Genomic DNA, 57,073 nt, shown 5'->3' with positions numbered 1-57,073 from the left:
TGTGTTCCGAGCGCAGACCGCCGAGCGCGCCGCCGAACAGCACGCCGAGGGCCAGGGCGGCGATCACGAACGCGACCAGCACCTCGAGCAGGGTGAAGCCGGCCTGCCGTGGGAGGCGCGCCGCGTGTCGTGACGGGGAGGATGTGCGGCGGGACATCGTCGCCGATCATCGCCCAGGTGACACATCGTTCATAGGCCGGCCGCTATTCGCGTGCGGCATCGCCGCCTAAAACGGCTTCGCCTCATTCGGCGCCTGTTGCCAGCCACTCCCGGAGAACGCGATGCCCCTGCGGTCCACCACACGCCCCCTTGTCACGGGACTGATGCTGGCCGCGATGGGATTGGCGCCCCTGGCCGGCGCCTCGGCCCAGGACACCGCCACCGGCACGGCGCCTTCGGGACCGCAGGAGGTCGGCAAGAACGGACAGCCCAAGGGGCCACTGCCGGCACCGGCGCCGACGCCGTCTCCGACCACCACCGAGCACGCCACGTCGGCCGACGCGGCGTTGCGGGAGACCCTGCCGAACGGGTTGCGCGTGGTGATCGTGCCGGACCGTCTGGCGCCCGTGGTGACCACGGAGATCAACTATCTGGCCGGCTCCAACGACGCGCCGGCCGGTTTCCCCGGCACCGCGCATGCCACCGAACACATGATGTTCCGGGGCTCGAAGGGACTGGACAAGGACCAGCTCGCGGAAATCGGCGCCAAGCTGGGCGGCGAATACAATGCCGACACCACCGAGACGGTGACCCAGTATTTCTACACCGCGCCCGCAGACGATCTGGGCGTGGTGCTGCGCATCGAAGCCCTGCGCATGAACGGTCTGAGCCTGAACGAGGCGGATTGGGACAAGGAGCGCGGCGCGATCGAGCAGGAGGTGTCGCGCGACCTGTCGAGCCCAGCCTACAAATACCTGTCGCAGTTGCAGGCGATCATGTTCGCCGGCACGCCCTACGAGCACGACGCGCTCGGCACGCGGCCTTCTTTCGACAAGACCGATGCGAAGCTGCTGCGGCACTTCTACGAGACATGGTACGCGCCTAACAACGCCATCCTGGTGATCGCCGGCGACGTGGACCCGCAGGCGGCGCTGGCGCAGGTGAAGCAGGCCTTCGGGGCGCTGCCGCGCAAGACCCTGCCGGAACACAAGACGGTCACGTTGGCGCCGGTGAGGGCGGAAACGCTGAACCTGCCGACGGATTATCCTTACGGCATTGCCACCATCGCCTATCGCATGCCGGGCTCGCGGGCGAAGGATTTCGCCGCCGCCGACATTCTGGGCGACGTGCTCTCCAGCGAACGTGGCGCGTTCTACGGGCTCGTCCCGACCGGAGACGCGCTGGCGGCGCAGTTCCTGTATCGCCCGAAGCCTGCCGTGGGCTTCGGTGTGGCCTTCACCGCCTTCCCGCGTGGCGGCGATTCCAACGCCCTGCTGGCGAAGATGCGCGGCGTGATGGCGGAGATCGTGAAGAACGGCGTGCCGGCCGATCTGGTGGAGGCGGCAAAACGTCGCGAGGTGGCCCAGATCGCCGAGCGCAACGACAGCATCTCCGGTCTGGCGCAAAGCTGGAGCAACGTCCTGGCGTTCCAGGGTCTGGACAGTCCGGACGCACTGGCCGACGCCTATCGCGCCGTGACAGTGGCGGATGTGGATCGCATCGCGCGCGAGGTTCTGAACCCCGACCATGCCGTAACCGCTGTGCTGACGCCCGAGTCCTCCGGCAAGCCGGTTTCCGGCAAGGGGTTCGGCGGAGCGGAATCTTTTGCGACCCCGCCGGAAAAGCCTGTGCCTCTGCCGGATTGGGCCAATGCGGCGCTGACCGCTCTGCATCTGCCGCCCGCCTCACCCGCGCCCGTGGTGGACGTACTGCCCAACGGTCTGCGCCTGATCGTGCAGCCCGAGCACGTCACCAGCACCGTGTCGGTCTACGGCCAGATCCGGCAGGCGCCGAGCCTGGAGGAGCCGAAAGGTCAGGAAGGCGTGGCCACGATCGTGGACCGCATGTTCGATTACGGCAGCCAGCAGCATGACCGCCTCGCCTTCCAGGCCGCCCTGGACGCGATCGCCGCCGACGAGAATGCCGGTGCCGGCTTCATGCTGAAGGTGCAGAGCGCGCATTTCGCCGAAGGGCTCTCGCTTCTGGCGGAGAACGAGCTGCATCCGGTGTTTCCGGCCGACGCGTTCGCCGTGGTGCAGAAGCAGACCGCCGGCAGCCTCGCCGGGCTGCTGCAATCGCCGGATTATCTGTTCGGGCGCGCGATGTTGAAGGGACTTGTGCCGGCCAACGATCCGTCCTTGCGCCAGGCGACGCCGCAGACGGTGATGGCGCTGACGCCGGCGGATGCGGAGGCGTTCTATCGCAAGGCGTTCCGGCCCGATCTGACCACGATCGTGATCGTCGGCGACGTGACTCCGGAGCAGGCACGCGGCGAGGTCGAGAAGGCGTTCGGCGGCTGGAAGAACGACGGGCCGACGCCGGTCGTGGATCTGCCGCCCGTGCCGTTGTCTGGTCCGTCGCACAACTATGTGCCGAACCGCAGCGCTTTGCAGGCCAACATCTCCCTGGCGGAAACGCTGGGTCTGAAGCCGGACCAGCCAGATCACTTCACGCTAACGCTTGGCAACGAGATCCTGGGCGATGGTTTCTCATCGCGCTTGTATCGCGATCTGCGCGTGAAGGGCGGTTACGTGTATAGCGTGAGCAGCCGCTTGAACTGGGGGCGGACACGGTCGGAATACGGCATCAGCTACGGCGCGGATCCGCAGAACATCGGCAAAGCACGTGCTCTGGCCATCAACGACATCAAGGCGATGCAGGAGCATCCGGTGAGCGAGGACGAGCTGACGCGCGCCAAGGCGAGTTTGCTGCGGCAGATCCCGATGGGCCGGGCGTCGTTCGACGCAATCGGACAGGAATACCTGCATCTGACCGATCTGGGCTTGCCGTTGAATCAGCCGGATCTGGCGGCGCAGCACTACTTCAGGACCACGGCCGCGGAATTGCAGGCGGCATTCAAGCAGTGGTTGCGGCCGAACGATCTGGCCGAGGTGGTTGAGGGCCCGCCGGGCGGCCATTAAGTTCAGCCGCATCGGACCAGGAGGGTCCAACCTTCCGGGAGAGGAAGCATGGCCAGGATCAAATCGAACCGATCACCGACAGGCGTCAGCTTATCCGGACCGCTGACGCATGCCCTTCCCCGCCACGCAGAACAGCGCGCCAAGCAATTCTTCCTGTTTCTTTTCGCCCTGCAAGCGACGTGCGATATGGTCCTGGCACGGACCGGACGCCGGTTCGATCCGCTCGACATCGTGCGGGAAGCTGCGACGCATCAGATCGATAGCGGACTGCGACAGGAGGCTGGTCGCGATCCGTTCAATGCCGCCGACCCTGCCGTGGTCCATGTCAACGGGACCAGCTTCAGCAGGATCGACGCCGCGCATTATTGCAATCTCGGTCTGGCGGGTGATTTTTCCCTGCTGAAGTCGGTCTCCTCGGGCGACCGAGACTGCGAAGAGATGGTCGAACTCTGCGAGACCCTGGCCGGAGACACCGTATGGCTTCCGCAGAAGATCAATCTCGGGCCTGACCGCGTCATCGATCAGGCGCATTACCGGCTGGCTCTGGACTTCTTCCGCAACGGACGCCCGGTCCTGACGCCGCAGAACGTCGCGCTCTATGCCGCGCGCAGCGACGCCGATATCCGAAACTTCGCCAACGACAAGGATCTCAGTGAGCCCGGCCTCGCCGCTTGCGCCAGACTTTACCTGGCCCCGTATGTCAATCTACCGGCCGCCATCTTCGACAGCGTCCGCAACAACATCGAGGCGGAATGCAGCGCAATGGGTCTGGACAGTCGCCAGTATTACAGCTTGTGAACAGAGCCGAGCGCTTTTCGGTTCCGTCACCAACTTCCGTGCATCCGACGCGATGGAAAGGTCAAACCATCGTGTCGATCGAACCCGGCGCGGGGTTACGGCGTCGGAGCACAAATGGAAACCATGAAACCCCTCCCGCCGATGAAACCGATGGCACCCCTTGACGACGCCGAAAGCTGGTGGCCGCGTGAGTTGGGAAACCCTGCGAGCAGCGTCACGCAGGACGGGCTGCGTTATGCCGTTTCTCCGGATGTGCGATGCTTGCTGATCGATCGGAGCGGGCGGATCGAGATCTTCGACACCGGTGGCCACCGGCTGAACGGCGTGCAACAAGGCGGATCGGACGCGGGCATCGTCTTCAGCAGCGCGGACGGCGCCATGCCACTCAACCGATTGCGCCGGATCGACTGATCCGGCTTCGTCACGCCCGTCGGCGTGGACCGGACCAGCAACAGACCGACAGAAGACGCAGTGTCGTAGTGCCAGCAATCGCGTTTTCTTGTTTTCGCATCCGGCAGGACACCCGCCGCACGGGTGAAAGTCTAAACGCGTTACGCTCGACAGGTCGCGACGCGTCTCATGGAGACTGCCACGCAGATCGGCGTCTTTGTCGCCCCGCTGTTGTACATGGTACGGTCGAGTTGAACGACGTTCTGACTCTCTGTGCACGGTGTCAGGCGGTTCGGCAGAGCCAGGGGCACACTGCGTATACCGCGCTGCCAAGGATCGTCCGCCCCATATATTCGGGCCGCTAACGGACGGAAACGGCACCGGTGAGCCAGTCCGTCTCGATCGAGATGTGACGCTTGCCCTCGCCCAGCACCATCAACCCGCCGCTGCTGCTGCCATCCGGTCGGAAGCTGATTCTCTCGACCGCGTCAGGATTTTCCGCCACCACGGCGATACCACGTGGCAGATCGTGACGGGGTCCCTTCTCGATCCCGTAATCGCGATGTCCGGCGTCGAGAGTGAAGACCAGAACGCGATCCTGGCCGATCGCCTGCGCACGAGTGGTGCGCATTTCGGCGGCGATCGTGCGAGACGCGGCACGGAGATCCACCGTGGCGGAACGCATCGGCCCGCGCGCCAGCACCAGCGTTGCCGCCAAAGCCAAAACGGCTACCACCACGATCATCTCGATCAGGGTGAAACCGCTCTGATCCGCTCGGCAGCGTTCCCGCATCAGTTGAAGACGATCGTCTTTCGACCGTTCTGCATCACGCGATTCTCGCAATGCAGCTTCACCGCACGGGCCAGGACGCGGGATTCGATGTCGCGTCCGGTGGCGACCAGATCCTCGGCGCTCATCGCATGCGTCACACGCTGCGTTTCCTGCTCGATGATCGGGCCTTCGTCCAGTTCGGCGGTGACGTAATGGGCCGTGGCGCCGATCAGCTTCACGCCGCGCTCATGCGCCTGATGATAGGGTCTGGCGCCCTTGAAGCTGGGCAGGAAGGAGTGGTGGATGTTGATGATGCGGCCGGACAGGATCTTGCTGGTCTTATCGGACAGCACTTGCATGTAGCGCGCCAGTACCACCAGCTCGGCGCCGGTTTCGTCGATCAAGCCGAGCAGTCTCGCTTCCGCTTCAGCTTTGTTGCTGGCAGAGACCGGAATGTAATGGAACGGGATATCCTCCAGCTCGGCCGTGCGCCGGCTGGTTTCATGATTGCTGACAATCGCCGCAACGTCTGCGCCAAGCCAGCCGACGCGGATCTGGTAGAGCAGATGCAGCATGGCGTGATCGAACCGCGATACCATGATGAGGATGCGCGGCTTTGCCGTGTCGTGAACCGCGAACTGCATGGCGAAGCGTTCGGCGGTATCCGCAAGAGCGCTCTGGACAGCCCCGCGATCGACCGGCGCCTCGAAGGCGATGCGCATGAAAAAGTGCCCGGTATCCGGATCGCCGAACTGGGCACTTTCGCTAATATTGGCGCCGATCAAGGCCAACTCCCGCGTCACGGAGGCGACGATGGACGGGCGATCCTGGCAGGACAGTGTGAGAACGAAACGAGGCATGCTCCCCTCCTAACCCAGCCCGGACGCGACGCCAACGGCGGCTAGGGTTCGGTCGGCAGGTTGACCAGGAGCCGCAATGCCAGCGTACGGAAACTGGCCGGCTCCACCCCCAGCAGCCGGCCGAGATTGCCGCCCAGGATGCTGCCCGCGAAGGCGAGCATGGTCAGCAGCCCCACCGGAAGGCCAGGAGCCGGATCGTCGCCGAATTGCTGTCGCACCACCCCCATCAGGCGCTCGATCGACTGCTCCAGCGGCGCATCGATCGCGCCTTCGCCGTGCAGATGCAGCCAGGCGATCAGACGACCCATCCCACCCGTTTCGTAAGCGTCGAACGTTTCGTCGACAATGCGGGCTAGGTCGGCTTGTGTGCGACCCGGACGGCTCAGGATCGCCGTCATGCGGTCGTTCAGATCCAGCACCATGGCGTTGCGTAGCGCGGCACGGAACCGCTCCGCCGAGCCGAAATGGTGCAGCACGTTGGCGTGGGTGACGCCGAGTGCGTCGCCTACGGCCTTCAGGGTCACCGCATCAGGTCCGTCGGCAATCAGCAGGGCACGACCGGCCTCCAGCGCCGCTTCGCGCATCTCTTCGGCGGTGCGGCGCCGAACGGGTGATCTGGTTGCGCGCTTGCTTGTTGACATTCGTGTAAGTATGCTCCGGCCGAACGAACGCGCCAAGCCCAACGCGGCAGAACACGGCTCCGCGGTTGCGGCCAACACGGCGCGACAGGAGGAACAATGGCCGATCGCATGCGATTGCGCGATCGTTGCGCTGTGATCACGGGCGCCGGCAACGGCATCGGCGCCGCTCTGGCGGATTTGCTGGCCGAGCGCGGCTGCCATCTGGCACTGGCCGATATCAGGCCGCACGATCTTGAGACGACGCGTACCGCGATCCGCGACAGGCTGGGCGGCGCGGCACCGCCGATCTCGCTGCACACGCTGGACGTGGCGGATCGCGAGGTCGTGGCGGCATTCCCGGAGGCGGTGCTGGAACAGCACGCACGCGTGGATTTCCTGATCAATAATGCCGGCGTGGCGCTGGGCGGAACGTTCGAGCAGAGCTCGGAAGCCGATTTCGATTGGCTGATGGAGATCAATCTCCTCGGCCTAGTGCGGATGACGCGCGCCTTTCTGCCGTTGCTGCACAAAAGCGACGACGCACGACTGGTGAACGTCTCCAGTCTGTTCGGGCTGATCGCCCCGCCGGGCCAGACCGCCTACAGCGCGGCCAAGTTCGGCGTGCGCGGCTTCTCCAATGCTTTGGCGGAAGAGCTGAAACGCAGCACCGTGGGTGTGACCGTGGTGCATCCGGGCGGAATCCGCACCGGCATCGCGCAACGGGCCCGTTCGCCGCAGGGCGCCACCAACGCACAGGTGGAGCGCGAACAGAAGCGGTTCGAACGTCTTCTGCGCATGCCGCCATCACGCGCGGCAGAGATCATCGTGGATGCGGTCGAGCGTCGGAAGCGGCGTGTTCTGGTCGGCAGCGACGCGAAATTCCTGGCGCTGGTGGAGCGCCTGATGCCGGTCGGCTACCCGGCCATCATCGAAAGGGTGACGCGATGAACGCGCAGCGCACGAGCGAGGAAACCGAGGTTCTGATCGTCGGCAGCGGGTTTTCGGGCCTGATCATGGCGCTGTCGCTGAAGCGGCGGCGGATTCCGTTCCTGGTGCTGGAAAAGGCGGACGGGGTCGGCGGGACCTGGCGCGACAACACCTATCCCGGCTGCGCCTGCGACATTCCGTCGCATCTCTACTCGATCTCCTCCGAGCCCAATCCGAACTGGCAGCGTTCCTTCGCACCGCAACCGGAAATCCTGCGCTATCTGCAGGAGGTGGCGGCGAAGCGCGGGCTGATGCCGTCCCTGCGCTTCGGTGCCGAGTTGACCGAAGCGCAGTGGGACGATGACGACAGCCGCTGGACGGTACGGACGAAAGACGGGCGCAGTTTCAAGGGCCGGGTGATGATCCTGGCGGTAGGGGCGCTCCATATCCCGCTGCTGCCGCGCATTCCTGGGCTGGACAGCTTCAAAGGGCGGACCTTCCATTCCGCGCGCTGGGACCACGATTACGATCTGTCCGGCAAACAGGTGGCGGTGATCGGCACCGGGGCCAGCGCGATCCAGTTCGTGCCGCAGATCGCAGGCAAGGTGGATCGTCTGACCTTGTTCCAGCGCACGCCTCCTTGGGTATTGCCTAAAGGCGACCAAGCGATCCCGGCGGACAAGCAGGCAAAATACGCGAAGATCCCGGGGCTCCGGCTCCTGCATCGTTTGCGCCTGTTCGGTATCCAGGAGATGCGTCATCTGGCGATGCGCCGCCATCCGAAGGCGGCGGCGCTCGGGCGCAGCCTGGCCGACCGGCATCGCAAGCGGGCAATCAAGGATCCGGCATTGCGCGAGGCGCTGACGCCTGGCTACGAGATCGGCTGCAAGCGCATTCTGCAATCCGACGATTATTATCCGGCGCTGGCGCGCGACAATGTCTCGGTGGAAACCACGCCGATCGAGCGGATCACGCCCGACGGCGTGATGACCACGGATGGGGTGCTGCACAAGGCGGATGCGATTCTGTTCGGCACCGGATTCCATGTGACGGACGGGTTCGACGCCATGGATATCCGCGGTCGTGACGGTCAGGGTTTGCGCGAGACTTGGCGTGACGGGATGTCGGCGGCCTACGGCACTGCGGTGGCCGGTTTTCCCAACATGTTCGTTCTGCTTGGCCCGAACACGGGGCTAGGGCACAACTCCGTGGTACTGATGATCGAGGCGCAGGTGCGCTACGTGATGCGCCGCTTGCGTCAGATGCGGATGCGTCGTTTGCGCTCGATCGAGATGAGCGCCACCGTGCAGGCGCGCTATCAGAGTGAGATGGACCGGCGTCTCGCCGACACCGTGTGGCAGGCAGGCGGGTGTTCGAGCTGGTATCAGGACGAGTCCGGTCGCAACACGACACTTTGGCCGGGCACGGTGTTCGAGTATCAGCGACGCATGAGCCGCGCCGGTCTGCGCGACTACATCACGAAAGAGGCGGTCTGAGCATGGCGCGATCCACTGGAACCAGGCTTCTCGGCGTCGCCCTGGGTGCCGCCGCCGCGGTTCCCGCCGCCCTGGCCGGGTTTTCCGCCTTCACCGCACGCAAGGTGATGGAGGCCGTGCCGCAGGCCGGACGGCTGCTGCAGATCGGCGGCGAAACGCTGCATGTGAGCGACACCGGTGGCGACAAGCCGGCGATCCTGCTTCTGCATGGGCTGGGCGGCAACATGCTGAACCTGCTGCCGACTTTGTCGCCGCTCCTGTCGCGCGACTACCGGGTGGTGGCGATCGACCGGCCGGATTCCGGCTATTCGGTGGGTGCGCCGGGACGGCCCGGCAACATCCGGGCGCAGGCGTGGGTGGTGCGCGACGTGATCGAGGCGCTGGGGCTCGGCAAGCCGTTGATCGTCGGCCATTCGCTGGGCGGCGCCATCGCACTGGCCACCGCTTTGGACCATCCCGCGCATGTGGGCGGGCTGGCTCTGCTGACGCCGCTGACCCAGGTGGAAACGGTGGCGCCGAACATGTTCAAGGCGTTGGCGGTGCGCAATCCGCTGAAGCGCTGGCTAATCTCCTGGACCCTGGCGGTGCCGTTGGGCGTGCGTCGCGGGCGCCAGACCATGGAGATGGTGTTCGCGCCGGAAGCGCCGCCGCGCAACTTTGCCGTCACGGGAGGCGGCCTTCTGAGCATGCGTCCGTCCGCCTACCGTTCGGCCTCGCGCGATCTGGCCGCCAGCGGCGACGATCTGCCCAGGCTGGTAGCGCGTTACCCCAGCCTGGGCGTACCCGTCGGCATCCTGTTTGGTGCCGAGGACCGCGTTCTGGCCCCGTGGAAGCATGGCGTCACAATGAAGGAGCTGGTTCCGGGATTGGTCTACGAGGAGGTCGCCGGGGCGGGCCATATGCTGCCGTTCACCCAGCCGGAGCCGACCGCTGCCTTCATCCGCAAGATGGCGGAGAAGGTGGCGGAACAGCGCGGCGTCTGACCCGCCTGGGCTCGCCGTGACGTCGTTCCGTTTCATCGCCATCACGCCCGGCGGGGAAACCGTACGCGGCGTGACGGAAGCAGCCAGCGAGGCCGAGGCGGTGGCGTGGATCCGGCGCCAGGGCAATATTCCAATGCGGGCCGAGCCCGCCGGCGGCGGCTTGCTGACGCGCGGGCTCAGGATCGAGTTCGGCGGGCTCAGCCGGCGTGGGCTGAGCCGGCAGGAGGTGACCAACCTCACCCGCGAGCTTTCCGTGATGCTGAGAGCCGGGCAGGATTTGGACCGGGCAATGCGGTTTCTGGTGGAAACCGCGCCGAACCGTCGCGTGGGTTCGGTTCTGGATGGCCTTCGCGCCGCCGTGCGCGACGGCTCTGCACTGCATACGGCACTGGCGCGTCATCCCAACAGCTTTCCACGCCTGCATGTCGGGCTGGTGCGTGCCGCCGAAGCCGGCGGCGATCTGTCGTCCACGCTGGATCGTCTGGCGACGCTGATGGAGCGCGAGCGTGCTCTGGTAGCGACGCTGCAATCGGCGATGATCTACCCGGCGATGCTGTCCCTGGCCGCCGTGGGTTCCATCGTCCTGCTTCTGACGCAGGTGTTGCCGCAATTCGTGCCTTTGTTCGAACAGAACGGCGCCGCCATGCCGCGTTCGACCCGTTTCCTGATCGCAGCCGGCGACGTTCTGAGCCAGTACGGGCTGTTTCTGCTCCTGGGGCTGGTTCTACTAGCGATCCTCGCGCGCCAGTTGCTGCAACGCGAGGACGTGCGGTCTTTCCGCGATCGCACGGTCCTGAGACTGCCGATCCTGGGCCTGCTGATGCGCGAGGTTCTGGCGGCCCGCTTCTGCCGGACGCTCGGCACACTGCTCGGCAATGGCGTGCCACTGATCGGCGCCATGGCGATCGTGCGCGACGTGATTGGCAACCGCTCGGTTCTCGGCGCGATCGACCGTGCCACCGAGAGCGCCAAGGGCGGAGCCGGATTGTCGCGCACCCTGGACCAGGCCGGTATTTTTCCCGTGCGTGCGATCCATCTACTGCGTCTGGGCGAGGAAACCGCCCAACTCGGGCCGATGGCGCTGCGTGCTGCCGAGATTCATGAGGAACAGGTCCGAATCCGGACGCAGCGTCTGGTGTCGCTCCTCGTGCCGGTGATTACCGTCGTCATGGGCCTGGCCGTCGCCGGGATCGTCTCCTCCCTATTGCTGGCGATGCTCAGCCTGAACGATCTGGCACAATAGCCGCTTGCATCAATCGGCGGTGACGGACGCCTTCAAGCGGCGTATCGCCTGCACCGAACGGGATGGGGTGGCAGACGTTCTGTTGGGTGGCGCACAGGCCGCGATCGCATCCACGATGGTCTGCGACGCCGTCAATGGCGGCAACCCGCGCCGCGCGGGCTTTGGCGGCGTTTCGGCTTGCGCGCGTTCGCCGGGCTGATAGGTCGAAGCCATCGACTCGAAACAGGCTTCGGCCGTCCTGGCCCAATATTCCTCGGCGGGTCCCCTCGTCATGGCGGGCGCTCCTTGTGTGTCGCCCGCTTCTTCTGAACGTAAAGGTTTAAGAAATCGTAAATCCGAGGATTTGTAGGGGTGCCCTCTCTGTTACGTGATGCCGGGTAAGGCAGGCGACGTCATGGTGATAGCCCCCCCCGGCCAAGGGCAGGAACCATTCGCAGCTGCCGTATTCGCCACGCTCGCCCTCCCGAATGGGATACGCTTGAGCACGACGTGCATATCGCGCGCCATTCTGAGTGTGTCGCCGCGGGCAGCGAAACTGGCGCCGCCTTGAACCGGCACCGCAAATCCGCGGCATGCTGCTCCATGCGATCCTGGACACAAACCTTGTTCCTGCCGTTCCACGAGAAGGCCGATCGCGCCGTCTGAGCGTGCGGTTTCGCTGGTGCGCGGCGACGATGCGATCACGCAGAAACGTGACCCAGGCCCTGACAGCCTATTGAGCCGAGGGGTCCATGCTGACAGAAGAACGTCGACGAGACCTGCGAGTCTGATTAAGGCAGAATTGCCTGAATCTGGCAGATTATCTTTCGCGGGTTTGGGACAATTTCATGAGTCACACCGGCCTGAACTAAAATCCCCCACACGCAGTATCGGCGCAACGATCTGGATGATGCGAACGACCTGCGCGATGCCTGAATGGCCGCTGATCGAACCTACGACTCCCGAGGGAGAGGCGGCCCGGTCGCCCCCGAGATGTCCCGCCTTTACCATGGTACAAGCCTAGATCTCCGATTAAGCTCGTGACGGACGCAGGCAGTCCGGCAACCATCTTCTGGTCGTAGTGCTGCGTGAGCAGGACAGCCGCAAGGCCAGCCTGTTGACGGGCATTCTCGACAGTCAGCCGGTCAACATCGCTGAAAACGGTGAGCGGCGCGACTTCGATGCGGAAAAAGACCAAGTGACGCAAGCGTCCCGACGTCTCCGATATGGCGACACGTGTCGGCACCCTGGTCTGCCCGTGAATATCCAGACCGGGACGGCACCTCATAATTGCGTCCGCCATCAAGCAGTTCCTTGCCTCTGCTGCGTTGTCTGGTCGCAAATGACGGCCGTAACGGTGAGAAGCTGCGGGATGCTGCGGCCGGGTCAGTCCGCTGGACCATGGACCGTCAGGCATTCCGATCATGCAGACGGTTTCCTGATCCTGCCGAGGTGAGCCGTGGAACGCACCTTCGCCTGGTTTGGCCGCTTGCCGTCAGGCTAAGATTTTGGAGCGACCACCCCTTCATCCCACGTGTGCATAACAGTCGCCCCTATCCGAGGGCTGGTCCGGAAGATCTCGAGAACAGCCAACCAGGCTACTTTACGGATCAGGCTCTGAGGCATTAATTTCCAGCAAAAACAGTGGGCTAGATGGTGCCGGGTGAGGGGATCGAACCCCCGACCTTCGGTTTACAAAACCGCTGCACTACCGCTGTGCTAACCCGGCCCGAACGACCGCAATCGCCGCCGCCTGTTCTCACCTGCCGAAATCCGGCGCGTTTACCGGCTTTCAGGTGAGGCCCCTGCCGGCAGGAACCGGAGGTGATGCATCATGCCCTATTCTTACAGTCGCGCCAACCGAGCCCGTGCGGTTTTGCCGCCAGGACGCCTCATCGCGCCAGCTTTCCCTACCGGTATGGAAAGGGGAAGAAAGTAGACTGTGTGGGCCTGCCGTTGAAAAGCCGTCACCCTTCCGGGAGATCTCTCCAAAAAAGTTATCCAGGATCGAGCGATGGCGCGAAAGGTTCGTCGATGCGAATTGGTCTGATGACGTAAACGATCCGTTTATCTTCGTTCCTTAGAATTCGGTCATCCGCATGAAGGGATGACACCGATGCTGAACGTTGATGTGCTCGATCAGAATCAGATCACGGCTTCGAGTCTCGTTTCGATACTCAAACGGGATTTTGGTCCAGCGCCGACGCTATCGGTGTTCCAACATGCTGCACAGGCGGCCTATGATCCGTCGCAGGCTGCGTCTCTCGGGCTGAAACCATTCCTGGACGGACACGGGACCGCCATGACGGAGATCCTTGCCAGCGGCATGACCGCATCGGCGTTCGTCGATGGAAAGGGCAACGTCATCGTCGCCTACCAGGGGACGATCACAGGCGTACAAAACCAGCTCGACGTCGCAATCCTGAGTGGAACGGACCCCTCGAAGCTCAAAGGCTTCTCCGACGCGCTCGCCTTCGGCAGGCAGGTCGAAACGGCGGCGAAGAACCAGGGCATCAATCGGACCCATGTGTTCGTCACCGGCCATTCTCTCGGCGGCACGCTGGCATCTTATGTCGCCTCGCGGACGGGTCTCGGCGGTACGGCCTTCGCAAGCTCGGGCATACCCGGTTATCATGCACCTTCCAGGCCGCCCGCCAACTTTGTGTCCTATGTCGAGAAGGGTGATCCGTTCGCAAATTATGCGACGGATGCTGCAGAGAAGGGGAGCGCCTCGGCTGCGAACGTCCGCATGGATCATTACGGCACCATGGTGTCCCTGGGTACATCGGCGGATAGTTTGGAACTCGCAAAATTCGCGGCGCAGATCTCCGGCCAGTCCATCGGCGCGGCTCTTACAGGAAGCAGCCAGCTCAGCCAGTCGCAGATTGCGTCACTGGAAAACCAGTTCTTCACGCTCATGAGCGAACATCACAACCTGAACACCTACGAAAGCGACTCAGCAAAGGCGTTCGTTCCTGCTTCCGCATACGGGTTGCAGACAATCAGCCTCAAACAGTTCATGTCGTCCATGGCTGCCGATGCCAGAAACCTGCTCTCTTATCTGCCGAAGATTTATTCCGCGCCCAGCGCGCCAGCGGCGATCGAGCGTTTCGGACATGACTTTCCCAATCTGGCGAAAGAAATCACGTCGATGACGCATGCCCAGGACTTCCAGTCCGCCATCGGCGAGTTGAGCCTGATCGAACCGACTGTTTACGCGGCCATGACCAATGCCAAGGGCATGGCGACCATCATCGACGCCCTGGGGCATCCCTCGACCGGCCCGGTACCATTCCACCTGAACCCGATGTGACGTGAACAGGACTAACGGCACGGTCATCCCGAACCAGGTGACATGTCGTATGGCCGATTTTACCGCATATCCCTGTCTCCGCTTGCAAGGGGAGACGGCCATAGGCCGTTACAGTAAGGAAGACGTCCCCAGCACACCGGTTAGCGCAGGCCAGGCGGTCAGCGTCGCGGCCCGGCTCGAACCCTCAATAGGATGTCGTGACAGACGCAGCAATTCTCAGACATATTGTCGGACAGAATGCAGACTTAGCTTTACAATCGAATCGCAGAGCAACTATTCTTCAAAAACATTGCTGCACTGCACACGTAAGTGTCGTGCATTATTGCTGCGCTGCACAAGTCAAAACCCCTCCCCTGGCGCTTCGCAGCGCTGTATTACTCCTCTAGCGTTGAAATCCATTGCGCCGGGCCCCTGCCGGAACGGCGCTTCGCAACAAGACAGCTCGTTCCGATTCCGGTTCGACAGCCGGACTCGATCGGGACGCTGCCGGGGGAGTGCAGGCGGATGACCCAGTGGGTGTACAATTTCGGCGCCGGCCGGAACGAGGGACGCGCCGACATGCGCAACCTCCTCGGCGGTAAGGGTGCGAATCTGGCCGAGATGGCCGGTATCGGCCTTCCCGTTCCGCCTGGCTTCACCATCACCACCGAACTCTGCACCGAGTTCTACCGCAACGACCGCAGCTACCCGACCGATCTGAAGCCGCAGGTCGACACCGCGCTGAGATTGATCGAAGACGCCGTCGGGCTTCGCTTCGGTGACAGCGAAAAGCCCCTGCTGGTGTCCGTGCGCTCCGGTGCCCGTGTTTCCATGCCCGGCATGATGGATACGGTGCTTAATCTCGGCCTGAACGACGAGACGGTTCTGGGGCTCGAGCGCTCCTCGGGCGACCCGCGTTTCGCCTGGGACAGCTATCGCCGCTTCATCCAGATGTATGGCTCTGTGGTTCTCGGCGTTTCGCACCATCGGTTCGAAGAGATCATTGAGGACGTCAAGAACGAGATGGGCGTGCTGGAAGATACCGCCTTGTCGCCGGAAAGCTGGTCGCACGTCGTGGAAGGCTACAAGGATCTGGTGGCGCGCGAGACCGGCAAACCCTTCCCGCAATCGCCCGAGGACCAACTCTGGGGGGCGATCGGCGCCGTGTTCGGCTCCTGGATGAACCCACGCGCCAACACCTATCGTCGCCTGCACGACATCCCGGCCGATTGGGGCACCGCCGTGAACGTGCAGGCCATGGTGTTCGGCAATATGGGTGAGGATTGCGCCACCGGCGTGTGTTTCACGCGCGATCCATCCACCGGCGAGAACGTGTTCTACGGCGAATATCTGGTGAACGCGCAAGGTGAAGACGTCGTGGCCGGCATCCGCACGCCGCAACCCATGTCAGAGGCGCGTGCCAAGGATGGCGAGCTGTCCATGGAGCGCGTCCTACCCGAAGCCTATCGCGAGTTGCTGGCCGTGCGCGACACGCTGGAACGGCACTATCGCGACATGCAGGATATCGAGTTCACCGTGCAGCAGAACAAGCTGTACATGCTGCAGACCCGCTCGGGGAAACGCACCGCAGCGGCGTCTCTGCGCATTGCCATTGAGATGGCGCAGGAAGGGCGGATCAGCCATGAGGAAGCGATCCAGCGCATCCAGCCCTCCTCGCTCGACCAGCTCCTGCATCCGACCCTCGACCCGAAGGCGGAGCGCGTGGTTCTGGCGCGCGGCCTGCCCGCTTCGCCCGGCGCCGCGGGCGGCGTGATCGTGTTCTCCGCCGACGAGGTGGAGGCGCGTGCCGCGCGCGGCGAGGACACCATCCTTGTTCGTATCGAGACCAGCCCGGAAGACGTGCACGGCATGCATGCGGCACGAGGCGTGCTCACCACACGCGGCGGCATGACCTCTCATGCGGCCGTGGTCGCGCGCGGCATGGGACGCGCCTGCGTCGCCGGCTGCGGCGGCATTCGCGTGGATTATGCCGCGCAGACCCTCTCGGCCGGCAATCGTACGCTGAAGGCGGGCGACTGGATCACGCTGGACGGCTCCACCGGCGAGGTGTTCGCCGGCAAGGTCGCCACCATCCAGCCGACTTTGTCCGGCGATTTCTCCACCCTGATGGGCTGGGCCGATTCCGTGCGCCGCCTGAAGGTGCGCGCCAATGCGGAAACGCCGGAGGACGCCGCGATGGCGTCGAAGTTCGGCGCGGAGGGCATCGGTCTGTGCCGTACGGAGCACATGTTCTTCGCGCCGGAGCGGATCGGCGCGGTGCGTCAGATGATCATGGCCGAGAACGAAACCGCGCGGCGTCGCGCGCTCGATACGCTTCTGCCGTTCCAGCGCGAGGATTTCGCCGCCCTGTTCCGGATCATGGGCGACCGGCCGGTCACCATCCGTCTGCTCGATCCGCCACTGCACGAGTTCCTGCCGCATACCGAAGCGGAGCTGGAAGAGCTGGCACGGGAGATGGGCGAAACGCTGGAAGCGGTGAAGCAGCGCCACGCCGCCCTGTCTGAAAGCAACCCGATGCTGGGCCATCGCGGCTGCCGCCTGGGCATCACCTTCCCGGAAATCTACGCCATGCAGGCGCGTGCTATCTTCGAAGCCGCCGTTCTGGTCGGTGCCGAAACCGGCCGTCCGGTGACGCCGGAGATCATGATCCCCCTGGTCGGCAGCGAGCACGAGCTGCGCGTGACCCGAGCGGATGTGGAAGCGGTGGCCCGCGAGATCGTCGACAAAGGCGGCGTCGCCGTGGACTACACGGTGGGCACCATGATCGAGCTGCCGCGCGCGGCTCTGACCGCAGACCGGATCGGGGCGCATGCCGATTTCTTCTCGTTCGGCACCAACGATCTGACCCAGACCACTTTCGGCCTGTCGCGCGACGATGCCGGCTCGTTCCTGCCGCACTACATCGAGAAGGGGCTGCTGCCGCGCGATCCGTTCGTAACGATCGATCGCGACGGCGTCGGCGCGCTGGTGCGGATCGCGGCCGAGAAGGGCCGGGCGGCGCGTCCGGGCATCAAGCTCGGCATCTGCGGCGAGCATGGCGGCGACCCGTCCTCGATCGAGTTCTGCGAACAGGTCGGGCTGGATTACGTGTCCTGCTCGCCGTTCCGCGTGCCGATCGCGCGTCTGGCGGCGGCGCAGGCGGCTCTGCAGAACAGGCAGAAGCAGCCGGCGTGACGTCTGAGCACCGTGTCAGCCTGCACCTGGTGTCGGACGCCACCGGGGAAACGCTGAACTCGATCGCACGGGCCACGGTGGCGCAGTTCGAACACGCCACCGTGGTCTATCACCGCTGGAATCTGATCCGCTCGCGCATCCATCTGCGTCGGGTGCTGGAAGGGATCGCCGACGATCCCGGTCCGGTGCTTGCCTCCATGATGGATCGCAAGCTGCGCGGCGAGCTCGATGCGGGTTGTGCGCATCTGAACGTGCAGATCCTGAACGTGCTCGATCCGGTCCTGTCCATGTTGCAGGACAATCTGGGCGAAACGGCCGTAGGTCGCCCCGGCAACCAGTACGTTCTCGACGAGGAGTATTACCGCCGCATCGAGGCCATGCATTACGTCCTGGCGCATGATGACGGGCAAGCCACGGCGGGGCTGGCCGATGCGGATGTGGTGCTGGTGGGGGTGTCGCGCGCGTCGAAGACCCCTACCGCGTTCTATCTCGCCAATCGCGGGGTTAAGGCGGCCAACGTACCGCTGATTCCCGGCATCCCGCCGCCGGACGATCTGTTGCAGGTAAAGCGTCCGGTGATCGGGCTCACCATCGATCCGCCCACGCTGATCGAGATCCGGCGCAACCGTCTGCGCCTGATCGCGCCGCGCACCGAGCGCACCGTTCTGGACGAGCGCGACAACACCTATGTCGACCCGGAGGTGGTCAGGGCCGAGGTGCTCTGGGCGCGCCGTCTGTGTCTGAGCCATGGCTGGCCTGTGGTAGATGTCAGCCGTCGCTCGATTGAGGAGACCGCGGCGGCAGTGATCGAATTGGCATCGCACTGGACGGCGCGTCATCCGGAATTGCAGCCGAGCCCCGCCTTCTGATCCCTGCCCATGCGGCTGCTGGAACCCTGGGGCGTTGATCCCGCTGGCATAGGCGGTCACATAGGGCTCGAACGATCGTTTGAGCGCCGGCGTCCCGGCAGAGGAGCGAGCAGAGAAGATGAGCGAGTCCACCCGCGAGGCGATGGAGTTCGACGTTGTGGTGGTGGGTGGCGGTCCGGCCGGCCTGGCCGCCGCGATCCGGCTCAAGCAATTATCCCCCGACCTGTCCGTCTGCCTGGTCGAAAAAGGGTCCGAGGTCGGGGCGCATATCCTGTCCGGCGCGGTGATCGAACCGCGTGCCCTCGACGAGTTGATTCCGGACTGGCGCGACAAGGGCGCGCCGCTGGACACGCCGGCGACCGACGATTCCATGCTCTATCTGACGGAAAAGTGCTCCTTCAAGCTGCCGACACCGCCGCAAATGGCCAACCACGGCAACTTCATCGTCAGCCTCGGCAATGTGTGCCGCTGGCTCGCCGGGCAGGCCGAAGAGCTCGGCGTGGAGATCTACCCCGGCTTTTCCGCCGCCGAGTTGCTGGAAGAAGACGGCCGCATCGTCGGCATCGCCACAGGCGACATGGGCATCGGCCGTGACGGCGAGCCCACCGCGAACCATGCGCCCGGCATGGAGCTGCGCGCGCCCTATACGCTGTTTGCCGAAGGCTGCCGGGGCTCCCTGTCCAAACAGTTGATGGCCCGCTTCAACCTGCGCGATGGCGTCGATCCGCAGACCTACGGCCTCGGCATCAAGGAGCTGTGGGAGATTCCCAAGGAGCACCACCGCCCCGGGCTGGTGCAGCACACCATGGGCTGGCCGCTGGACCGCAAGACCTATGGCGGCTCCTGGCTGTATCATTTCGGCGAGAATCTGGTGTCTTACGGCTTCGTGGTCGGGCTCGACTACGCCAACACCTGGCTGTCGCCGTTCGAGGAGATGCAGCGCCTCAAGACGCACAAGGCGATGCGAGAGCATTTCCGGGGCGGCAAGCGCCTGTCCTACGGTGCACGGGCGCTGTCGGAAGGCGGTCTGCAATCCGTGCCGCGCCTGACCTTCCCCGGCGGGGCTCTGGTGGGCGATGCGGCCGGCTTCCTGAACGTGCCGAAGATCAAGGGCACGCATGCGGCGATGAAGAGCGGCATGCTGGCAGCAGAAGCGGTGGCGGAAGCGCTCGCCGGCAACCGTCCTGCCGAGCCGGCCTCGTTCACCAGGAAGGTGCGGCAAAGCTGGCTCTGGGGCGAGCTGCGCGACGTGCGCAACGTGCGTCCGGCCTTCGCCAAATGGGGCCAGATCGGCGGGTTCGCCTATTCCGCGATCGACACCGTTCTCTTGCGCGGCCGTGCGCCCTGGACGCTGCGCCACCCGCATGCGGACAACGAGGTTCTGGACAAGGCGGCGGCGTCCAAGCCGATCGCCTACCCGAAACCGGACGGCAAGCTGACCTTCGACAAGCTGAGTTCGGTGTTCCTGAGCAACACCAACCACGAGGAGGACCAGCCGGTCCATCTCAAGCTGCGCCATCCGGAGCGCTGGCTGCCGGTGAACTGGGATTCGTTCCGCTCGCCGGAAAGCCGCTACTGCCCGGCCGGGGTCTACGAAGCGGTGGACGTGGACACCACGCCGCGTTTGCAGATCAACGCGCAGAACTGCGTCCACTGCAAAACCTGCGACATCAAGGACCCCACGCAGAACATCGACTGGTCCGCGCCCGAAGGCGGCGGCGGGCCGAACTATCCGGGCGGGATGTAAAGCCATGAAGTTACTGGTGCCTGTGAAGCGTGTGATTGACTACAATGTGAAGCCGCGTGTGAAGGCGGACGGCACGGGTGTCGAGCTTGCCGGCGTGAAGATGTCGATGAACCCGTTCGACGAGATCGCGGTGGAGGAAGCCGTCCGTCTCCGGGAGCGGGGTGTGGCGACGGAGATCGTGGCGGTGTCGATCGGCGTGGCGCAGGCGCAGGAGACGCTGCGCACGGCGCTGGCGATGGGCGCCGACCGGGCGATCCTGGTGCAGTGCGACGTCTCGCCCGAGCCTTTGGCGGTGGCGAAGATGCTGCGCGTCCTGGTGGAGCGCGAGCAGCCGGGCCTGGTGGTGATGGGCAAGCAGGCGATCGACGACGACATGAACGCCACCGGCCAGATGCTGGCCGGCCTGCTCGGCTGGCCGCAGGGCACGTTCGCCTCCAAGGTCGAGAAGGACGGCGATGCCCTGCTGGTGACGCGCGAGGTGGATGCGGGGCTGGAGACCGTGTCGCTCAACCTGCCGGCGATCGTCACGGTGGATCTGCGCCTGAACGAGCCGCGCTATGCGTCGCTGCCCAACATCATGAAGGCCCGCAAGAAGCCGCTGGAGACGTTGAGTGCGGCCGATCTGGGCGTGGACCCGGCGCCGCGCCTGCACGTCGTGAGCGTGGCCGAGCCGCCGGTGCGCAAGGGCGGCATCAAGGTCGGCAGCGTCGCCGAGCTGGTGGAGAAGCTGCGTGATGAAGCGAAGGTCATCGCCTAGATGACCGCCCAGGAAAAGGTGATTTAACGATGACCGCTCTTGTTCTCATCGATCATGCCGGCGGCCAGATTTCGCAAGGTGCGCGCGCGGCCGTGGCGGCGGCGGCGAAGCTGGGCGAGGTGCATGTGCTGGTGGCGGGCTCCGGCATCGACGCCGTGGCCGAGGCGGCCGGGCGCATCGCCGGTGTGTCCCGGGTGCTGAAGGCCGATCATCCGTCGCTGGACGCGCTGCTGCCGGAGCCGCTGGCGGCGCTGCTGCAATCGCTGGCCGGCCCCTACGACCATCTGCTGGCCGGATCGGGTGCCGTGGGCAAGAACGCGATGCCGCGTCTGGCCGCCCTGCTGGACGTGCAGCCGATCTCCGACATCTCCGCCGTGGTGGATGCCGAGACCTTCGTGCGGCCGATCTATGCCGGCAGCGCGCTGGCGACCGTGCGCTCGACCGACACCAAGAAGGTGCTGACCGTGCGCACGGCGAGCTTCGATGCCGCCGCCCCCGAGGGCGGCACGGCCGCGATCGAGGCCGTGAGCGTGCCGGAGCTGCCTGCCCTGTCGCGGTTCGTGTCGGCGGAGCTGTCCAGCTCCGAGCGTCCGGAGCTGGGGTCGGCCCGCGTGGTGGTGTCCGGCGGGCGCGGCATGCAGAACGGCGAGAACTTCAAGCTGCTGGAGCCGATCGCAGACAAGCTCGGCGGCGCCATCGGCGCATCGCGCGCGGCGGTGGATGCGGGGTTCGTGCCCAACGACTACCAGGTCGGCCAGACCGGCAAGATCGTCGCCCCCGACCTCTACGTCGCCGTCGGCATCTCCGGCGCCATCCAGCATCTCGCCGGCATGAAGGACAGCAAGACCATCGTCGCCATCAACAAGGACGAGGACGCTCCCATCTTCCAGGTCGCCGATTACGGACTCGTCGCTGACCTCTTCTGCGCAATCCCAGAACTCAACAAAGCACTCAAAGGGTAAAAACAGGAGCGACGCCATGCGCACCGTCTATCTCGTCTCGGGGGCCCGCACCGCCGTGGGCGATTTCGGCGGCGCGCTGAAGGACACGCCTCCGGTAGACCTCGCGGCTCTGGTCGCAACCGAAGCCCTGCGCCGCTCCGGTGCGCCGGCCGAGGCGGTGGGCACGGCGGTGTTCGGTCAGGTGGTGCATACCGAGCCGAGCGACCCGTATCTGGCCCGCATCGCCGCCGTGCGCGCCGGGATTCCGGTGGAAACGCCGGCCATGGCGGTGAACCGTCTCTGCGGCTCCGGCTTGCAGGCGATCCTGACGGCGGCGCAGTCGATCCTGTTGGGCGATGCCGAGATCGCGCTCGCGGGCGGTGCGGAATCCATGAGCCGGATGCCGTTCATCGCACCTGCCATGCGCTTCGGCGCCCGTCTGGGCGATAGCACGATGCGGGACATGGTGCTCGGCGCGCTGACGGACCCGTTCAAGACCGTCCATATGGGCATCACCGCCGAGAACGTGGCGGCGCGCTATGAGATAACGCGCGCGGAACAGGACGATGCGGCGTTCGAAAGCCATCGCCGCGCGTCCGCGGCGATCCGCGAAGGGCGGTTCGCCGAACAGATCCTGCCCGTGGAGGTGAAGAAGGGTCGCAAGACGGCCGTCTTCGCCGAAGACGAGCATGTGCGGCACGACGCCAGGCGCGAGGATTTCGACGCGCTGCGCACGGCGTTCCAGAAGGACGGCACGGTGACCGCCGGCAACGCGTCCGGTCTGAACGACGGCGCGGCGGCGGTGATCCTGGCCAGCGAGGAGGCTGTGCGCGCGCATGGTCTGTCACCGATGGCGCGGCTGGTGAGCTGGGGCAATGCCGGGGTCGATCCCGATTTCATGGGCATCGGCCCGGTGCCAGCCTCGCGTCTGGCCCTTTCGCGTGCCGGGTTGTCGGTGGCCGATCTGTCGGTGATCGAAAGCAACGAGGCGTTCGCCGCGCAGGCCTGCGCGGTCGGCAAGCTGCTGGAGCTCGATCCGGCGCGTGTGAACCCGAACGGTTCGGGCATCTCCATCGGCCATCCGATCGGCGCCACCGGGGCGATCAACACGATCAAGCTGGCCTACGAGTTGAAGCGCACGAGCGGGCGCTACGGGCTGGTGACGATGTGCATCGGCGGCGGCCAGGGCATCGCCGCGATCTTCGAGCGGATCTGACGCCACGGACCGTGCGGGGCGGCCGGCGGCCCGAACGGTTCCATCCTCCGCCGGCCTGCCGGAGCGCGACCATGTCGGATTTCTTCGCCACCCCCCAGAACGATCGCTGGTTCGAGGACTACAAACCCGGCGCCGTGCACGAATTGGGCGAGATCGCCGTGGACGAGGCCGAGCTGGTGTCGTTCGCCACGCGCTTCGATCCGCAGGCGATGCATCTGGATGGCGGCAGCGCGCAGGCCGCGCCGTTCGGCGGGCTGATCGCGTCGGGCTGGCACACGGCCGGGCTCGCCATGCGCCTGATCGTGCAGAACTACCTGTCCACCGTCGCCGCCCGCCCCTCGCCGGGGGTGGACGAGCTGCGCTGGCACCGGCCGGTGCGGCCGGGCGACATGCTGCGCGTCCGTGTGACGGTGACGGAGGCCCGGCCCTCCGCCTCCAAGCCCGATCTCGGCATCGTCCTCGGGCTGGTGGAGGTGCGCAACGGCGCGGACGAGCCCGTGATGAGCATGCGGGCGGTGAATCTCTTCACCCGCCGCCCGCAAGACGCCGCTACGGCAGCATGACCATGAACTGCTCGATGCCGCCGTTGGGATAGGCGCGCTCCACCACCTCGACCCGCCTTGTGTCGGTATCCACCATCCAGATGCGTGTGCGCATGCCGCCGCGCAGGCTTTCCTTTTTCAGCCGGAACTCCCGCACCGCCCCCAGAGCCGACAGGCCGCGCTTCTGATCGGCCAGCACGGCGGGAGTCAGGTAGGCATTGGCATCGGCGGTGAAGAGCGACCGATCCACCGCGCCGCGGCGGAACCCGTCGAAGATGGCGCGGGCGCGCGCTTCCGCCGGCGTGGGCGGCAGAACCACGAAGGCGATGCGATTCAGCGCATCCTGCGGGCTGACCCAGTCGTTGTTGGTGAGCGCGACGATGGCGATCCGGTCCTTCGGCCAGAGCGAATTGGCGGCCAGGAAGCCGGAGCCGGCACCGTCATGGCTGATCTCCAGCCTGCCGTTCTCGTCGTCGACGTCTTCGCCGAGGCCGTAATGGGTGCTCTTGCCGTTCTTGAGCGTCTGCGGTGTGAACAGCGCGTCGTAGGAGGCGGGCTGGAGCAGGGAACGATCGAGCAGGCTGATGTCCCATTTCGCCAGGGTGGACGGGTCCATCGCCAGTTCGCTGGCGGCGAACAGCCAGCCGGCGCCTTCCTTGGGTGCGGGCCGGACCGGCCCCAGACCGTAGCGCGTGTAGGCGCCGGCATCGGCAGCGGGCAGTGGCGCGGTGTCGTCCTCGGTGACACGGGTCATGCCGAGCGGGGTGAACACCTCGCGACGCAGAAAGGACAGTAACGGCTCGCCCGAGACCTTTTCCACGATCGCGCCGGCGACCACGTAGCCGGTGTTGGAATATTGCCAGTCCGTGCCCGGCGGAAAATCGAGCGGTTTGGTGGCCCATTCCTTCAGCAGCGCCGCCGTGGTGATCGGGTGGCTCATCTCCGGCGGCACGAAATCCTGCGGCCAGTAGTCGCGCAGCCCGGCGGTGTGGCCGAGCAGCTGGCGGATCGTCACAGTGTCGCCGCCGGACAGGCCGGGAATGTAGCGCGACACCGGATCGTCCAGATGCAGCTTGTTCTGCTGCTGCAGAAGCAGGATCGCGGTGGCGGTGAAGGCCTTGGAGACGCTGTCCACGGCGTAGCGCGTGCTGGTGTCGGCAGGCCGGTCGGGCGAAAGCCGTGCCTGTCCGTAGGCATGGGCATAGGCCAAAGCGCCGCCCTTCACCACGGCGATGGACACGGAGGGCGCCCCGGTGCGGGCGAGCCAGGCGCGCATGGAACCGTCGATCGCGTCGCGCTCAGCCGCCGGCAACTCGGCGGCCATCGCCGGTTCCGCACCCAGCAGCGCCGCCAGCAGCAATGCCGTGCCCTTCGGTTTCCATCGTGCCATGCCGCTCGAACTCCGTTCCGCCTTCAATGGGCATACGGGTATAGAGGGTTGTGAATCCTGAAGGAACGAGACCAGGACGAGGCTTCTTTTTCTGAAGAAAAAGAAGCAAAAAGACTTTTGTCCGTTGGGTTATCAGTGCCGGCTTGGCACAACCCCAAACGGACAGAAGTTCTTTGGTTCTTTCTTCCAAGAAAGAACACGTCCTCAGCGTCATGTAACCACGCTCCACACCGCGTCTTCCTGACCCAGCAGAATGGACAGCCCATGACCGTGCCGATCGCGGATACCGGGACCGGATCGACGACGATGCGGCTGGGACGTCGAGCGCTGGGCGCGTCGCTGTTGGCGCTGGGTGGCTGTTCACCGGCCGGGGTGCTGAACGCGCTGTCCGCGAACCGTCTGGCGGAGACCGATGTGCCCTACGGGCCGGACCCGCGACACAGGCTCGACATTTACCGCCCCGTCGGCGTCGCGCCGTCGCCGGTGATCGTGTTCCTGTATGGCGGCAGCTGGCAGACCGGCGACCGGGCGATGTACCGCTTCGTCGGGAGCGCCTTTGCCGCGCGCGGCTGGACGGTGGTGATCCCGGATTACCGGCTCTACCCGTGCGTGCGGTTTCCGGACTTCCTCAGCGACTGCGCCCTGGCAGTGGCCTGGACGCGCAACAACACGGCGCGTTTGAACGGCGACGGACAACCGCCATGGCTGATCGGCCATTCCGCCGGGGCCTATAACGTCGCGATGCTGGCGCTGGCGCCGGACTGGCTCGGCGCCGTGGGCTTGCAGCCGAAGCGCGACCTGCGCGGCGCGATCGGCCTGGCGGGGCCTTACGATTTCCTGCCGATCGCCGATCCGGTCTTGCGCAAAGTGTTCGACGCCGACGCGCACGGGATCGCACCACCGGACACGCAGCCGATCCACTTCGCGGACGGGCGCAATCCACCGATGCTTCTTCTGGCCGGAAGCAAAGACGATACGGTGAAGCCCGGCAACACGCTGCGCCTTGCCGCACGCATCCGGGAAAACGGCGGAGCTGTGCAGGAGCGGATCTATCCCGGCATCGACCATCTGGAGATCATCGGCGCGCTGTCACCGGCCTTGCGCTTCCTGGCGCCGAGTTTCGCCGATTGCATGTCCTTCCTGTGCGAAACCGCCTGAGTTCAGCGGGCGCAGCGCGTTCCGATGCCCTCCGGATGGCAGGACAGGCGCGGCGCGCCGTTGTCGCCGGGAGGGTTGCCGGCGATCACCGCCGGGCCGTCATAGGCGCGCCCGGACGGATCGAGCTCGTCCGCCGCGGCGCGGACATGGCCTGCTCCCGGCGACGGTACCGCGCATCCGCACAGCAGTATCGCCAGCAGCAGAACGCGTTTCATCGCGCCGCGAGCAGACGGGACCGGGTCAGGAATCGCTGCTCGGTTCCGTTGTCGAGCGAAAACATGCCGCCGCGTCCGGGCACCACGTCGAGAATGAGTTCGGTATGGCGCCAACGATCGAACTGGTCCGCGCCGATATAGACCGGCATGCCGGCGATCTCGCCGAGCTTCACATCCGTATCGCCGACGATGAAATCGCCCTCCGGATAGCACATCGGCGAGGAGCCGTCGCAGCAGCCGCCGGATTGATGGAACAGCACGGGCCCGTGCCGGCCGACGATCTCGTCGAGCAGCGCCAGGGCGGCGGGGGTGGCGGAAACCTGCTGCAATGGCGTTTCTCCCGTGCGGACGGTGGGCGGGCGATCGTTTGTCGCCGGACCGGTTCGCGCCGTCGCGCCATGCCGGTTTTTCCTTTGCCCATCCTAGCGCCGGAATTCGCCGACAAGCCAGAACGATGCAGGTTTCGTGATCGGCCCGGACTTGTCCGCCCCGACGCGTGGCGCGATCCTGCATCATTCCTCGGACCAATGGATCGTCATGTCGAAGCGAACGCTCTCTGTCCTGTTTGCGGCGAAGGCCCGGCGATGAGCGCGTTCGAGAGCCTCGATCCGCGATTCGAGTCCTATGTGATGTTCCATGCCAAGCCGGAGCGGATCGCGGAGGGGTGCCGCTGGACCGAGGGACCGGTCTGGTTCGGCGATGCGAACTGCCTCCTGTTCAGCGACATTCCCAACAATCGCATCCTGCGCTGGATCGAAGGCGCTGGCGTGTCGGTGTTCCGCCAGCCGAGCGGCTACGCCAACGGGCATACGCGCGATCGACAAGGGCGGCTGGTCTCCTGCCTGCATGGCCCGCGCGCCGTGGTGCGGACGGAGCCGGACGGACGCATCACCGTGCTGGCCGACCGGTTCGAGGGGCGGCGCTTCAATTCGCCCAACGACGTGGTGGTGAAATCCGACGGCTCGATCTGGTTTACCGATCCGCATTACGGCATCGCGATGGATTACGAGGGCGAAGGCCGCGCCGAGGAGGAGATGCCCTGCCGTGTCTACCGGCTGGGCCCGGATGGCGCGCTGAGCGTGGCGAGCGATGCGTTTTCCTGTCCGAACGGGCTGTGTTTCTCGCCGGACGAGCGCACGCTCTACATCGCCGAGACCGGCCGCGTCGGCGAGCGCGACATCGAACGCGAGATCAGGGCGTTTCCCCTGTCGGGGGACGGCGTACGCCTGGGCGAAGGCCGTCGCTTCTATGCGCCTGCGATCGGCCATGCGGACGGATTCCGCTGCGACGAGCACGGCAATGTGTGGACCAGCGCCGGAGACGGCGTACATTGCGTGGCACCGGACGGCACCCTGCTCGGTCGCATCCGCTTTCCGAACACGGTGTCGAATCTGGTGTTCGGCGGACGCCATCGCAGCCGTTTGTTCGTGTGCGCGACCACGGAGGTGTATGCCATCTTCCTGAACGTCCGCGGTGCCGAGGCGCCGCGGTTTGCGGAAGGAGCCACCCATGGGTGACGAGAGAACGATCGGCGACAGGGTTCTGTCACCGGAAACGCTGATGCTGGGCTACGGCTACGATCCTGCGCTGTCCGAAGGCGCCGTGAAGCCGCCCGTGTTTCTCACCTCCACCTTCGTGTTCGGCTCGGCCGAGGAAGGACGCGATTTCTTCGACGTGGTGGCCGGGCGCAAGCCGGCGCCGGGCGGACGAGCCGGGCTGGTCTATTCGCGCTTCAACCATCCCAACGCCGAGATCGTCGAGGATCGCCTGGCGATCTTCGAGGCGGGCGAGACCGCCCTCGCCTTCTCGTCGGGCATGGCGGCGATCACCACCGCCATCCTGGCTACGGCGCGTCCCGGCGACGTGGTGCTGCACAGCCAGCCGCTTTATGGCGGCACCGAAACGCTGCTCGCCCGAACGCTCGGCAATCTGGGCATCCAGGCGCATGGCTTCGCGGATGGCGGCGATGCCGGCGCGATCGAGGCGGCCGCGCGCGAAGCAGCGACCAAGGGCCGGCTCAGCCTGATCCTGATCGAAACCCCGTCCAACCCGTTGAACACGCTGGTGGATATCGCCGCCGTTCGTGCAGTGGCGGAACGGATCGGCACGGAAACCGGCCTTCGCCCGCTGGTGATCTGCGACAACACCATGCTGAGCCCGGTGTTCCAGCAGCCGCTGCGCCACGGCGCGGATCTCGTGGTGGCCTCGCTCACCAAATATATTGGCGGCCATAGCGATCTGATCGGCGGCGCGGTGATCGGCTCCAAGGGCCTGCTGCAACCGATCCGGCTGTTGCGCAGCGCCATCGGCACCCAGCTTGATGCCCATTCCTGCTGGATGACCGGCCGATCGCTGGAAACGCTGGGTGTGCGCGTGCGTGCGGCCGCCGCCAACGCCGAGGCCGTGGTAGCCGCGCTGGACCGGCATCCGGCTGTGACCGCCGTGCATGCGCTGGGAACCGGACGCGGCAACGCGACAGCGCAGCGAATCTACGATGCGCAGTGCACCGGGCCGGGCTCGACCTTCTCGATCGAGATCCGGGGCGGGCGTGAGGAAGCGTTCCGGGTAATGAACCGGCTGAAGCTGTTCCGCCTGGCCGTGAGCCTGGGCGGCACGGAATCGCTGGCCTGCCATCCCGCTTCCACCACCCATTCCGGCGTGCCACAGGCGGTGCGCGACGCGATCGGCGTGTCGGAAGCGCTGATCCGGCTCAGCATCGGGCTGGAGAATGCGGGCGATCTGATCGCCGATCTGGAGCAGGCGCTGTCGGTCCTGCCGGAGGGGTGACGGAAGCGAGAAGCTTCTTTTTCTGAGGAAAAAGAAGCAAAAAGACTTCTGTTCGTTTGGTCCGGAGCAAGCGGTCCACTCCGCGCTCAAACGGACAGAAGTTCTTTGGTTCTTTCTTCCAAGAAAGAACACCCTGTCCGCCCCCGTTTCTGTCTGACCCGCCTCCCGTGCTAGGAGCCGGACGGGAACGAGCCGGAGAGTGTGGATGCACATCGCAATGGTCGGCGGCGGGTATGTCGGGCTGGTCTCTGCCGCCTGCTTCGCCGAGTTCGGCATCGAGGTCCGCGTGGTGGAAACCCATCCGGGCCGCCTGCAGATGCTGCGCGAAGGCCGCATCCCGATCTACGAGCCGGGCCTGCAGCCGCTGGTGGAAAGCAACATGCAGGCCGGGCGGCTTTCGTTCGGCGACGACATCGCCCATGCGGTGGCAGGCGCGGATGCGGTGTTCATCGCCGTCGGCACCCCGCCGCGCAACGGCGACGGCCATGCCGATCTCAGCTACGTCTTCGCCGCGTGCGAGCAGGTGGCGGCCGCACTGACCGGCTACACGGTGATCGTCACCAAATCGACCGTGCCCGTGGGCACCGGGCGGCAGATCGCCGAGCTGGTGCGCAAGGCACGTCCCGATCTCGATTTCGACGTGGCGTCCAATCCCGAATTCCTGCGCGAAGGCTCGGCGATCGGCGATTTCATGCGCCCCGACCGGGTGGTGATCGGGCTCGATGCGCAGAAACCGTCCGGCGTCGAGCGCGCGCGCGAGGTGATGCGCCGCCTTTATCGGCCGCTCTACCTGATCGAGGCGCCCATCCTGTTCACCAGCCTCGAATCCTCCGAACTGATCAAGTACGCCGCCAACTCGTTCCTGGCGATGAAGATCTCCTTCATCAACGAAATGGCCGATCTGTGCGAACGCACCGGCGGCAACGTGCACGAGGTGGCGCGCGGCATCGGCCTCGATGGGCGGATCGGGCGCAAGTTCCTGCATGCAGGGCCGGGCTATGGCGGTTCATGCTTCCCCAAGGACACGCTGGCCCTGATGCGTCTCGCCCAGGATGCCGGCGCACCGTCCCGTCTGGTGGAAGCGACCGTGCAGGTGAACGACGAACGCAAGGCGTCGATGGCGGAGCGGATCATGCGCGCCGCCGACGGCGTGCGGGGCAAGGTGGTGGCCGTTCTGGGCCTGACCTTCAAGCCGAACACGGACGACATGCGCGACGCGCCGTCGATCCCGATCGTCCATCGTCTGGCCGAGAACGGCGCCGTGCTGCGCGTGTTCGACCCGGTGGGGATGGAACTGGCGCGGCCCTTGATGCCGGACGGCATGACATGGTGCAGCGATGCGCTCGACGCCGTGACCGGGGCCGATCTGGTGGTGGTGCTGACCGAGTGGAACGAGTTCCGGGCGCTGCCGCCGGCCCGGCTGAGCGCCCTGATGCGCGGGCGGCTCGTGGTCGATCTGAGGAACATCTGGGAGCCGCGCGCGATGCGCGAGGCGGGGTTCTTCTATCACAGCATCGGCCGGCCGTCGGAACGGCCGTAACCACTGTCGTGGACGTTCAGTATTCGGCCTTCTCGCCTTTGGCCGGGAACGATGTCGGTGTGCCTGCAACGCCGGCATAGGTGAGGATCAGCACGGTCGGCTGATCGCCGGCCATACCGCGGTGCTCGTCATCGACCGATTCCGCGAAAGCCTGACCCTGCTTGAAGGTTTCGCTCTTGCCGCTGTGGCGGTCGGTGATGGTGAGCGCACCGGCAAGGACGTAGCCCGCATTCGGGAATGGGTGGGTGTGCCAGGGCAGTGCCGTATGCGGGGCGATCTCGAGGCGCAGCACCGTGAGCTGCGGCTGGCCAGAAGGATAGTGCGTGTAGGGCTTGCCGTTCCAGCTCTGCGTGGCCTGAAGCAGCACGTCCCTGTGGCCGCTGGCGACTTTGGGTTCGCCGGAAGATTGCGCCTGAGCGAGACCTGCCAGCACGAGCGGTGAAAGGGCGACGAAGCCGCCGAACAAGATCTGTCGCATGCAGTCGGACTTCCGAACGAGGAACCCCGTTAAGCCGTCATGCTGGAACGGGTTCCGCTCAGGCGCCCGTGTTGCGCACGCAAAACCCGACCAGGGTCCAGGCATGGTAGCAGGAGCTGGCCGGCACGCTGGCGGCGATCGGCGCGCCGTCGAGCGAGAACCGGTCCATCCAGACTCCCGGAGGTGCTCCTCCGACATAGTCGCGCAGCAACGCATCGGCCACGGCCTGGGCGCGCTCGTCACGGCCGGTCACGAGACAACCCTTGATCTGCTCGATCTGCAGCCACAAACGGCGACCGTCGCTCAAGGCTTGTCCCGTCCGGTCCACCTCATCGACCAGAAAGAACGGGTCGCGCCTGGAACAGCCGAGCTCCAGCGCGGTCCGGATCAAGGTCTCGGACAGAGCGCCGTCGTCCTGGCCGATCAGCGTCCGCCCCGCATGCAGCAGAAAAGCCCATTCCGCCATGTGGCCGGGATCGAGCCGCTCCGACCGCCATTCCGTACCGCGCTGCCATTGCGGGCCGAAATACTCGACGAGCAGGCCGTCGTCGAGAAAACGTCGGTGCAGCAGATCGTGACAGCGCCGGAGAAGCGCCAGATGCGCCGGATCGCCGGTGGTGCCGGCCAGCAGCACCAGCGCCTCGAACATGTGCATGTGGGGGTTCTGCCGGCGCGGCAGGCTGTTCGACTCGTCCTCCGCCCAGCCGCCGTCATGGCCCGGCAGGATATGCTCGATCGCGTGAAGCAGCGCATCGGCCCGTTCGCGATAAATCGGCTTGCCGGTGGCCTGGAGCAAGGCAGCCTGCGCCAGCAGCACGCAGGACTGGTCGTAGAGATCGCGCACCGGATCGAGCACCAAGCCGGTTTCGCGATCGAAGGCGCGCACATAGCCGCCATCACCGAGGCGGGCATCGCGCTCCAGCGCTTCCGCCGCGCGCTCCGCCGCCGCAAGACCGCCGACAGGAGCGATCCCGAGCGATGCGGCATCGGCAAAGGTGTGAATCATGCGCGCCGCGGTACGGGTGCGGAGCGTGGCGGTCGAAAGGAGCGAACCGTCCAGAGCCAGCCCTTCGTGAAAATGCCCCCGCACCGGGTCATGGGCGGCGCGCAACCAGAACGGCAGCACGGTTTCGGTCAGCCACGTGGCGAAACGGGTCAGGCCATCGGTCTGGTGGTCGTCGAGCACGAATGATCTCCACGGAGCCAGCACCAATCGCCCCGTGACACGGCGAAAGAAAGGCGCCGGCTTACGGCCGGCCGACAGGATGAGGCAGCCGGTGAACCGCCGTCACGTCAAAACGAGCGGGCTGTTTATATCAGCCGATCGTGTGGCGATAGGGATTGTCGGACCCACGCGAAAGAAGAGGACACCTCGGTGTCCCCGCATCGGCTGCGGCGCTCCACTCCGCCCCTGCATCACCCCGATGGCCAGGGCGGCGGTCAGTGGGTGAGCAGCCGAAGGCTTCACGCCTATTTGAGCGATCTGCTGGGCCCGGTCTCACAGATCGTTTGCTTGGAATGGTGCCCATTCCGGCTCGTTCCGGAACACCCAGTCGTAGCGATCGCGCATCGTGAGCCGGGCGGCGGCGGCTTCGTCCGCGACCACCCGGCAGGCGGGATGCAGTTGCAGCGCAGAGGCCGTCACCATGGAGGTCACCGGCCCTTCCACGGCCGCCGCCAGGATCTTCGCCTTGGCATCTCCGGTCGCCACCAGCAGCACCTCGCGCGCATCGAGAATGGTGCCGACACCCATGGTCATGGCGCGTGACGGCACCGCATCCGGGTCGTCACCGAACAGGGCGGCATTCTGCTGCCGCGTCTCTGGAAATAGGGTCTTGGCACGCGTGCGAGACATCAGCGACGAGGCCGGCTCGTTGAAACCGATATGCCCAGTGCTACCGATGCCAAGAAGCTGGATGTCGATTCCGCCCGCGTCACGGATGGCGCGCTCGTAGCGCTCGGCTTCCGCTCTTCCATCGGTCACGAGCCCGTTTGGCAGATGCGTGCGCACCGGGTCGATATTGACCTGCCGGAACAGGTGGGCGTCCATGAAGGCGCGATAGGAGCGCGGATCGGTCGGCGGGAGGCCGATATATTCGTCGAGGTTGAAACTGGTGCAGCCGGAAAAATCCAGCGCCTCCTCTCGGTGCAGGCGCACAAGTTCGGCATAGACCCGCTCCATGGACCGGCCCGTCGCCAGTCCAAGGACGCAGGCCCCGTCCCGCATGCGCGATGCGACCAGGGCGGCGGCGAACCGGCACGCCGCTGCAGCATCGGGCCGAACGATGACTTCCATGATCCGATCGCCTCCCGACGGTTGCCGAACGGAAACACCGGAGCCGGGGCGGCGTTCGCCTAACCGTTCAGCCCGTGCAGACCACCCGTCAGAGTGAAGACGTCCCGCCGCCCGGACTCGCGCAGATGCTGCGCACCGCGCGCGCTGCGACGGCCGCTCGCACAGACCAGCAGTAGAGGTCCGTCCTCCGGCAGAACGGCGCCCGGTTCGAGCAGCCGCGGCAAGGGCAGCCACTGCGCCGCCTCCGGCATCGGACGTGCTTCGCGCTCGTCCGCGTTCCGGAGATCGACCAGCCGGTAGCCGGCAGCCCGTGCGGCGTCGAGCGTCGGAAACGAGCGCTCCAGGCCGGTGCCGCGTGCCGCCATCGCCTGCTCCGCCACGGCGACGCAGCCGCCATGCGACGCGCAGCCTGCCTCGGTGTCGATCCGAAGCTGATCGGTGCGGTTCTCGAGCAGATCGACCAGCAGGAGCGCACCCGTCGCCTGTCGCGGCAGACCGAGCAACAGCTTCAAGGCCTCGTTGGCCTGCATCGCGCCCAGGACACCCGGCACCGGGCCGAGAACGCCGCTTTCCGCACAGCTGGCCGAGGCATCGGCCGCCGGTTCCACCGGCCAAAGGCAACGCAAGCACGGGCCGCCCGCACGCGGATCGATCACCTGCAACTGGCCTTCGTATTGATGCACGCTGGCCAGGATCGCAGGCGTGCCGGACAGAACGGCGGCATCGCTGCACAGGAAGCGGCTGCGCATGTCGTCGCTGCATTCCAGAACCAGATCGAAGCGGCGGAACAACGTCACCGCTTCTTCCGACGCGATCCGGCCAAAGGTCTCGGTCCGCACTGCGGGGTTCATGGCAGCGATCCGCTCGGCCGCGACGTCCGTCTTGGGGCGGCCGAGATCGGCGGCGGAGAACAGCGTCTGGCGATGCAGATTGCTGGCATCGACCCTGTCGTCATCGGAGATGCCGAGCAGGCCAACGCCCGCCCCGGCGAGATAGGACAGAACAGGGCTGCCCAACCCACCCGCCCCGATCACCAGAACGCGCGCGTTGGCCAGTTTCTTCTGTCCGGCTTCGCCGACGCCGGGAAGCCGCTTCTGCCGGGAATAATCCGGCACGAAAGCCGGCGACACGCTTCGGTGATGGTGGTGGTGATGATGCGCGTGGTCGTGATCCTCGCCCGGATGCGCGCAGGCGACCCAGGCGGTGTCACCGGCGAGGTAATGCTCCTTCTTCCACACCGGCAAACGATGCTTGATCTGGTCGATAATGAAGCGACAGGCGCGGAACGCCTCGTCGCGGTGCGCGGAGGAAACGCCGACCCAGACCGCCAGCTCGCCGATCCGCAGCATGCCGCTGCGATGAATGCCGACCGCATCGATGGCGCCGAACCGCTCGCGCGCTTCCTGCATGATGCGCTCGCCTTCGATCTTGGCGAGTTCGGCGTAGATCTCGTACTCCAAGCCGTCGACGCCGCGACCTTCGTTCTTGTTGCGGACCCAGCCCTCGAAGGCACAGAACCCCCCATGGTCGGGATTGTGGAGTTCCTGGCGCAGCGACGCGATATCGAGATCGCGATCGGAAACGGCGAAGCGCATCATCCGCCATTCACCGGCGGGATGAACACCACGGTGTCGCCATCGCGCAGTGCCGTGTCCCAGGAACAGAACGCCGTGTTCACCGCGACCTTCAGAGCATCCTTCGGCAGAGAAAAGCCGTGACGGGCCTGCAGCTCTCCGTAAAGGGCGTCAGGCGTTTCGGCGGTGGTCGAGAGACGCTCGCTTCCCGTGCCGGCTTGTTCGCGCAACTGCGCATAATAGCGCATCTCGATGGCGATCATGCCGGTTGTTCCAGGGACTGCGATACGCGTTCGAATTCCTCCGGTGTGTTGATGTTGTCCAACGCATCGCCCGGGGGCGGAAGTAACGTGGTGCGCAGATGTTTCAGCGTGCCGCGCGGGCAGAACCGGCCCGCATCGTGCTTTTCCCTCAACAGCACATGGCTTGACGGTTCCCAGATCGCGCAGAGCGGCTCCGGCAGATCGTCGAACCGCGAGCGGAACGCGATCGCATCGGTCCCCGGCGCCCGTGCCGAGGCCAGTCTCCGTAAGGTCGACTCGTCGAGCAGCGGCAGATCACAAGCCAGCACCAGCCACGCGGCATCGGGATAGGCATCCTGAGCGGACAGAATTCCTGCCACAGGTCCGACCGCATCGTAGCGGTCCGACAGCGTCGGCAGGCTTGCGCGCAAGGGATCGTGTTCCTGTTCCGGCCGGATCGACACGAAGGCACGGTCGCAAACAGCCGACAGCAACCGCCAGGCGCGCAGAAGCTGCGCCTCGCCCCCATATTCGAGGGAGGCCTTGTCGCGCTGCATGCGGCGCGACGCGCCGCCACTCAGCAGCAAACCGTAAAGCGGCGCTGTCACGACGATACTCCGACATCGCGCTTGCCGCCGGTCTTGGACAACAGGCGAAGATCGGCGATGACGATCTCATGCGATAGCGCCTTGCACATGTCGTAGATGGTGAGCGACGCGATCGACGCGCCGGTCAGCGCTTCCATCTCCACGCCGGTGCTGCCGTTGCAGGCCACGGTGCAATCCACCAGAGCCGTGTCGCCGTCCAGGGTGATGGCGATATCGCATTTGCTCAATGCCAAAGGGTGGCAAAGCGGAATCAGCTGCGCCGTGCTCTTGGCGCCCATGATCCCGGCGATATGCGCGATGGTCAGCACCGCACCTTTCGGCGTGACGTAACCCGCATCGCGCAACGTGGCGGCGACTTCGGGCGGGAACACCACTTTGGCCCGCGCCGTGGCAACCCGCTTCGTGATCGGCTTGGCACCCACATCGACCATGCGCGGCTGGTTGTCGTCGTCCAGGTGCGTCAGTGTCGTGCTGCTCATCGATTACTCCGAACCATCCGGGCGGGATCAGCCGCCGATGTAATGCATCTCGATCTTGGGCTGTGCGTCGCCCCGTGTTGGAATGAGAGCACGCTCCTCGCTGTAGCGGTCGTCGCGACGCAGCCAGACGGAACGCAGCCTGCCCCGCAGCGCATCGTCACTCGCCGCTTCGTCACGCAGCAGATGGCGCAGATCGGTACCCTCGGTCGCGAACAAGCAGGTATAGAGCTTGCCTTCCGACGACAAGCGCGCCCGCGTGCAGCCGCCGCAGAACGGTGCGCTCACAGAGGAGATGAAACCGATCTCACCACCGCCATCGTCGAACCGGAACCGCGACGCCACCTCGCCGGCATAGCGCTCCGGTAGAGGGGAGATCGGCCAGCGTGCGCCGATGCGATCACGCAACATGCGCGACGGCACCACAGACTCCAGATTCCACTTGTTGCGGTTGCCGACATCCATGAACTCGATAAAGCGCACGGAAACGGGTGTTAGCCGGAACCGCTCGACCAGCGGCAGTACCTCGCTCTCGTTGACGCCGCGCTGGACCACCATGTTGATCTTGGTCGGCAGGCCGATCGCCAAGGCCGAGTCGATGCCGCGCAGCACCTGTTGCACCGATCCCCGACCGCCGCTCAACCTCGCGAACACCGCCTCGTCCAGCGCATCCAGGCTTACCGTCACCCGATCGAGCCCGGCATCGCGCAGCGACTGGGCCTGATCCGGCAGAAGAACGCCATTGGTGGTGAGCGCGATATCGCGAATCCCGTCGATCCGGCGCAGCTTCTTCACCAGACCGGCGAGATCCGGACGCAGCAGCGGCTCGCCGCCGGTCAAACGTAGCTTCTCCACCCCAAGCGATGCTGCCTGGCGGCAGATGCGCTCGATTTCGCCGAAATCGAGCCGTTCGTCACGTCCGAGAAAACTGTAGGCCTCGCCGAACTTCTCCACCGGCATGCAGTAGGTGCAACGGAAATTGCAGCGATCCATCACGGAGATCCGCAGATCGTGCATGCGCCGGCCGAGCCGGTCCCTGGGAATCCCGTCCTGAGGCGACAGCGCGTTCATCTCACCACCGGAACACGCGCACCGGCGCGCCGTCGGCGATGGACTGCTCCGGCGGCAACTCGACGATGCCGTGCGTGCCGCCGAGGGCAGTGAAATCGCCGGAATTGCTCCAGCCTTGCGCCTGTGCGAGCAACGAACCGGACGGATCGCTTTCTAGCCGCACGGGCAGGAAACGCGCCAGACGCAGCGGGCGGCCGGCATTGCCGGACACGCGCGCATACTCGCTCCGCACCGCCAGTCCCGATGCGCGCATCAGCGCCGGGCGCACATAACGCGTCATGCAGACCAGTGACGACACTGGATTGCCCGGCAGAGCGAACACGGCCTGATTGTCAGGACCGGTACCGAACCACATCGGTTTGCCGGGGCGCTGGGCGATCCCGTGCAGCACGCGCCGGACACCCAGCAAGGCCAGACACTCCGGCACGTAGTCGCGTTGGCCCATCGACACCCCGCCGCTCAGCACCAGCACGTCATGGGTGCGGAGCGTCGCCTCCAGCACACGGCTTACGGCGTCGCGATCGTCCGGCACATGATGCAGCGAAATGCCATTGAAGCCGGCGACGCTCAGGGCTGCCGTCAGGGCCAGATCGTTGGATCGGCGAATCTGGCCGGGGCGCAGCGGAGCCTCCACCGGCACGAGTTCGTCACCAGTGGCGATGATGGCGATGCGTGGCACCCGCGCGACCTCGACGGTTGCCACGCCGTTGGATGCCAGCATCGACATCTCCGGCCCGCCGATCCTTACGCCGGCTTCCAGGACGATCGCACCTTCGGCGCAGTCCACGCCGCGGCGATGGATGAACTGGTTCTGCGCAGGATCGTAGCCTTCCGCCAGAACGACGCTGCCGCCGTCCCGCCGAGTCTGCTCGACCGGAACAACGCAATCGCACCCCACCGGCAGCACTGCGCCGGTGGTGACCTCGATGCAGTGATCTGGGCTCGACAGCACCTGCCCGACCTCGCCTGCCATCTGCGCGCCGGAGATGCGGAGCCGCTTCGGCAATGCCGCCTGCCAACGCAGCGCGATACCGTCCATCATCACCCGGTCGAACGGCGGCTGCGCGGTTTCCGCCCGCACCGCCTGACGCAGAACACGGCCCGCCGAATCCCGCAACGCGATCCGTTCGGACGGAAAACCGGTCAGCGCCTGCGCGATCAGGTGATCGGCGGCGGCGGTGTCGATCAGGGTGCTCATCATGAGGAAACGCGCGATCCCGCTGCCATTCGTGCCCTGCTCAGAAGGCGACGGGGCGGGCCCGAATCAAGGCCCGCCCGGTGAGTGGCGCCGCGCGTCAGGCCGGCGCCAACTCGCGCTGCGCGGTCTTTGCGGCAGGGGTTGCCGGCTTCGGCGCCTTGCGGATCAGCACGGGGATCGATTTGGCGGCCGGCGTCTTGCTGGTCTGATCGTAGTGATACAGAGGCAGCAGCCCGTTGGTTTCCGGGTAGTACGCCGCAACCGAGCCTTGCGAGATCGGATAGGCGATCGCCTTCAACCCGCCGAGCTTGCGCTCCTGACCGTCGAGCGAAATGGTCTCCATCTCCACCCAGTCCTGCTCGGCAATGCCGCGTGCGTCCATATCCTCGCGGCTCATCAGTACCACCATGCGGTCGTTGTATATGCCGCGATAGCGATCGTTGTCGCTATAGATGGTGGTGTTGAACTGGTCGTGGCTGCGGATGGTGGCCAGACGCAGCATGCCTTCGGTGTCGATCGGCTTGTCCATGGCGATGCCGGGGAACACCAGGAACGTCGCCTTGCCGGACGGCGTCTTCCAGTCGCGATTGCGCGCCGAGTTGGTCAGATGGAAATGCGGCGCCTTCAACCGCTCGTTCATGTTCTCGTAGATCGCCGGATACACGGCGGCGATCTTGTCGCGGATCAGATCGTAGTCGTTCGAGAACGCGTCCCAGTCGATCGAAATGTCCGGGCGGGTCAGCGTCAGCGTCGCCTTGGCCAGACGGCAGACGATCTTGATCTCGGACAGGAGATGCGGCGAGGCCGGTTCGAGAATGCCGGAGGACGCGCCCACCATGGAGGTGGCGTCCTCGATGGTGATCTTCTGGCGGCGGCCGTTCTGGAGATCGATCTCCGCACGCGCCACACACGGCAGGATGAACGCCTTCTTGCCATGCACGACATGACCGCGATTGAGCTTGGTGCTGACCGCCACAGTCATATCGAGTCGGCGCATCGCCTCGTAGGCGATCGGCGTGTCCGGAATGGCATGCACGAAATTGCCGCCCATCCCGAGAAAGAACTTCGCCTCGCCGGAGATCATGGCTTCCACGGCTTCCACCGTGTCATGCCCATGCTCCTGCGGCGGCTTGAAGCCGAACACCGTCTCGAACTGATCGAGGTAGGCCTGGGTCGGCTTCTCCTCGATGCCCACCGTACGGTCGCCCTGCACGTTGGAGTGACCGCGCACGGGCGCGATGCCGGCGCCGGGACGGCCGATATTGCCGCGCAGGAACAGCAGGTTGCAGATCTGCTGGATCGCGTTGGCGCCGTACTCGTGCTGGGTGATGCCCATGCCGTAGCAGATGATGGTCGCCTTGGACGCGACATAGATCCCGGCCACGCGACGCAACTGATCGCGGCCGATTCCGCTCACCAGCTCGATATCCGCCCAATCCGTCCCGCGCACATCCGCAACCACGGCATCGAAGCCCGTGGTGTGGGTATCGAGAAACGCGTGATCCAGCACGGAAGCCTGGCCGGCCGCACGTGCCGCGTCGTCCAGCTCCAGCACACCCAGCATGATGCCCTTCAGCACAGCGATGTCGCCGCCGATCCGCACCTGCACGAATTCGCTCGCGATGGCGGTGGAACCGAACGTCGCCATCTGCACCGCATCCTGCGGCTCGGTGAAGCGTATCAGCGCGCGCTCGGGCATCGGGTTGATCACCACGATCGGCACGCCGCGATGGCGCGCCTCGACCAGGTTGGTCATCATGCGCGGGCTGTTGGTGCCGGTGTTCTGGCCGATCACGAAGATCGCCTCGGCCCTGGCGAAATCGTTGAGCACGATGGTGCCCTTGCCGATGCCGATCGATTTCGGCAGCCCGCGGCTGGTCGGCTCGTGGCACATATTGGAACAGTCGGGGAAGTTGTTGGTCCCGAAAGCGCGAACGAACACGGAATACAGGAACGCCGCCTCGTTGGAGGTGCGTCCGGAGGTGTAGAACTCCGCCTCGTTCGGGTCCTTCAGAGAGGCGAGTTCCTGCGCGATCTCGTTGAACGCCTCGTCCCACGAACAGGGCTCGTAATGGTCGGTGGCCGGGTTGTAGCGCATCGGCTCCTCGAGCCGGCCTTCCTGCTCCAGAGCGTAGTCCGACCACTCGTTCAGCGCCGTCACCGAATGGGTGCGAAAGAATTCGCGCGTCACGCGCTTGCGCGTGGTCTCGAAGGCCAGCGCCTTGGCGCCGTTCTCGCAGAAATCGAACCGCTTCTGCTCGTCCGCTTCAGGCCAGGCGCAGGAGGAGCACTTGAACCCGTCCGGCTTGTTCATCGCCAGCAGCGTGCGGGTCGATTGCGCGACCACGCTCTGCTCCATCAGCACCTTGGCGGTCGCGTTCAACGCGCCCCAGCCGCCGGCGGGATGGTTGTAGGTCTTGTAGGAGGGCGACTTGGCCATGGGCGGTATCCAATAGCTCGGAGGCACATGCGGGCGGTCGCCCAGGCATGGCCGGGACGACGTCCTTTCGGAGAAGAGCACCGGCTCGAACCGGAACCCTGATCCCAACGTGCCGCCCGGCGAAAATTTTCATTAAGGACGCGTGGAAGATAGTCCGAATTCGGCCATGGCCGGCATAAAATTCTCGTTCTCGTGCTTCGATCGCGCCAGCTTCACCAGCGCGAAACGCTGCAACGGCTGGAGTGCACGCCACTGTTCCGGGGTCGGCGGGGCGATGCCGTCGAACTCGGCCTGGGCCAGCACCGTATCCGGCATCGCATCCTCACGGGCCCAATCGTCATGCGAGATCTCGCCCAGGAACACGGTCGGCTCGTCGGCCCGCAGCGCGATCAGATCCAGCACCAGGGCGCGATACGCATCCCGCTCCTCGCCCTCGGCGCAGCCCAGCGTGACCAACCTGTCGCGTTCCTCGCGGGTGAGCCGGCTCCATTGCCGCAGCGACAATTTGATGCCGACCAGATCGAGCTTCTGTCGCGTCACCATCGGAATGCAACGCAGCGATCCGGCGAAATCGCGTTCGAACTCGAAGATCGGCACGGGAACGATATCCTTCACGGCACGCAAGACAGTTCAGCGGTTGCCTGTAACCGGCTGGGCTGTCAATCCGATGGCAGCAGGCCAGGACTGCGCGAAACGGGACGGACGGAGCGAATGACGAGAAATGCGGAGTGCGGTCCGATCGAAGGCGCGGCGTCCGTATCCCGTCTTGCCTGGCGCGGTGCGTCGCTGGAACAGGGATCGCGTATCGTGGCGGAGGAACTGCCTCTGGTGCTGTCGTTCAACCGCATCTCGCATGCCGTGATGCTGGCCAGTCCGATCGATCTGGAGGATTTCGCGATCGGGTTCAGCCTCGCCGACGGGGTGATCGAACGGGCGGACCAGATCCTTACCTTCGAGGCGGTCCGCCTGGGCGATCCGGCACGGGGGATCGAGCTGCGCGTGGGCTTGTCGCCCGAACGCCTGGACGCCCTGGACGGCCGCCGCCGCTACATCGCCGGGCCCAGCGGCTGCGGTTTGTGCGGCCTGGAAAGCCTGGAGGCGGCACTGCGGCCGATGCGGCAGGTGGCGCCCGGCCCGGTCTATGCCGCCGAAGCAATCGCCGCCGCGGTCGGCTCTTTGCGCGAGGCGCAGGCGCTGAACCGGGAAACCCGCGCCGTGCATGCCGCCGGGTTCTGGCGCGAGGCGGATGGGCTGATGCTGCTGCGCGAGGATGTCGGGCGGCACAATGCGCTCGACAAACTGCACGGCGCGCTGGCCCGGCGCGGCATCGATCCCGCGACCGGCATCGTGGTGATGACCAGCCGGGTTTCGGTCGAGCTCGTGCAGAAAACAGCCGCCATGGGCGCGCCGGTGCTGGCGGCGATCTCCGCCCCGACCAGCCTCGCCATCGCCACCGCGCAGGAGGCAGGCATCACCCTGGTCGCCGTCGCGCGCGATGACGGGTTCGAGGTCTTCACCCATGCGGAGCGTGTCGTTAGGTAAGAGATGCTGGCACAAGTTTTCTTTTTCTGAAGAAAAAGAAGCAAAAAGACTTTTATCCGTTTGGTGTTCTCGAACTTGGCAATTTCTCCGCCCTAAACGGACAAGAGTTTTTTGGTTCTTTTTTGCAAAAAAGAACGCCTACCCTATAGGCCAGACCTGTATTGCCGCCGGATCAATCGAAACCCGGCACACGCCCGGGAGCGGGCAATCCGGATCGGCCAGCGCGTCCAACTCGGCATCGCCGATCCTGAGCCGCAAACGCCTCTGCCCGTCGAATGCCTCTCCCCGCTGAAGCAGGAGCGCCGGATACGCGCCATCCGGCCCGACACGGAGCTGATGCGGCCGCACGGTCCAGCCCACCGCACCCGGCTGGAGCGGCAATCCGGACACGTGCAAGACCACGCCCGCACCGATCTCGATCCGGTCCGGCCCAATCACCACGCCGCGCGCCACCGTGCCCGCCCCCAGCAGCCGGGCCGCCTGCTCGGACACCGGACGGGCGAATAGCGCCGCGACGGACCCGCTTTGCAGCACCCGGCCGTGATCCAGCAGCAGCAGCTCATCGGCCAGCAGCATCGCCTCCTCCGGGTCATGCGTGACCAGGATCGTGCGCAAACCCGTTTCCGCCTGGACGGCCAGCAGATCGCGCCCGAGTTGGCGGCGCAACGTCGTGTCCAGGGCCGAGAACGGCTCGTCCAGCAGAAGCAGCTGCGTGGCCCGCCGGCTCAAGGCCCGCGCCAGCGCCACGCGCTGCTGCTGGCCGAGCGACAACGCATCGGGCCGGCGCTGCGCCAGCACATCCAGCCCCAGACGCTGCGACCAATGCCGCGCCAAAGCAGGATCCGCATCGGCGGCGAACACGATCTGCTGCGCCACCGTCAGATGCGGAAACAGACCGAAGGACTGCGGCACCAAGGCGATCGGGCGTTGCTGCGGCGGCAGAGGACCGAGATCCTGCGCGTCGATCTGAAGCGCCCCCGGTTCCAGCCCGGCGATGGCGCGTAGGGTCATGGTCTTGCCAGAGCCGGACGCGCCGAGAATGGCCAGGCGGCGCGCTGTGCTGCGCCATTTCACGGCCAATGCAAATCCATCCAGGACGCGGTCGGCACACAGAACCAACACCGGAGCCGGTTCGCATACGGAAACGACGGGCGAAACCGGCAAAGGCACAGGCTCCGCCAACACCGGCACTGGAAGCCGCCTCCGACCATGGTCGAGCGTCAGAAGCAGCCCCAATGCGCCCAAAGCGGCAAGCAGCGTCGGCGCGATCACCGGCAGCATCGCCGGCAGTCCTTCCGTGCCGAAGGCGAGATAGGTGAACACCGGCAGGGAATACGGGTGATAGGCGACCATCGCCGTGGCGCCGAACTCGCCGAACCCGCGCAGCCAGGCCAGAACCGCGCCGGCCAGGATTGCACGCGCGCAGAGCGGCAGGGCGACGCGCCGGAAGATGGTGGAAGGCGGGTGACCGAGCGTGGCGGCGACATCCAGCAGCGCCGGATCGAGCGCCCGGAACGCAGACCGGGCCGCGACGATCAGGAACGGCGCCGATACGAACGCCTCCGCCAGAACGATGCCGGCGAAACTGTCCGTGAGCCTGCCGCCGAACAGACGACCGAGCGGGCTCGTGTAGCCGAACAGAAACAACAACAGCACGCCGGAGGACAACGGCGGCAAAGCCAGCGGCAATTGCACGCCGAGCCCGATCACGCGCCAGAACACGGCGCGCGGCCGCGCTTGGTCCGCCCGCGCCAGCAGAAAACCGAGCGGCACCCCGCCAAGCCCCACCAGCACCGTCGAGGTGGTGGCCGCGACCACAGAGACCAGCGTCGCGGACAGGAGCCCGGCCCGGTCGGCGCCACGCCAATCGGCCTGGAACAGAAACGGCACGGCCGACGCGAACGGAGCCAGCAGATACAGCGCCAGCAGCCCGCCCAGCAGAACCAGGACGGGCGTACCGCGCGATGCGGACAGCCTCACCGGGCGGACAGCATCGCCCGCACCGCCGCCGGAATCCGGGCGACGTCGCCATGCGCCACGGGCGCGATCCGGTCCAGCCCATGCGCGCGCATCACCGCAGCACCATCGGGCCCAAGCAGGAAGGCCACGAAGCGTTCGGCCCCGGAGGGGTTCGGCGCGTCGCGCAGGACCGTCACTGTGTATTGAGCACTGACGCTCATCTCGGGCGGCGGCGCGATCGTGGCGAGATGAAGATCGGTCGCCTCGGTGGAGTAGAAAAACCCGACATCGATCGCGCGCGATTGCAGACGGCCGACCAGGTTCTGTTCCGGACGCACCTGTTCGGGATTGTCCGGCGCGCCCAGAATGCGCTGCGCCAGCCCCGGTTTGCCCAGAACGGCCTCCGCCTTGCGCATCAACTCCAGCGTAAACTTGCCTTTCGGGTCCAGCGCCGGATCGGTGCGGCCGATGCGAACGCCGGGCTGCTGCAACGCCTCGTACCAGGGCATATGCGCGAGGGCGGACGCGAAGGCGCTGTGCGGATCGTAGCCCAGCACCACCGGGGAGCGGGCGAACGTGACATACCAGTCCACCCAGTCGCCGTTGGCAGCACCGGTGAGTTGATCGTCCGCCGAGGGGCTGGCGGAGATGAACACGTCGCCACGGCGCAGATGGTTACGGATCTGGTTGGCGAGACCGTTGGAGCCACCGGCAAAGGCGAGAACGGTGCCGCCAGTCTGCTGATGGAAGGCCGGCACGATCCCGTGTTCCATCAACGCCACCAGCGAGCCGGCATGAAGCACCGACACGTCGCCGACCGGCGCCTCGGCCCGAGCGCGCCCGGACAAGCCCAGTATCGCAGCCCCCAGCAGAAAACCGCGACGCGGCACACGCCCGAAACCGTTCGAATGCTGCATCCGTCTGCGTCCTGCTTCCCTTGAACAGGGACGGATCAGCGCATGCACGCCGATCCGAAGCAAGCCGCGACCCCGGCGAAGCGAACGCCGAACCGTCCAGCGTGGCGCGAGGGAGCGTCAGGCCGTCGCGTAAGGCGACGGCACCAGCCGCTGTTCCTGCACGCCGAGCCCGGCGATACCGAGACGCATGCGCTGCCCCGCCCGGAGATAGAGCGGCGGCTTCTGCCCCAATCCGACACCTGGCGGCGTGCCCGTGCTCAGCACGTCACCTGGCTGCAGCGACATGAACTGGCTGACATAGCTGACCAGCTTCGCGACGGGAAAAATCATCGTCCGCGTGTTGCCGTTCTGGAAACGCGTGCCATCGACCTCCAGCCAGAGATCGAGATCCTGCGGGTCCGGCACCTCGTCGGGCGTGACCAGCCACGGGCCGGTCGGGCCGAACGTGTCGTAGCCCTTGCCTTTGTCCCAAAGACCGCCGCGCTCCATCTGGAAGGCGCGCTCGGACACGTCGTTGATCACGCAGTAGCCGGCGACATGGCTCAGCGCGTCGGCTTCGCTGACATGACGTGCGACGCTGCCGATCACCACGCCGAGCTCGACCTCCCAATCGGTCTTGCTCGACCCGGGCGGAATGAACACGTCGTCGTTCGGCCCGCAAACGGCGCTCGTCGCCTTGAAGAAGATGACCGGCTCGGTCGGGATCGGCGCGCCGGACTCGGCCGCGTGGTCGGCATAGTTCAGCCCGATGCAGACGAACTTGCCGATCCGCCCGACGCAGGCGCCGATGCGGCTGTCTTCCGGCGCCAGCGGCAGCGAAGCGGGGTCGATGTCCAGGCCGGAAAGGCGGCCGATCGTATCCGGGGTGATATCCTCGATCATACCGGACAGATCGCGGACCCGGCCGTCCGCATCGAGCACGCCGGCTCGTTCCTGACCGGCCGGTCCAAAGCGAAGGAATTTCATGGGCTGTCTCGCTTCCGTGTCGGATCAGTTGGCGGCGCCGCCGTCGAGGATCATGCTCGATCCGGTCATGAACGTGCTCTCGTCGGACGCCAGGAACGCGACGGCGGCCGCGATCTCTTCAGCCGTGCCCAAACGGCCCATCGGCTGACGGGCAATGAAATCGGCCCGCGCGGCCACGGGGTCGGCGAACACCGCGATGCGCTCTTCCAGCGAGGGCGAGGCCACGGTGCCCGGACACACCGCATTGCAGCGTATGCCCCGCCCGACATAATCCGCCGCCACAGATTTGGTGAGGCCGATGACGGCCGCCTTGGACGCGCCATAGGCCGCGCGGCGCGGAAAACCTTTCACCGAAGACGCGACGGACGCGATGTTGACGATGCTTCCCTTGCCCGCCTCCAGCATCGCCGGCAGCGTCGCCTGAATCACCAGGAACATCGAGCCGACATTGAGCTGGAACGAACGGTTCCAGTCCTCATAGCGTGCTTCGAGGATCGTTCCCTGATGCACCCAGCCGACGCAATTCACGACCACGTCGAAACGCCGCCCCGACAAAGCCGCCGCAACGGAAGCGGGATCGGCCGCGTCGAACACCACAGTCTCAATGCCGGCAGCCTCGAGTTCGGCAAGCTTGGCCGCGTTCACGTCGGCCGCGATCACATGGGCCCCTTCCTGCGCCAGACGCAGCGCGGTGGCGCGACCGATCCCCTGCGCCGCGGCGGTGACAAGGGCGTGCCGCCCTTCGAGGCGACGCACGGTCGGCGCCGACATTGCGGATGATTCGCTCATGACGATCTTCCTTATCTGATTCAGTCGTAGGACGCGGGGTCGTCGTTGACGAGCAGGCGCAGCGGCGCCGCGTCTTCCACGAGTGCGGCGAACCGCGGAACCGGTTCGGCGAAGACATTGTCCGTGGAATCGTCGTTGATCGTCGACACCTCGCCGACGACCACATCGCCGCTCTCGCCCCAGAAGGCATGGTAGGTGCCGGGAAACAGCGTGATGCTCTCGCCCGCTGCGAGCCGGATGATGCTGCCGGCCGGCAGGCGGCGCGCACGACCGTCCAGATGCGCGACGACGTCGCTGTCGTGATCGACGCTGCCGTCCGGATTCATGCCGAACACTTCGATCGCCAATACAGCGCCGTCCTGCAACGGTGCGCGATGGATGATGTCCTCGACCTTCTGCAGATGGCGATGCAGCGGGGTGAGCTGGTCGCGCCGGGAGATCATGATCTTCTCGGCGTAGGGACGGTTTCCAGCGACATCGCTGCGATTGACGCCGTTGCGCAGGGTGAACAGCAGCAACCCTTGCGAGTCAAAGCGCTCGCTGCCGAAATCCGTCACGTCCCAGCCGAGGCTGGCCGCCCGCATATCGGCCGCCTCCGCCGCATGACGATGCCATTGCTCCGGCGTCCAGTGAGCGAAAGCCGGAAGAAAGAAGCCGATCTTGCGGAAATCCGCTTCGGCCTGCGTGATGAGCGCGTTGAGCGTGGATCGTTTCACGATGTCATCTTCTGTTGGAACCGCAACGGTCTTTTCAGCGCACCGCGATCGCCGCGGTCAGCCCACCATCGATCCGGTGGTCGCTGCCGGTGATGAAGGTGGCTTTGGAGGAGGCGAGAAACGCCGCGAGTTCGGCGATCTCTTCCGGTTCGGCGATTCGTCCGATCGGATGCGCATCGCCGAAGCGGGCGAACACGGCATCGAGATCGGCATCCGGCCCGTCGAAGGTTTGCGCCGCCAGGGCCAGGATCGGCGTGCGCACCGAGGCCGGGCTGATCGACACGACGCGGATGTTCTCGCGCGCATGGTCGAGCGCCATCGTCCGCGTCAGCGCATGGATCGCCCCCTTGGAAGCGACATAGGCGGCGACACCGGCCTGACAGGCAAAACCCTGCACGCTGGACACGTTGACGATCACGCCGCCTCCGCGCCGGCGCAAGGCGGGAATGCCATAATGCGCCGTCAGGTGGATCGAACCGACATTCACCTTCAGGCATTGCAGGAACGTTTGCGGCGATGTCTCGACGCTGTCGCCGTAAGGGTGGATCGCCGCGGAATTGACGATGATATCCAGCCCGCCATGACGCGAAACGATCTCGCCGACCGCGCGCTCGACCTGATCCGGTTCCGACACGTCGGTCTGCAACACCGTCAGGGAAAGCCCGGCGTCGCGCGCCGTTTCCGCCAGGGCCGCGTTGTTCGTCGCGTCGATGCCGAGAGCCACGACATCGGCGCCGCCCTGTGCCAGCCGGAGCGCGATGGCGCGGCCGATGCCGCTGCTGCCCGTCACCAGCGCGATTTTCCCGGAAAACTCGCTCACGATGCCTCCTTGACGGCGAAGAACTGAAGCCCGGCATCGAGATGCCGGTTCATGTGATAGGTGAAAGCAATCCTGTCGCGCTGCCGAAGAGCCGAGAGAATATCGGCATGTTCCGACGCCACCGCATGCAAGGCCTCGCGTCGCGACTTGCCGATTTCCATCAGGCGCCGGATCACCGGCTCCAGCATGGCGTAGATATCGGACAGTGTGCGGTTGCTTGCCGCGTCGATCAGACTGCGATGAAACCGGTAATCGAGCTCCGATGCTTCGGCGACGCTGGTGGTCGCGGCCATCCTGATGTTCAGTTCGGCCATCGCCTCGAACGCATCGTCGTGGATGCGCCCAGCGATCATGTCGAACAAATTCATCTCCGTCAGGCGGCGGAACCCCTGTATGTCGCGGAACGTGTCGGCCGAGATCTCCATCGCGAAGGAGAACAGATCGGTCATGGCACCTAGCCGACCGTCGATGATGATGGCGCCGACCTTCTTACGCGACTCCACCACCCCGTAGGCTTTCAGGGTCCGCACCGCCTCGCGAATGGTGTTGCGGCTGGTGGAGAACATGGCTCCGAGTTCGGCCTCGGTCGGCAGGACGTCGCCGACTCCCAGCTTCCGCTCACGGATCAGAGCACGCATCTGCATCACCACCGCCTCGACGGCGGACGGGGACTCGGTTCCGGCTTCCGGCTCCACGATCTGCGCCATATCTCGCGGCCACCTCCCGGCCCACGACTTGCTACCAGCCCCTCCCGACCGGAACAAGTGTTATGTTGGACATAATCCTTGCTGACGACGTCGTTCCGCCGCTAACCTGAGCTTCAGAACGGGTCCGGCGCCGCCGCCGCACCGTTTTGGCCAACAAGTTGGAAGACAAGAAGATGCTGCAGACATGGCGCTGGTTCGGGCCGGACGATCCGGTCAGCCTCGGCGACATCCGACAAGCCGGCGTCGAAGGCATCGTCACGGCGCTGCACCAGATCTATGACGGGCGTGCCTGGAGCCCGGACGATATCGCCCAGCGCCAGGCTCTCCTGCGCGCCGCTGGCTACGAATGGTCGGTCTGCGAGTCCATTCCGGTGCACACCTCCATCAAGCTCGGCGACGCGGCGCGCCGGCGCCATATCGACGCTTGGAAAGACAGTCTGGCCAATCTCGGCCGAGCCGGCGTTCCGGTCGTCTGCTACAATTTCATGCCGGTGGTGGACTGGACGCGCACCAATCTGCGCCATCCGATGCCGTCCGGCGGTCTCGCGCTTCGCTTCGACATGGTCGAGTTCGTCGCCTACGACGTCCATGTCCTCAAACGTCGCCATGCGGAGGCCAATTATCCGGAAGCATTGCTGCAAGCAGCCGAGCGACGTCTCGCCGAACTCGACGACGCCACCATCGCCACGATCGAGCACAACATCATCGCCGGCCTGCCCGGCAAGGAAGGAACGCACACGCGCGAAGGCATCCGCGAGCAGATCCATGCCTTCGATACCGTGTCTTCCCAGGACATGCGCGACAATCTCGTGAGCTTTCTGCAGGAGATCGTGCCCGTTGCCGCCGAGGTCGGCGTACGGCTCGCCATCCACCCGGACGATCCGCCGTTCTCCTTGTTCGGTCTACCCCGCGTGGTCTCGACGCCGGACGACGCGCAGAAGACCCTCGACGCTGTTGCGCACGAAGCCAACGGTCTCACTCTGTGCGCCGGCTCCTACGGCTCGCGCCCGGACAACGATCCTGCCGCGATGGCACGACGCTTCGGCTCACGCATCCACTTCGTGCACCTGCGCAACGTCGCGCTCGAGCCTGACGGTTCGTTCAACGAATCCGACCATCTCGGCGGTGATGTCGACATGATCGACGTGATTTCGGAACTCGTCCGGGAAGAGCGCCGTCGCGCAGAACGCGGCGACACCACACCGATCCCAATACGGCCGGATCACGGTCATCTTCTGCTCGACGACATCAGTAAGACCGTTAATCCGGGCTATTCCTGCATCGGACGGTTGAAGGGGCTGGCCGAGTTGCGCGGCGTCATGCAAACGGCCGAGCGCCTGCTCCCGCACTGAAGCCTGTTCCATGGCGGCCGCTCCAGGCCGCCATAGCCTTCTACAGATCGAACTCTAGACTGGCCAGGATCGTGCGCGGCGGCGCGAGATAGGCGGTGTTGGCGCCGGGACTGCCGACGATATTGCCGTCCGCGATCGAGGAATAATAATGCTTGTCGGTCACGTTGATCGCCGACAGGCGGGCGATAACGGCGTGTCGCAGCAGATGCGTGGCATAGCGCGTGCCGAGATCGAACGTCGCATAGGATGGCGCGAAGGAGGTGTTGGTGTCCGTCGCCGCCCGATCGCTCTCGTAATGCGCGCCCAAGGTGAAGGCCAGACCGTGCAGCGCCTCCGGGTGCCAATCCAGCGTCCAGTCCGCCTTCCACTTCGGCACACCGACGATCATGCCACCATCCGTCGCCGGATTACCTGAGTCCAGCAGGCGCGCATCGATATAGGTGACGCCGCCAAGAAGGCTGAGAGACGGCAAGACACTACCCTGCGCGAAGAATTCCGCGCCCTGATCACGCTGAGACCCGATGACGCGGAACACGTTGTCGCTCTGCGTGGTGGCGTAAGGGCGGTCCATGCGGAACAGATCCGCTGTCAGAAGAAGGTTCTCGACCGGCGCGTATTTGGCACCGAGCTGGAACATCTCGTCGTGATAAGGCGACAGGAACGCATTGGCGTTGCGCGCGGTGGACGGTGCTTGATCGCTCTGCTCGACACTGCTGGCATAGGTGAAATAGCCGGTGATCTTCGCCGTCGGCGTCCAGATCGCACTCACCGTCGGGCTGAACGCGCCAGACGTATCGAACCGGCTGGTCTGCTGGTCCTTGTTGTTGTAGCTGGCCGAATGCAGGAATGCCTCGCTGAACACCGCCTGGATCGCCCAGTGCCGATCGACATGCAGCGTATCCGCTTCGATGATGGATTGCTGGCGCAGTTCGCCGGACTGGTATTGGCCGCCATTCCCCGGCAGGCCGGCATAGGAAAAGATCGCCGGAGCGGAGAGATTCGATTTCCCCAGCGTGACAGCGATGGATTTACGATAGGAATACTGGTCGTTGATGAAGCCGTTGGTCGCCAGCGTCGCTTCGTTGCGCAATCCGGACACGTGCATCGTACCGTTCAACGAGGCTTCGTTGCTGCCATCGGTGAAATGCGGCACGGCGGTGAAATTGCGCGTGGCGGTGTAGTTGCCGCGATCGTCGGTGAGTGTGTTGGTGATCCCGAACAGGTTGCGCTTCGCATCCTGATAAAGGCCGCCCATCTCGAAACGCCAATCATCGTTGATCCGGTGGATGATCTTCACCAGACCGGTATTCGTGATCAGATCGGTGCCGGCGCCGGGCTGACCGAGCCCGTGCAGGGTCGGATCGGGAGCCGCGGGCAGCATTGTGCTCCTGTTCGCGCGGCTGGTGCTGCTGCCGTCATAGACGATGGAGCCGGGCAGGCCGAACCCGCTATCTTGATAATGGCTGCCGTTGAGCTGGATCACCGTGTCCCGGTCGAGATGGACGTCGAAATCGGCGCTGCCCAGCGTGCGGTTGGCGTAGCTGCCGCGCACGTAGCTTTCTCCCTCGCCATGCACCAGATCGACTCTGTAGCCGAGCCAGCCCTCGCGTCCGACACGCCCGCCCAGATCGGCCTCGGAGGTGAACACACCGTCGCTGGCGTAGCTGCCGACGATCCGGGTCAGCTGCGTCTCGGTCGGACGTTTCAGCACGTAGTTGAATACGCCCGCGGGCGTTTCCGGCCCGTAAAGCGCGCCGCCGAGACCGTTCAGAACCTGGATGCTGTCCAAATTCTCTACCGGGATCGCTGTGGTGCCGATGATGTTCAGGCCGTCCAGGCGGGTATTCTGGGTTATGGTGCCTTGGAAGCCGAGCGATTGCGGACGCGACACCTCCAGCCCTTGCTGGTCGCGCACCTCGACCGAGGGCAGCGTGCGCAGCGCGTCGTTCAGCGTGCGGAGCTGGTTGTTCACCAGCAGATCCTGCGGCAGCACCGTCACCGACATGGGCGTCGTCAGCAGCGGACGCGCTCCCAGCGGGCCGAGCTGCGCGCTGCCGGTGTGGAACTGGGCCTGTGCGGCATAGGGCGCACTGCCGACCACATTGATGCGTTCCACCGGAGCGAAGCTCCGGGGCGACGGGGAAGCGGTTTCCGCCGCGGCGCTGTGTGAGGCACCGGCCATCGCCAGCACCGCGGCCGGTAGCACGGAACGGCGAGACCTGAAGACGCTGTTCATCGGTTGCCGTCCTCGGTCATCTGCGCATCGTCCTTGTTGTTACAGGGGCGGGTAGTCCGATAGCACGAAGAACAGTCATGATCCCTGCCCCCCGAACAATCGGCAGGAGCGACGCCTGAATTGTTCCGCCGGCGTGGCTATAGCGGCCATGCCGGAACGACGGTCGTTGATGCCTCATCCCGACCAGACAGGCGCCGGTAATTTTTCCCGAGATGGCCTTATCGTACCGTCTTGCCCCCTTCGCGGGCTTGTTGCGTGCCTTCCCGCTGCAGCAGGGTCCGCTTGCGCGCAATACCCCAGCGATAGCCGGACAGGGCGCCATCCGACCGCACCACGCGATGGCAGGGAATAGCGACCGCCAAAGCGTTGGCACCGCAAGCACTGCCAACCGCACGCACGGCGCCGGGGACGCCGATCGCCGCGGCGATCTCGGCATAGCTGGCCGTTGTTCCCGGCGGCAATGCCGTCAAAGCCCGCCAGACACGCTGCTGAAAAGTGGTACCGCGGACGTCGAGCGGCAGATGGAGCCCGAGCGCCGGCGTTTCCACGAAGCCGATCACGGTCGCCACCACCCGTTCGAAGCCTTCATCGGCGCCGATCAACATCGCGCGCGGAAAACGTCGCTCGAGATCACGGATCAAAGGCTCGGGCTCATCGCCGAGCAGGATCGCGCACACCCCGGTTTCCGTCGCCGCCACCAGGATCGATCCGAGCGAGCACTCTCCCACGGCGAAACGGATCACTTCCTGCGGCCCACCCCGCCTGAAATGGGCCGGCTTCATGCCCAGCATCCCATCGGCATGGTCGTAGAAGCGGCTGCTGGTCCTAAAGCCAGCCTCGTAGATCGCATCGGCAACGCTGGGCGCGGCGGCCAGGCTGTTGCGCGCCTGCTCCATTCGTTTGCCACTTTCATAGGCTTTCGGCGTCAGCCCGGTCGAAGCACGAAACAGACGATGGAAGTAGTACGGACTGAGCCCCGCCGCCTGCGCAAGCGAGACCAATGTCACCGGCCCTTCGGCAGAATCGATTAACCGGCACGCCGCCGCCACCAGCGCAGCCTGTCGCCGTTCCGAGGTGGCCTCATTTGGACGGCAGCGCTTGCAAGGCCGGAAACCGGCCGCTTCGGCGCCGGCGGCGCTGGAATGGAAGCGCACATTCGCTGGATTGGCTCGGCGCGATGCGCAACTCGGCCGGCAATACACGCCGGTGGTCCGCACCGAATAGAAGAAACGTCCGTCCTGCGACGCATCCCGTTCGAGGACGGCGCGCCATTTCGGATCTGTTTCGATGGCAACCGGGTTCATGGGCCGGTCCTCACGATCAGCTCGACAGATCCATCATTGGACGCGTTGAAGGAACTCGGCAGCGTATACGGCAGATTGTCGAGATTGAAGCGGCCGACCGATCGATGGAACAGCGCTGGGCTGGGACCCTGGACGTGGAACATGGCGAACTCCTTGTTCCGCCTGTCCTGACAGGATTTTCCCGATTATGCGTCCTGAAGCTTGCGCTTGAATCCTTCGACACGGGAGGACGCGCGGTCACGCATGAAAACCCCGGCCCTTATTTTGGGTCGGGGTGATGATGCGTTCTGCCTGGATTTGTTTGGTTGCGGGGACAGGATTTGAACCTGTGACCTTCAGGTTATGAGCCTGACGAGCTACCGGGCTGCTCCACCCCGCGGTGGTGGTGTGTGTGGTTGGGTGCTTTGGAAGACCTGGCGGCGACCGACTTTCCCGCGTCTTGAGACGCAGTATCATAGGCGCTGGGGGTTTTCACGGCCGAGTTCGGGATGGGATCGGGTGGATCATTCCCCGCCATGGCCACCAGGTCGTCCAAGGCACCGTTGGTGTGCGTTGGGCGTGTGGGGTTGGTGCGTTTTGGTGTGAGTGGTTTTGGAGTTGTGGTTGATTTCTATGCATGTGTTTGGTGTTTGCTTTTGAGGGCAAAGACCTGTGATTGAGCCTATTGGGCGATTAGGACCAGTTAGCTGAGTGCATTACTGCACGTATACATCTGGCCTATTGACGTGATGGTCTATCACGGCCCTCGGGGAGACCTGGTTTTGAGGTAAGTTTCTCGCTTAGATGCTTTCAGCGATTATCTTGTCCGCACGTAGCTACCCGGCTATGCCGCTGGCGCGACAACCGGTGCACCAGAGGTGCGTCCATCCCGGTCCTCTCGTACTAGGGACAGCTCCTCTCAAGTCTCCAACACCCACGGCAGATAGGGACCGAACTGTCTCACGACGTTCTAAACCCAGCTCACGTACCACTTTAATCGGCGAACAGCCGAACCCTTGGGACCTGCTCCAGCCCCAGGATGTGATGAGCCGACATCGAGGTGCCAAACCTCCCCGTCGATGTGGACTCTTGGGGGAGATCAGCCTGTTATCCCTAGAGTACCTTTTATCCGTTGAGCGATGGCCCTTCCACGCGGGACCACCGGATCACTATGGCCGACTTTCGTCTCTGCTCGAGCTGTCGCTCTCGCAGTCAGGCGGGCTTATGCCATTGCACTCAGCAGCCGATGTCCGACCGGCCTGAGCCCACCATCGCGCGCCTCCGTTACACTTTGGGAGGCGACCGCCCCAGTCAAACTGCCCACCATGCAGGGTCCCGGACCGGGCTAGACCGGTCGCGGTTAGACATCAGAAAAATTCAGGGTGGTATTTCAAGGATGGCTCCACCTGAGCTGGCGCCCCGGCTTCAAAGCCTCCCACCTATCCTACACAGCATTTTCCTGATGCCACTGCAAAGCTGCAGTAAAGGTTCATAGGGTCTTTCCGTCTGACCGCGGGTACCCCGCATCTTCACGGGGAATTCAATTTCGCTGAGCCGATGCTGGAGACAGCGGGGAAGTCGTTACGCCATTCGTGCAGGTCGGAACTTACCCGACAAGGAATTTCGCTACCTTAGGACCGTTATAGTTACGGCCGCCGTTTACCGGGGCTTCAATTCAGTGCTTGCACACCTCCTCTTAACCTTCCGGCACCGGGCAGGCGTCAGACCCTATACGTCGTCTCTCGACTTCGCAGAGCCCTGTGTTTTTACTAAACAGTCGCTACCCCCTGGTCTGTGCCACCCACACATGGTTGCCCACATATGGGTCTCGCTTATCCCGAAGTTACGCGAGCAATTTGCCTAGTTCCTTCAGCATCGTTCTCTCAAGCGCCTTGGTATACTCTACCAGTCCACCTGTGTCGGTTTCGGGTACGGTCTATACGCCAGAGCTATTTCCTGGAATGCTCGCAAAGCCTGCCCAATCCGATAAGGACAGACAACAGCTCGCATTCGTCACTTCTGGCAGGCTGGGGAATATTCGCCCCATTCCCATCGACTACGGCTTTCGCCCTCGCCTTAGGAGCCGGCTCACCCTGCGCGGATTAACCTTGCGCAGGAACCCTTGGACTTACGGCGACAGTGTTTCTCACACTGTTTGTCGCTACTCATGTCAGCATTCGCACTTCCGATACCTCCAGGAGACATCACCATCTCCCTTCACAGGCCTACGGAACGCTCCGCTACCGCGTGCACTTCAAAGTGCACACCCACAGCTTCGGCACGTGGCTTGAGCCCCGTTACATTTTCGGCGCAGGGTTTCTATTAGACCAGTGAGCTATTACGCTTTCTTTAAAGGATGGCTGCTTCTAAGCCAACCTCCTGGTTGTTTTGGAATCCCCACATCCTTTCCCACTTAGCCACGATTTGGGGGCCTTAGCTGGTGGTCTGGGCTGTTTCCCTCTCGACGATGGACCTTAGCACCCACCGTCTGTCTGCCAGGCTATACTTCCGGGTATTCGGAGTTTGGTTAGGTTTGGTAAGGCTTTGGGCCCCCCTAGCCCATCCAGTGCTCTACCCCCCGGGGTAAACACCTGACGATCTACCTC

At 65.2% G+C, this 57,073-nt stretch carries 49 protein-coding genes, 2 tRNA genes and 2 rRNA genes (2 of these 53 cut by a window edge); 21 read left to right on the top strand and 32 right to left on the bottom strand.

Annotated elements, in window-relative coordinates:
- On the bottom strand, positions 1-157 hold the 5' portion of the coding sequence (locus ACZ5BM_RS10220; RefSeq protein ID WP_498907805.1) for a type IV pilus modification PilV family protein. Its footprint begins 293 nt before the window's first position; the window shows 157 of its 450 coding nt (coding positions 1-157); it begins with the start codon at positions 155-157; the stop codon falls past the left edge of the window.
- A 124-nt stretch (positions 158-281) separates the two neighbouring features.
- On the opposite strand from ACZ5BM_RS10220, the gene ACZ5BM_RS10215 reads away from it, so the two are divergent.
- The 3 genes from ACZ5BM_RS10215 to ACZ5BM_RS10205 all read left to right on the top strand — a co-directional run bounded on the left by ACZ5BM_RS10215 (position 282) and on the right by ACZ5BM_RS10205 (position 4,289).
- Entirely contained in the window at positions 282-3,080 is a 2,799-nt protein-coding gene (locus ACZ5BM_RS10215; RefSeq protein WP_498907804.1) for a M16 family metallopeptidase, read from the top strand.
- A gap of 186 nt (positions 3,081-3,266) precedes the next feature.
- On the top strand, positions 3,267-3,878 hold the full coding sequence (locus tag ACZ5BM_RS10210; protein ID WP_498907803.1) for a hypothetical protein: 612 nt from the start codon (positions 3,267-3,269) through the stop codon (positions 3,876-3,878).
- A gap of 150 nt (positions 3,879-4,028) precedes the next feature.
- Positions 4,029-4,289 (top strand): hypothetical protein, encoded by a 261-nt coding sequence (locus tag ACZ5BM_RS10205; RefSeq protein WP_498907802.1) that lies wholly within the window; start codon positions 4,029-4,031, stop codon positions 4,287-4,289.
- A 340-nt stretch (positions 4,290-4,629) separates the two neighbouring features.
- Here the strand turns inward: ACZ5BM_RS10205 and ACZ5BM_RS10200 are convergent, their stop codons facing one another.
- Genes ACZ5BM_RS10200 through ACZ5BM_RS10190 form a run of 3 tightly spaced genes read right to left on the bottom strand, consistent with a single transcriptional unit; the run spans position 4,630 to position 6,541 of the window.
- On the bottom strand, positions 4,630-5,061 hold the full coding sequence (locus ACZ5BM_RS10200; RefSeq protein WP_498907800.1) for a prepilin-type N-terminal cleavage/methylation domain-containing protein: 432 nt from the start codon (positions 5,059-5,061) through the stop codon (positions 4,630-4,632).
- Positions 5,061-5,900: a formyltetrahydrofolate deformylase gene (gene purU, locus ACZ5BM_RS10195; protein ID WP_498907799.1), complete on the bottom strand. Its 840-nt coding sequence runs from the start codon at positions 5,898-5,900 to the stop codon at positions 5,061-5,063. Before purU ends, ACZ5BM_RS10200 begins: the two co-directional genes overlap by 1 nt.
- A 41-nt stretch (positions 5,901-5,941) precedes the next feature.
- A complete protein-coding gene (locus ACZ5BM_RS10190) occupies positions 5,942-6,541 on the bottom strand; it encodes a TetR/AcrR family transcriptional regulator (protein WP_498907798.1) in 600 nt (199 codons plus the stop codon).
- 96 nt (positions 6,542-6,637) lie between these two features.
- Here ACZ5BM_RS10190 and ACZ5BM_RS10185 point away from each other — a divergent pair, with 96 nt between their 5' ends.
- From ACZ5BM_RS10185 to ACZ5BM_RS10170, 4 genes are read left to right on the top strand one after another with little or no spacing between them, the layout of a single operon-like run.
- Positions 6,638-7,468: an SDR family NAD(P)-dependent oxidoreductase gene (locus tag ACZ5BM_RS10185; RefSeq protein WP_498907797.1), complete on the top strand. Its 831-nt coding sequence runs from the start codon at positions 6,638-6,640 to the stop codon at positions 7,466-7,468.
- Positions 7,465-8,943 (top strand): flavin-containing monooxygenase, encoded by a 1,479-nt coding sequence (locus ACZ5BM_RS10180; RefSeq protein ID WP_498907796.1) that lies wholly within the window; start codon positions 7,465-7,467, stop codon positions 8,941-8,943. Before ACZ5BM_RS10185 ends, ACZ5BM_RS10180 begins: the two co-directional genes overlap by 4 nt.
- Before the next feature lie 2 nt (positions 8,944-8,945).
- Entirely contained in the window at positions 8,946-9,926 is a 981-nt protein-coding gene (locus ACZ5BM_RS10175) for an alpha/beta fold hydrolase (protein WP_498907795.1), read from the top strand.
- A 16-nt stretch (positions 9,927-9,942) separates the two neighbouring features.
- A complete protein-coding gene (locus ACZ5BM_RS10170) occupies positions 9,943-11,169 on the top strand; it encodes a type II secretion system F family protein (protein WP_498907794.1) in 1,227 nt (408 codons plus the stop codon).
- A 9-nt stretch (positions 11,170-11,178) separates the two neighbouring features.
- On the opposite strand, the gene ACZ5BM_RS10165 is transcribed toward ACZ5BM_RS10170, so the two are convergent.
- Both ACZ5BM_RS10165 and ACZ5BM_RS10160 read right to left on the bottom strand, forming a co-directional pair.
- Positions 11,179-11,442 (bottom strand): hypothetical protein, encoded by a 264-nt coding sequence (locus ACZ5BM_RS10165; protein WP_498907793.1) that lies wholly within the window; start codon positions 11,440-11,442, stop codon positions 11,179-11,181.
- A gap of 1,360 nt (positions 11,443-12,802) precedes the next feature.
- Positions 12,803-12,877: transfer RNA gene (locus ACZ5BM_RS10160), tRNA-Thr, on the bottom strand.
- Between the two features lie 387 nt (positions 12,878-13,264).
- Between ACZ5BM_RS10160 and ACZ5BM_RS10155 the strand changes: the two genes are divergently transcribed.
- From ACZ5BM_RS10155 to ACZ5BM_RS10120, 8 genes are all read left to right on the top strand, one after another.
- Entirely contained in the window at positions 13,265-14,461 is a 1,197-nt protein-coding gene (locus ACZ5BM_RS10155) for a hypothetical protein (RefSeq protein ID WP_498907792.1), read from the top strand.
- A gap of 504 nt (positions 14,462-14,965) precedes the next feature.
- Positions 14,966-17,635 (top strand): pyruvate, phosphate dikinase, encoded by a 2,670-nt coding sequence (ppdK, locus tag ACZ5BM_RS10150; protein ID WP_498907791.1) that lies wholly within the window; start codon positions 14,966-14,968, stop codon positions 17,633-17,635.
- Positions 17,632-18,504, top strand: coding sequence for a pyruvate, water dikinase regulatory protein (locus ACZ5BM_RS10145; protein ID WP_498907790.1), 873 nt, complete (start codon positions 17,632-17,634; stop codon positions 18,502-18,504). The genes ppdK and ACZ5BM_RS10145 overlap by 4 nt, the downstream gene beginning before the upstream one ends.
- Positions 18,505-18,622: 118 nt before the next feature.
- Positions 18,623-20,251, top strand: a complete 1,629-nt coding sequence (locus ACZ5BM_RS10140; RefSeq protein ID WP_498907789.1) for an electron transfer flavoprotein-ubiquinone oxidoreductase — start codon at positions 18,623-18,625, stop codon at positions 20,249-20,251.
- Positions 20,252-20,255: 4 nt separating this feature from the next.
- On the top strand, positions 20,256-21,008 hold the full coding sequence (locus ACZ5BM_RS10135) for an electron transfer flavoprotein subunit beta/FixA family protein (RefSeq protein WP_498907787.1): 753 nt from the start codon (positions 20,256-20,258) through the stop codon (positions 21,006-21,008).
- A gap of 29 nt (positions 21,009-21,037) precedes the next feature.
- A complete protein-coding gene (locus ACZ5BM_RS10130; protein ID WP_498907785.1) occupies positions 21,038-21,970 on the top strand; it encodes an electron transfer flavoprotein subunit alpha/FixB family protein in 933 nt (310 codons plus the stop codon).
- Between the two features lie 16 nt (positions 21,971-21,986).
- Positions 21,987-23,165 (top strand): beta-ketothiolase BktB, encoded by a 1,179-nt coding sequence (gene bktB, locus ACZ5BM_RS10125; protein ID WP_498907783.1) that lies wholly within the window; start codon positions 21,987-21,989, stop codon positions 23,163-23,165.
- 71 nt (positions 23,166-23,236) lie between these two features.
- The gene (locus ACZ5BM_RS10120; RefSeq protein WP_498907782.1) at positions 23,237-23,728 is read left to right on the top strand and encodes a MaoC family dehydratase; all 492 of its coding nucleotides are present in this window, start codon (positions 23,237-23,239) and stop codon (positions 23,726-23,728) included.
- Here the strand turns inward: ACZ5BM_RS10120 and ACZ5BM_RS10115 are convergent.
- Positions 23,715-25,097 (bottom strand): serine hydrolase domain-containing protein, encoded by a 1,383-nt coding sequence (locus ACZ5BM_RS10115; RefSeq protein WP_498907780.1) that lies wholly within the window; start codon positions 25,095-25,097, stop codon positions 23,715-23,717. The two genes, ACZ5BM_RS10120 and ACZ5BM_RS10115, sit on opposite strands and share 14 nt — an antisense overlap.
- A 264-nt stretch (positions 25,098-25,361) precedes the next feature.
- Here ACZ5BM_RS10115 and ACZ5BM_RS10110 point away from each other — a divergent pair, with 264 nt between their 5' ends.
- Positions 25,362-26,255: an alpha/beta hydrolase gene (locus tag ACZ5BM_RS10110; protein ID WP_498907779.1), complete on the top strand. Its 894-nt coding sequence runs from the start codon at positions 25,362-25,364 to the stop codon at positions 26,253-26,255.
- A 2-nt stretch (positions 26,256-26,257) separates the two neighbouring features.
- On the opposite strand, the gene ACZ5BM_RS10105 is transcribed toward ACZ5BM_RS10110, so the two are convergent.
- Complete coding sequence (locus ACZ5BM_RS10105) at positions 26,258-26,470, bottom strand: hypothetical protein (RefSeq protein WP_498907778.1); 213 nt, start codon at positions 26,468-26,470, stop codon at positions 26,258-26,260.
- Positions 26,467-26,799: a DUF779 domain-containing protein gene (locus tag ACZ5BM_RS10100; RefSeq protein ID WP_498907777.1), complete on the bottom strand. Its 333-nt coding sequence runs from the start codon at positions 26,797-26,799 to the stop codon at positions 26,467-26,469. Before ACZ5BM_RS10100 ends, ACZ5BM_RS10105 begins: the two co-directional genes overlap by 4 nt.
- 255 nt (positions 26,800-27,054) lie before the next feature.
- Here ACZ5BM_RS10100 and ACZ5BM_RS10095 point away from each other — a divergent pair, with 255 nt between their 5' ends.
- The 3 genes from ACZ5BM_RS10095 to ACZ5BM_RS10085 all read left to right on the top strand — a co-directional run bounded on the left by ACZ5BM_RS10095 (position 27,055) and on the right by ACZ5BM_RS10085 (position 30,797).
- Positions 27,055-27,987, top strand: a complete 933-nt coding sequence (locus tag ACZ5BM_RS10095) for an SMP-30/gluconolactonase/LRE family protein (protein WP_498907775.1) — start codon at positions 27,055-27,057, stop codon at positions 27,985-27,987.
- A complete protein-coding gene (locus ACZ5BM_RS10090) occupies positions 27,980-29,257 on the top strand; it encodes a PLP-dependent aminotransferase family protein (RefSeq protein ID WP_498907774.1) in 1,278 nt (425 codons plus the stop codon). The genes ACZ5BM_RS10095 and ACZ5BM_RS10090 overlap by 8 nt, the downstream gene beginning before the upstream one ends.
- 205 nt (positions 29,258-29,462) lie before the next feature.
- Complete coding sequence (locus tag ACZ5BM_RS10085) at positions 29,463-30,797, top strand: UDP-glucose dehydrogenase family protein (RefSeq protein ID WP_498907773.1); 1,335 nt, start codon at positions 29,463-29,465, stop codon at positions 30,795-30,797.
- A 16-nt stretch (positions 30,798-30,813) separates the two neighbouring features.
- On the opposite strand, the gene ACZ5BM_RS10080 is transcribed toward ACZ5BM_RS10085, so the two are convergent.
- The 11 genes from ACZ5BM_RS10080 to ACZ5BM_RS10030 form a co-directional block, all read right to left on the bottom strand.
- Positions 30,814-31,275: a cupin domain-containing protein gene (locus ACZ5BM_RS10080; protein ID WP_498907772.1), complete on the bottom strand. Its 462-nt coding sequence runs from the start codon at positions 31,273-31,275 to the stop codon at positions 30,814-30,816.
- 58 nt (positions 31,276-31,333) lie between these two features.
- Complete coding sequence (locus tag ACZ5BM_RS10075; RefSeq protein WP_498907771.1) at positions 31,334-32,461, bottom strand: AGE family epimerase/isomerase; 1,128 nt, start codon at positions 32,459-32,461, stop codon at positions 31,334-31,336.
- Between the two features lie 312 nt (positions 32,462-32,773).
- Entirely contained in the window at positions 32,774-33,571 is a 798-nt protein-coding gene (gene nagB, locus ACZ5BM_RS10070) for a glucosamine-6-phosphate deaminase (protein WP_498907769.1), read from the bottom strand.
- 59 nt (positions 33,572-33,630) lie between these two features.
- Positions 33,631-35,169: a ThiF family adenylyltransferase gene (locus ACZ5BM_RS10065; RefSeq protein ID WP_498907767.1), complete on the bottom strand. Its 1,539-nt coding sequence runs from the start codon at positions 35,167-35,169 to the stop codon at positions 33,631-33,633.
- Positions 35,166-35,408, bottom strand: a complete 243-nt coding sequence (locus tag ACZ5BM_RS10060; RefSeq protein WP_498907765.1) for a MoaD/ThiS family protein — start codon at positions 35,406-35,408, stop codon at positions 35,166-35,168. Before ACZ5BM_RS10060 ends, ACZ5BM_RS10065 begins: the two co-directional genes overlap by 4 nt.
- Positions 35,405-35,995, bottom strand: coding sequence for an NTP transferase domain-containing protein (locus tag ACZ5BM_RS10055; protein ID WP_498907764.1), 591 nt, complete (start codon positions 35,993-35,995; stop codon positions 35,405-35,407). The genes ACZ5BM_RS10060 and ACZ5BM_RS10055 overlap by 4 nt, the downstream gene beginning before the upstream one ends.
- Entirely contained in the window at positions 35,992-36,474 is a 483-nt protein-coding gene (gene moaC / locus ACZ5BM_RS10050; protein WP_498907763.1) for a cyclic pyranopterin monophosphate synthase, read from the bottom strand. The genes ACZ5BM_RS10055 and moaC overlap by 4 nt, the downstream gene beginning before the upstream one ends.
- A 27-nt stretch (positions 36,475-36,501) precedes the next feature.
- On the bottom strand, positions 36,502-37,542 hold the full coding sequence (gene moaA, locus ACZ5BM_RS10045; protein WP_498907762.1) for a GTP 3',8-cyclase MoaA: 1,041 nt from the start codon (positions 37,540-37,542) through the stop codon (positions 36,502-36,504).
- Between the two features lies 1 nt (position 37,543).
- Positions 37,544-38,743, bottom strand: a complete 1,200-nt coding sequence (locus ACZ5BM_RS10040) for a molybdopterin molybdotransferase MoeA (protein ID WP_498907760.1) — start codon at positions 38,741-38,743, stop codon at positions 37,544-37,546.
- A 94-nt stretch (positions 38,744-38,837) separates the two neighbouring features.
- Complete coding sequence (locus ACZ5BM_RS10035) at positions 38,838-41,180, bottom strand: FdhF/YdeP family oxidoreductase (RefSeq protein ID WP_498907759.1); 2,343 nt, start codon at positions 41,178-41,180, stop codon at positions 38,838-38,840.
- Positions 41,181-41,312: 132 nt separating this feature from the next.
- Entirely contained in the window at positions 41,313-41,777 is a 465-nt protein-coding gene (locus ACZ5BM_RS10030) for a nitrate reductase associated protein (RefSeq protein WP_498907758.1), read from the bottom strand.
- 114 nt (positions 41,778-41,891) lie between these two features.
- On the opposite strand from ACZ5BM_RS10030, the gene fdhD reads away from it, so the two are divergent.
- The gene (gene fdhD, locus ACZ5BM_RS10025; RefSeq protein WP_498907757.1) at positions 41,892-42,722 is read left to right on the top strand and encodes a formate dehydrogenase accessory sulfurtransferase FdhD; all 831 of its coding nucleotides are present in this window, start codon (positions 41,892-41,894) and stop codon (positions 42,720-42,722) included.
- 138 nt (positions 42,723-42,860) lie between these two features.
- Here fdhD and ACZ5BM_RS10020 read toward each other — a convergent pair whose 3' ends face one another.
- The 7 genes from ACZ5BM_RS10020 to ACZ5BM_RS09990 form a co-directional block, all read right to left on the bottom strand.
- Positions 42,861-44,702, bottom strand: coding sequence for an ABC transporter ATP-binding protein/permease (locus ACZ5BM_RS10020; RefSeq protein WP_498907755.1), 1,842 nt, complete (start codon positions 44,700-44,702; stop codon positions 42,861-42,863).
- Entirely contained in the window at positions 44,699-45,598 is a 900-nt protein-coding gene (locus ACZ5BM_RS10015; protein WP_498907753.1) for an extracellular solute-binding protein, read from the bottom strand. Before ACZ5BM_RS10015 ends, ACZ5BM_RS10020 begins: the two co-directional genes overlap by 4 nt.
- A gap of 117 nt (positions 45,599-45,715) precedes the next feature.
- The gene (locus ACZ5BM_RS10010; RefSeq protein ID WP_498907752.1) at positions 45,716-46,564 is read right to left on the bottom strand and encodes a fumarylacetoacetate hydrolase family protein; all 849 of its coding nucleotides are present in this window, start codon (positions 46,562-46,564) and stop codon (positions 45,716-45,718) included.
- A 24-nt stretch (positions 46,565-46,588) separates the two neighbouring features.
- On the bottom strand, positions 46,589-47,353 hold the full coding sequence (locus tag ACZ5BM_RS10005; RefSeq protein ID WP_498907751.1) for a Rossmann-fold NAD(P)-binding domain-containing protein: 765 nt from the start codon (positions 47,351-47,353) through the stop codon (positions 46,589-46,591).
- A 20-nt stretch (positions 47,354-47,373) separates the two neighbouring features.
- On the bottom strand, positions 47,374-48,069 hold the full coding sequence (locus ACZ5BM_RS10000) for a cupin domain-containing protein (protein WP_498907750.1): 696 nt from the start codon (positions 48,067-48,069) through the stop codon (positions 47,374-47,376).
- Positions 48,070-48,103: 34 nt separating this feature from the next.
- Positions 48,104-48,889: an SDR family NAD(P)-dependent oxidoreductase gene (locus ACZ5BM_RS09995; protein WP_498907749.1), complete on the bottom strand. Its 786-nt coding sequence runs from the start codon at positions 48,887-48,889 to the stop codon at positions 48,104-48,106.
- Positions 48,886-49,596, bottom strand: a complete 711-nt coding sequence (locus tag ACZ5BM_RS09990; RefSeq protein ID WP_498907747.1) for a FadR/GntR family transcriptional regulator — start codon at positions 49,594-49,596, stop codon at positions 48,886-48,888. The genes ACZ5BM_RS09995 and ACZ5BM_RS09990 overlap by 4 nt, the downstream gene beginning before the upstream one ends.
- 173 nt (positions 49,597-49,769) lie before the next feature.
- On the opposite strand from ACZ5BM_RS09990, the gene uxuA reads away from it, so the two are divergent.
- The gene (gene uxuA, locus ACZ5BM_RS09985) at positions 49,770-50,948 is read left to right on the top strand and encodes a mannonate dehydratase (RefSeq protein WP_498907746.1); all 1,179 of its coding nucleotides are present in this window, start codon (positions 49,770-49,772) and stop codon (positions 50,946-50,948) included.
- A gap of 40 nt (positions 50,949-50,988) precedes the next feature.
- On the opposite strand, the gene ACZ5BM_RS09980 is transcribed toward uxuA, so the two are convergent.
- The 5 genes from ACZ5BM_RS09980 to ACZ5BM_RS09960 form a co-directional block, all read right to left on the bottom strand.
- Positions 50,989-53,184, bottom strand: coding sequence for a TonB-dependent receptor (locus ACZ5BM_RS09980; RefSeq protein WP_498907745.1), 2,196 nt, complete (start codon positions 53,182-53,184; stop codon positions 50,989-50,991).
- Between the two features lie 218 nt (positions 53,185-53,402).
- Positions 53,403-54,488 carry a bifunctional DNA-binding transcriptional regulator/O6-methylguanine-DNA methyltransferase Ada gene (gene ada, locus ACZ5BM_RS09975; protein ID WP_498907744.1) on the bottom strand — a complete coding sequence of 362 codons (1,086 nt, stop codon included), beginning with the start codon at positions 54,486-54,488 and terminating at the stop codon, positions 53,403-53,405.
- A 302-nt stretch (positions 54,489-54,790) separates the two neighbouring features.
- A tRNA-Met gene (locus ACZ5BM_RS09970) sits at positions 54,791-54,867 on the bottom strand.
- Positions 54,868-54,899: 32 nt separating this feature from the next.
- Positions 54,900-55,015, bottom strand: a 5S ribosomal RNA gene (gene rrf, locus ACZ5BM_RS09965).
- Between the two features lie 124 nt (positions 55,016-55,139).
- Positions 55,140-57,073: ribosomal RNA gene (locus ACZ5BM_RS09960) — 23S ribosomal RNA — on the bottom strand (it continues 810 nt past the right edge of the window).

The organism is Lichenicola sp. GTC18331, assembly GCF_055386855.1.
The sequence above is the reverse complement of the archived record's forward strand: the minus strand, read 5'-3'. Positions and strand labels throughout refer to the sequence as shown.

Coding starts and splice junctions, on each gene's coding strand:
- ACZ5BM_RS10205 (WP_498907802.1), top strand. CDS start 4,029: ATGGCACCCCTTGACGACGCCGAAAGCTGGTGGCCGCGTGAGTTGGGA.
- ACZ5BM_RS10015 (WP_498907753.1), bottom strand. CDS start 45,598: ATGCAGCATTCGAACGGTTTCGGGCGTGTGCCGCGTCGCGGTTTTCTG.
- ACZ5BM_RS10085 (WP_498907773.1), top strand. CDS start 29,463: ATGCACATCGCAATGGTCGGCGGCGGGTATGTCGGGCTGGTCTCTGCC.
- ACZ5BM_RS10065 (WP_498907767.1), bottom strand. CDS start 35,169: ATGATGCGCTTCGCCGTTTCCGATCGCGATCTCGATATCGCGTCGCTG.
- ACZ5BM_RS10090 (WP_498907774.1), top strand. CDS start 27,980: ATGGGTGACGAGAGAACGATCGGCGACAGGGTTCTGTCACCGGAAACG.
- ACZ5BM_RS10115 (WP_498907780.1), bottom strand. CDS start 25,097: ATGGCACGATGGAAACCGAAGGGCACGGCATTGCTGCTGGCGGCGCTG.
- ACZ5BM_RS10140 (WP_498907789.1), top strand. CDS start 18,623: ATGAGCGAGTCCACCCGCGAGGCGATGGAGTTCGACGTTGTGGTGGTG.
- ACZ5BM_RS10180 (WP_498907796.1), top strand. CDS start 7,465: ATGAACGCGCAGCGCACGAGCGAGGAAACCGAGGTTCTGATCGTCGGC.
- ACZ5BM_RS10165 (WP_498907793.1), bottom strand. CDS start 11,442: ATGACGAGGGGACCCGCCGAGGAATATTGGGCCAGGACGGCCGAAGCC.
- ACZ5BM_RS10110 (WP_498907779.1), top strand. CDS start 25,362: ATGACCGTGCCGATCGCGGATACCGGGACCGGATCGACGACGATGCGG.
- ada (WP_498907744.1), bottom strand. CDS start 54,488: ATGAACCCGGTTGCCATCGAAACAGATCCGAAATGGCGCGCCGTCCTC.
- ACZ5BM_RS10190 (WP_498907798.1), bottom strand. CDS start 6,541: ATGTCAACAAGCAAGCGCGCAACCAGATCACCCGTTCGGCGCCGCACC.
- ACZ5BM_RS10120 (WP_498907782.1), top strand. CDS start 23,237: ATGTCGGATTTCTTCGCCACCCCCCAGAACGATCGCTGGTTCGAGGAC.
- nagB (WP_498907769.1), bottom strand. CDS start 33,571: ATGGAAGTCATCGTTCGGCCCGATGCTGCAGCGGCGTGCCGGTTCGCC.
- ACZ5BM_RS10130 (WP_498907785.1), top strand. CDS start 21,038: ATGACCGCTCTTGTTCTCATCGATCATGCCGGCGGCCAGATTTCGCAA.
- bktB (WP_498907783.1), top strand. CDS start 21,987: ATGCGCACCGTCTATCTCGTCTCGGGGGCCCGCACCGCCGTGGGCGAT.
- fdhD (WP_498907757.1), top strand. CDS start 41,892: ATGACGAGAAATGCGGAGTGCGGTCCGATCGAAGGCGCGGCGTCCGTA.
- ACZ5BM_RS10080 (WP_498907772.1), bottom strand. CDS start 31,275: ATGCGACAGATCTTGTTCGGCGGCTTCGTCGCCCTTTCACCGCTCGTG.
- uxuA (WP_498907746.1), top strand. CDS start 49,770: ATGCTGCAGACATGGCGCTGGTTCGGGCCGGACGATCCGGTCAGCCTC.
- ACZ5BM_RS10105 (WP_498907778.1), bottom strand. CDS start 26,470: ATGAAACGCGTTCTGCTGCTGGCGATACTGCTGTGCGGATGCGCGGTA.
- ACZ5BM_RS10185 (WP_498907797.1), top strand. CDS start 6,638: ATGGCCGATCGCATGCGATTGCGCGATCGTTGCGCTGTGATCACGGGC.
- purU (WP_498907799.1), bottom strand. CDS start 5,900: ATGCCTCGTTTCGTTCTCACACTGTCCTGCCAGGATCGCCCGTCCATC.
- ACZ5BM_RS10040 (WP_498907760.1), bottom strand. CDS start 38,743: ATGATGAGCACCCTGATCGACACCGCCGCCGCCGATCACCTGATCGCG.
- moaA (WP_498907762.1), bottom strand. CDS start 37,542: ATGAACGCGCTGTCGCCTCAGGACGGGATTCCCAGGGACCGGCTCGGC.
- ACZ5BM_RS10175 (WP_498907795.1), top strand. CDS start 8,946: ATGGCGCGATCCACTGGAACCAGGCTTCTCGGCGTCGCCCTGGGTGCC.
- ppdK (WP_498907791.1), top strand. CDS start 14,966: ATGACCCAGTGGGTGTACAATTTCGGCGCCGGCCGGAACGAGGGACGC.
- ACZ5BM_RS10005 (WP_498907751.1), bottom strand. CDS start 47,353: ATGAGCGAATCATCCGCAATGTCGGCGCCGACCGTGCGTCGCCTCGAA.
- ACZ5BM_RS10060 (WP_498907765.1), bottom strand. CDS start 35,408: ATGATCGCCATCGAGATGCGCTATTATGCGCAGTTGCGCGAACAAGCC.
- ACZ5BM_RS10135 (WP_498907787.1), top strand. CDS start 20,256: ATGAAGTTACTGGTGCCTGTGAAGCGTGTGATTGACTACAATGTGAAG.
- ACZ5BM_RS10200 (WP_498907800.1), bottom strand. CDS start 5,061: ATGCGGGAACGCTGCCGAGCGGATCAGAGCGGTTTCACCCTGATCGAG.
- ACZ5BM_RS09980 (WP_498907745.1), bottom strand. CDS start 53,184: ATGAACAGCGTCTTCAGGTCTCGCCGTTCCGTGCTACCGGCCGCGGTG.
- ACZ5BM_RS09990 (WP_498907747.1), bottom strand. CDS start 49,596: ATGGCGCAGATCGTGGAGCCGGAAGCCGGAACCGAGTCCCCGTCCGCC.
- ACZ5BM_RS10010 (WP_498907752.1), bottom strand. CDS start 46,564: ATGAAATTCCTTCGCTTTGGACCGGCCGGTCAGGAACGAGCCGGCGTG.
- ACZ5BM_RS10095 (WP_498907775.1), top strand. CDS start 27,055: ATGAGCGCGTTCGAGAGCCTCGATCCGCGATTCGAGTCCTATGTGATG.
- ACZ5BM_RS10155 (WP_498907792.1), top strand. CDS start 13,265: ATGCTGAACGTTGATGTGCTCGATCAGAATCAGATCACGGCTTCGAGT.
- moaC (WP_498907763.1), bottom strand. CDS start 36,474: ATGAGCAGCACGACACTGACGCACCTGGACGACGACAACCAGCCGCGC.
- ACZ5BM_RS10210 (WP_498907803.1), top strand. CDS start 3,267: ATGGTCCTGGCACGGACCGGACGCCGGTTCGATCCGCTCGACATCGTG.
- ACZ5BM_RS10215 (WP_498907804.1), top strand. CDS start 282: ATGCCCCTGCGGTCCACCACACGCCCCCTTGTCACGGGACTGATGCTG.
- ACZ5BM_RS10035 (WP_498907759.1), bottom strand. CDS start 41,180: ATGGCCAAGTCGCCCTCCTACAAGACCTACAACCATCCCGCCGGCGGC.